The sequence below is a fragment of the Geobacillus proteiniphilus genome (assembly GCF_001908025.1).
GTDB classification, from domain to species: domain Bacteria; phylum Bacillota; class Bacilli; order Bacillales; family Anoxybacillaceae; genus Geobacillus; species Geobacillus proteiniphilus.
Genome location: NZ_MQMG01000010.1, coordinates 1 through 56031 on the forward strand (window position 1 = coordinate 1; position 56031 = coordinate 56031).

Consider the following 56031-nt stretch of genomic DNA (forward strand, 5'->3'; position numbering starts at 1 on the left):
GATGCGGCGCTCGGGAACGGATGGATAAAATGCCTCAACGCACAGCTTCGCCATATGGTCGGCGGCGGCCTCAATTTGCCGCTCATGGACATATTTCGGCCGCGCATGGCGGATCCAGCGGGAAGCGGCGTCCTTCCACCGTTCGGCAACGGCCTGCACCTCTTCGGCCATCGGTTTCACGTCGCCAAAAAAATCCGGCTCCTCGTTCCGCTCGCGGGCGCGCCGGGCGATCAAAAGCAGCTGTTCGTTGTATTGTTGCAGCCGCTTCGTCAACGCCTTAAGCTCTTTTTCCATGGCGCCTCCTCCTTATCCATGCCGGCAAATCCGGTTTGCCCATATGCCCTATGGCCCGAAGAACGGATGCGTTTTACCGCGATGCGCTTCTGTTTGATGATACCATACCGGCCGGCTTACACGAAATACAATTTCGACGAAAGCGGAAGTGCAACGCTCTGCTTCTCCTTCTCAAGCCGCTGTTCCACGCCGGCGATCTGCCCTTCAAGGCGCCCGAGCTGCGCTTGATTTTGCGCATAACGCTCTTCGATGACATCGGCGATCACTTTTTCCATTTTCGCATCGACTTGCTCGATGAGTGCGACAATTTCCTGCAGCTGCTTTTCGATCTCCTCTTTTTTGACGAGCCGTTTTTCCATGCCCTCTCCCCCATTTCTCGCATGATGATATTCCATTCGCGGCGGGAAGGACGACTCCTGCCGCGGCGACAAAAGTAGAACGAATTCGGCAAAGAAAGTGGCAAGCAGCCGTCATTCGACATTGCCCTCCTCCCCCGCTTGCCTTCGATCAAGACGAAGGTCTTCTCGGTCAGAGAGGATAAATAAAGAAAAAAGGGCGCATATGACCGGAGCGTATGGTATAATAAAAACCATTCAAAGGAGATGAACGCGATGACACTCAAATACCCGAGCGGAAAAGAGTACCGCGGAAACAAAACAAGCATAGCGCACCTTCCGGCGGCCGATTATGCCAATCGCGGCATGACGCTCGAAGACGACTTAAACGCGACGAATGAATATTACCGGGAACGCGGCATCGCTGTCATCCATAAAAAGCCGACCCCGGTGCAAATCGTGCGCGTCGACTATCCGAAACGGAGCGCCGCCGTCATTACCGAAGCTTACTTCCGGCAGGCGTCGACGACCGACTACAACGGTGTGTACCGCGGCAAGTACATCGACTTTGAGGCGAAAGAGACAAGAAACAAAACGGCGTTTCCTCTGAAAAATTTCCACGCTCATCAAATCCGCCATATGGAGCAAGTTGTCGCCCACGGCGGCATTTGTTTTGCGATTTTGCGTTTTTCTTTGCTCAATGAAACGTATTTGCTTGACGCCTCTCATTTGATCGCTTGGTGGAACGAACAGGAAGCCGGCGGACGAAAGTCGATTCCGAAACAAGAGATCGAACGGCACGGACATTCCATTCCGCTTGGCTACCAGCCGAGAATTGATTATATTAGTGTAGTAGACAACGTGTACTTCAGCGGTTGAAGTGAAAACTTGTAAGAAAGGCAGGATTTGCTTATGTCTGGTGAATATCGTTCTCGCGTGGAACGAAAGCAGGCAGCAAAACAAACGAAACAGAAGAAAGCGAAAACGAAAAAAGGGACCGCGTGGCTGAAAACAGTCGCCATTGCGATATTGTTCATCATTGCGATCGTCGCTGTCGGCGGCGTGGCGGCGTTCGCCTACTTCGTCAAGGACGCCCCCCCGCTTGATGAAGCGAAAATTAAAGACCCGCTCTCTTCCATCGTGTACGATATGAATGGGAAGAAAGTCGCCGAACTTGGCGGCTACAAGCGGACGTACATTTCGTATAAAGACGTGCCCAAAGTGCTCGAAGATGCCGTGCTGGCAACGGAAGACGCCCGCTTTTATGAACATCACGGCATTGATGTCGTCCGCTTGGCTGGCGCCGTCGTCGCCAACATCAAGGAAGGATTCGGTGCGGAGGGCGGCAGCACGATCACCCAGCAAGTCGTCAAAATGACGTTTTTGTCACGGGAGAAAACATTGAAGCGAAAAGCGCAAGAGGCGTGGCTCGCGCTGCAGCTTGAACAAAAATATTCGAAGCATGAAATTTTGGAAATGTATTTGAACAAGATTTATTACTCCGACGGCATTTACGGCGTCGCCCGCGCTGCGGAGTATTACTTTGGCAAAACGAACTTAAAAGAGTTGACACTTCCGGAGGCGGCGCTGTTAGCCGGCATGCCGCAAAGCCCAAACCGGTACAATCCGTATGACCATCCAGAGGCGGCGAAAAAACGGCGCGACACCGTGTTGTCGCTGATGGCGAAACACGGCTTTATCAGCGAGGAAGAAGCGGAAAAAGCCAAGCAAGTGCCGATCCAGTCGATGCTCGCTGAGCGGAAAAAACCGCAAAGCTCCGTGCCGTATGACGCCTTCATTGACGAAGTGATCAAAGAAGTGACCGACAAAGCGAACGTCAACGTCTTTGAAGACGGGCTGAAAATTTATACAACGCTCGACCAAGACGCTCAGGCATACGTAGAAAAGCTATTAAACTCTGACAAGTACTTCACCAATAAGAAAGATTTGCAATCCGGCATCGCCGTCGTCGACACAAAAACAGGCGCCATTCGCGCGTTAGGCGGCGGGCGCAACCACGACCACGTCGAATTTGGCTTCAACTACGCCATCAAACCGGTCGGCCAACCGGGTTCGGCGATCAAACCGATCTTGGACTATGGACCGGCGATCGAATATTTAAAATGGTCAACGGCGCACATTCTAGTTGACGAGCCGTATACGTACTCGGACGGCACGCCGATCCGCAACGCCGGCGGAGGATATATGGGTCCGATCACCTTGCGGACGGCACTGGCAAAATCACGCAACATCCCGGCGTTAAAAACGTTCCAAGCCGTCGGCAAAGAACGGGCGATGGAGTTTGCCAATCGTCTTGGCATGGGCTTTAGTGAAGTATATGAGCCATATGCGATCGGGGGAGTATCCAACTATGTGTCACCGTTGCAAATGGCCGGCGCCTACACGGCCTTTGGCAACAACGGGATTTACACAAAGCCGTATGCCGTGATGAAAATCGTCTTCCCGGACGGCACGGAAATGGATTTGAAGCCGAAACCGAAACGGGTGATGCACGACTATACCGCCTATATGATCACCGATGTGCTGAAAACGGTCATCCGCTCCGGAACCGGTGTGTTGGCTAATGTCCCAGGGCTTGAGCTCGCGGGCAAAACAGGAACGACGAACTACGGCGAAGACGGCGCCAAATTTGGCCTCCAAAGAGACGATGTGCCGGACAGCTGGATTGTCGGCTATACGCCAAACTATACAGTGGCCATCTGGGTCGGCTTCAGCAAGCGGAGCAGCACAGCGAAGCTCGATAACTATGAACAAAAAATTACAAAATTCTTGTTAAAAGACTTGATGTCCCATATTGACGACGGCAGCGGGGAATTCCAACAGCCGGACAGCGTCGTCAAACTGCCGATCAAAAAAGGCACGAACCCGCCGAAACTTGCCGGCAAATACACGCCGGAAAGCGAAATTACGTATGAATTGTTCGTGCGCGGCACTGAGCCGACGGAGACGGCGAACGACGTGCCGGAAGAACTGCCGGCGGTGAAAGATTTGACTGCCACGTACGATCAAGCGGCCAACATGATCTCTGTCTCTTGGTCATACGCTGAACAAACGGATGATACGATCTTTGAGGTGCGCATCAAAGATAGCCAAGGCCAAACGAACACGGTCACAACGAAAGAACTGTCCATCACGATTGGGAATCCGGCGCCAGGCGCTACCTACACGATCGCCGTGTACGCGAAAGACGGCGAACAAATGAGCAAGCCGGCTATTGCCAGCGTTCATGTCCCCGGCGGGCCAGATAACAACCCTGTTCCGCCGCAATCGCCAGGCGACGCCGATCAAGGCAACGGCGCGCCTAACGGCAATAACAATGGCCAAGACAACGGAAATGGCCAAGGCAACGGAGACCAAACCAATGGAAATGAAAACCAAGGTGGACAAGGGAACACCGGCGGACAAAACGGCGGAAATAGCAACGGACAAGACGACGGCAATCACGGTGAGACCGGCACCGATAACGGACAGCCGAACGGAAATAACGGCCAAACCAACGGAACGACCGGCAGCACCAGCTCCGGCAGACCTGCGACGCCCGCCTCGCCGCCGGTAAAAAACGGAAATGGCGCCGGAGCCAATGCCGGGAGCCGCCAATAACGGCGGGCCGGCGCCCGGCATTGCCAAAAAAAGATGGCTCGGCAATCGAGCCATCTTTTCTTTTAGACATTCCGCCGGCAGGCCGAGCCGATGGGCGGCCTCAACGAGCGCTTGTCTTTTCCTTCTCCTGCTTTCGCATTCGCTTTTTCCCTTCACGGCATAAATGAAGAAGAGGACATGACGGACATTGCGGCGCCTGCGCCTTGCAATGGTAGCGGCCGAAAAAAATCATTCGGTGGTGGGTGATCGACCATTCTTCTTTTGGGATGATTTTCATCAACGTCTTCTCGACTTCCAAAACCGAGTCGTCCCAGCGGCAAAAGCCGAGCCGTTTGCTGACGCGCTCGACGTGTGTATCAACAGCGATGGCCGGCACGCCGAACGCAACGGACACAACGACGTTCGCCGTCTTCCGCCCGACGCCCGGCAGCTTCATCAACTCATCGCGGTCGCGCGGCACTTCGCCGTTGTACTTGTCAATCAACATTGCGCACAGCTTTTGAATGTTTCGCGCTTTGTTCCGATATAAGCCGATCGAGCGGATATCTTGCTCGAGCTCCTCAAGCGGCACAGCAATATAATCGTGCGGCGTCCGATATTTTTCAAACAGCCGTTTCGTCACCTTGTTGACGAGCGCATCGGTGCATTGCGCCGACAAAACGACCGCAATCAGCAGCTCAAACGGATTGCGGTGCAAAAGCTCGCAATGCGCATCCGGAAACATTTTTGCCATCTCATCCAAACAGTAGCGGATTTGTTGCTTTGTCAGCACCTCGTCTCCTCCTTATTGCCATGTTGGGTCGAACAAAACGACGCCTTTTACCGGTTCGATTGGCCATTTTTGGACAAACAAAAACGAGAGACAGCGCCTCTCGTTACGAGTCGAGCCAATTGAAAAACGGGATCGTCTGTTTAAATTCTCCCGCCGTCTGTTTCGCCGAACGGGAGGACAGTTTCGGCTTGCGAAACTTTTTGCCGTAGTCGTGCGCCTGTTCAATCGTGCGAATGCCGTTCTTTTTCCATTCAAACAAGATGCGATCGATGTAGCGGAAATTCAACTTCCCCGACAGCACCGCTTCGCGCAGCGCCGCTTTAATGATGGCCGGCTCATGGCCGTCTTGATCGATCCACATCGCAAGCGTTTCACACTCGAACGGGGAGAGCGGGCGGCCAAACTCCTGCTCAAAAACGGTGTATAAGCTCTCCTCTTCCTCCTGCCGGCCGAGTTCCCCCTGTTGAGCCGCTTGGGTGTACAAATGATGCACTAGCTTCTCCCAAAGCGGTTCAAGCGTATATTTTTCGTTGCGAATGCCTTGTTCATCCGTATGCTCTTCAATAGCGATCATCCCTTTTTGCAAGAGCCGACGCACCATGTCCATGCATTCCGCTGCCGAGACCGTCATTCTTTCGGCCAGCTCGGCCGGCGTCGGAAACAAGACGCCTTCTTCGAAAAACGACTGCATATGCAAAAGCAAGACGAGCTCCCCCTCGCCCAACCCAAGCTGCTTGTAGTGGCCAAGCAGCAGCTTCGGGACGGCGATGCTTCCTTGCGCCAGCCATTCGGCCACCTTTTTCTTTTCCATGCCGATGCACCTCAACTATAGTATAACATGACGGCGGCGAAAAAACCCCCTTTTTGCAGGGGGTTTTTTACGGATAAAGCCGGTTGAGCAGCCGCGGGAACGGAATCGTCTCGCGCACATGTTCGACGCCGCAAATCCAAGCGACGGTGCGCTCCAGGCCGAGCCCAAACCCTGAATGCGGCACAGAACCGTATTTGCGCAAATCTAAATACCATTCATACGCTTCAAGCGGCAAATGGTGCTCTTCAAGGCGGCGCTTGAGCAACTCATAATCGTGAATTCGTTCCGAGCCGCCAATGATTTCCCCGTATCCTTCCGGCGCAATCAAATCGGCGCATAGCACAACGTCGGGGCGGTTCGGGTCCGGCTGCATATAAAACGGCTTCAAAGAGGTCGGATAGTGGGTGATGAACACCGGTTTGTCAAAACTTTCGGCGATGGCCGTCTCATGCGGCGCACCGAAGTCATCGCCCCACTCGATGTCGGTCAATCCTTTTTCATGCAACAGCTTGATCGCCTCATCATACGTTAGGCGCGGAAACGGCGGTTTGACCAGCTCAAGCTTAGACACGTCGCGCCCGAGCCGCCCGAGTTCAAGCCGGCAGCGCTCGAGCACCGACTGCACAAGGTAGGAGACGTACTCTTCTTGCAGCCGCAAATTGTCTTCAAACTCATAAAACGCCATTTCCGGCTCCACCATCCAAAACTCAATCAAATGGCGGCGCGTTTTCGATTTTTCGGCGCGGAACGTCGGGCCGAACGAGAACACTTTGCCGAGCGCCATCGCCGCCGCTTCCATATAGAGCTGGCCGCTTTGCGACAAATAGGCATCCTCATCAAAATATTTCGTATGGAACAGTTCGGTCGTTCCTTCCGGTGCGCTGCCAGTCAAAATCGGGGCGTCGACTTTCACAAACCCGCGGTCGTTGAAAAACTCATACGTCGCCCGGATGATTTCGTTGCGAATTTTCATGATCGCGTGCTGGCGCCGCGACCGAAGCCAAAGGTGGCGATGGTCCATCAAAAATTCGACGCCATGCTCTTTCGGCGTAATCGGATAGTCAACCGCTTCTTGAATGACTTGCAAATCGGCAACCGACAGCTCGTAGCCAAATGGGGAGCGCTCGTCGATGCGCACCGTGCCCGTCACATAGAGCGACGTTTCTTGCGTCAATGTTTTTGCGCGCTGAAACACCTCTTCCGAGACGTTCGCCTTTTCGACGACGCCTTGAATAAAGCCAGTGCCGTCGCGCAGCTGCAAAAAGACGATTTTCCCGCTTGAGCGCTTGTTCGCGAGCCAAGCGCCGATCGTCACTTGTTGTCCTACGTATTGATTCACTTCCGCAATCGTCGTCGTTTTCACGCACTGATTCCCTCCAATAATCGACACATCCATCATTCGCTATTATACCGTTCCGCCGGCGTCACGGCAACGACCAGCCAAAGCGGCGCAAAACGATGCTGCGCCCACCAAACGCCTTTCGACGCAGCCGTCCCCCGGAGCCGACCGGCAGTCCGCCGCTCCAATCGACGCGGAAAAAGCGGCTTTGCACCAAACAAAGCCGCCCTTTTCTTTCCACTGACACCTTGGCGCAAGGCGCCTTAGGCCCGCGCCTCCATAAACCGGCGGATGCGTTCGATCGCTGTCTCGAGCGCCTCAAGCGATGTCGCGTATGACAAGCGAACGTTGTCCGGCGCCCCAAACCCAGAGCCGGGCACGAGCGCGACTTTCGCTTCCTCCAGCAAAGCAGCGACGAACTCGTCGACCGTGCGGCAGCCGGCCATATCCGCCGCCTTTCGGGCGTTCGGGAACAAATAAAACGCTCCTTGCGGTTTAACGCAGGTGAAGCCTGGAATTTCTACAAGCTTGTCGTAAATGATGTTGAGCCGTTCTTCAAACGCTTGGCGCATTTGTTCGACCGGCTCCTGCGGCCCACTGTAGGCGGCAATGGCCGCATATTGAGCGATCGATGTCGGATTCGATGTGCTATGGCTTGCTAAATCGGTCATCGCTTGAATGATGTCTTTCGGTCCAGCCGCGTAGCCGATGCGCCACCCTGTCATCGAGTGCGATTTCGATACGCCGTTGATGATGACCGTCTGCGCCTTCAGCTCCGGCGACAGTTCGGCGATCGACACATGTTTCGCCCCGCCGTAAATCAATTTTTCATAAATTTCGTCCGAAACGATCAACACATCATGCGCCAAGCATACTTCACCGAGCGCTTTCAGCTCCTCGGCCGTATAAATCATGCCGGTCGGATTGCTCGGAGAATTGAGAATGACCGCTTTGGTCCGCGGCGTAATGGCCGCTTTCAACTGTTCCGGCGTCATTTTAAAGCCGTTTTCCTCCAGCCCCTCAACATAAACCGGAACGCCGCCAGCCAGCTTCACTTGTTCCGGGTAGCTCACCCAATATGGCGTCGGAATGATGACCTCATCGCCTTCATCAAGCAGCACTTGAAAGAGCGTATAAAGCGCATGCTTCGCCCCGACACAGACGATGATTTCCGCCGGTTCGTACGAAAGCCCTTGGTCGCGGGCAAACTTTTTGATGATTTCCGCTTTCAGCGCCGGCAACCCGCCTGACGGCGTATATTTCGTATGCCCTTCATTCATCGCCTTGATGGCCGCCTCGATAATGTGCTTGGGCGTGTTGAAATCCGGTTCGCCGGCCCCAAGGCCGATCACGTCGTATCCGGCCGCTTTCAGTTCCTTTGCTTTCGCCGTAATGGCCAATGTCGCCGATGGCGTCAGCGACGCCACCCGTTTTGCCAGTTTCATCGCTTCTTCCCCCTCACGTCCTCACTGTTGAAAACTGTACCTCTTCAGGAAGGCCCCATCCGCAAAGTGAAGGTAATAAAACGAATACCTTCCTTCCGCATCAATATATGTCAACTCCCAAAGAGGCACGCCTTTTTCCATGCCAAGCGTCGCGTCGATGATGCGCCGCGGGCGGCGGTCGCGCTGCAAAATGGCGCGCGCTTCTGCCTCGCTGATGCCGCTGTCCACGCGCTTGACGACGACATCCCCCTCTTTTTCAGGCACCCAAACGACGGCTGCTTTCCCTTGTTCCGTTCTTCCGATGAATACGGTGCACGCTTCGTCGCCATAATATGTATAGACTTTCTTCACATCAGCAAGCCCGGCGGCTTCCTTCGCCCGCGCCAACGCGTTTTCCACCATCAGCCGTTTGGGCGCCATCGCCTCGTCATAAATCGACCATGCCTGCCAAATGAGGAACCCAAAAAAAAGCAGAGCGAACCAACCCCACTTTTTCATCGTGATCACGTCCGATAAATCGTAAAGACGGCCTGGCGCTTGTCGTTTTCATCCAAGGCAAGGCCAAACATCAAATTGTCGCGCTTTAGCGTTCGGTTCAAGCAATCGACAATTTTGTACAAGTCGTCGGAGTGCTGAACTTTGACGGTAGCGAGCACTTCGATTTTGCTTTCCATTTTCGTCGTTTCCTCCTGTGCGGCGCAAATTTTGTTACTTATACACGCCGGCGGCTCCGGCAACAATACAAATACAGCGAAGGTGACATCAAAGGCGTGCTTCTTCGCACCTCTGCGGCCGAGCCGACAACGCCAAACGGCAAGGCCGCAAGCTGTCATCGCAGTTGTGCTTCTTCCCTATTATAGCAGGTTTGTCCGACCATTTCATAACAAATTTGCCCGCCTACACCGTCAACGCCAATTTGCTTCTTTCCCCCGCTTCATGCGGGGTTTTTTGCCGCCTGACACCTTTAGATTGCGCCGTTTCGTCCATCTTTATGAGAAATAAAGCGCGCTTTAAGAAAGCCAAGTTTCCGCCTTGTCAAGCAGCTCAGAAAGCGCGCCTTCATGCACCGAAAGCGGCGGCAAGGAAGCGAGGAAATCCGCGCCGTACAGGGAAGACATCAGCCGCCGATCCAGCACAAATACGGCTCCTTTGTCGTCTTCAGTGCGAATGAGGCGGCCAAACCCTTGCTTAAAACGAAGCACCGCCTCAGGAAGCGCCAGCTCGGAAAACGGATCGCCGCCTCCTGAGCGAATGCGCTCGCTTTTTGCCTCCATCACTGGATCGTCCGGGGGCGCAAACGGCAAGCGGGCGATGACAAGCACATCGAGCGCTGAACCTGGCAGATCGACCCCTTCCCAAAAGCTGCTCGTCCCAAACAACACCGCATGCTCAAACTGCAAAAACGTCCGCAAGAGTTTTGCCGGACTGCCGCTTTGCACTCCTTGAGCGATCAAAACAAACGGCTCGCCTTCTTCCCCGGTCTTCAACGCATCAACCGTCAGTTTCAACAATTCATACGAAGGGAACAACACAAGCACCCGCCGTCCGAGGCGTCGGGCGATCGCAAGCACCGAAGCGGCGACCGCTTCGGCGTAATCTTCAAGCGGCACGGCAGAAACGAGCGGCATGTCCGCCGGCACGAAGAGCGCGGCCTGCTCCTCGTAACGAAACGGCGGCGGAAACGAGCGGCAAAGTGGATAAAAATCCTCAAGGCCGAGACGCGCCGCCATATACGTGAACCGGCCGCGGACAGTGAGCGTCGCCGACGTCAAAACGACGCTCCGTTTTTTCATAAACAGTTGATCGGCGAAAAAGTCAGCAAGGTCAACCGGCTGCGAGTAAAGGCGGACAGCGTTCGCCGCCCCTTTTTCGTCCGCTTCGATCCACCGGACGACACCCGGCTCCTTTTCGGTCAGCAAACGCACGAGCGCAGCCATTTGCCGGTTGAGAGCCGCCAAATCGGCCGACAGCAAGGCGGATGGTGGGAAATCGCCACTCGTATCAGCGGATAGAAGCGGCTTCGCTTCAGCGAATAGCGCCGCCGCCAAATCGCGCAGGCGCCAGCATAACTCCACCGCCGCCTGCCACGCCCGGCTCTGTTCGTCCGTCGGCGAAAAGCGATAGCGGCAACGTCCAGCGCGAGCTGGCTTTTTGTCCAACGCATAGCGGCGCAACAGGCGGAACAGCTCGTCCCCTTCAAACTGCAGCTCCTCAAGGCGCTGCTGGCAACGGACAAGAGCCCCATTCGGTGCGTCCTGTTCTGCTTCTACCCATTTCGCGATCGTCTGCGCGATTTTGGCGGTCAGCAGGCGAAACGACACATAGCCAATCTGCTCGCCAAAACACCGGGCGGCGGCATCTTCAAGCCGATGCGCCTCATCGATGATCAGATGGCGAAACGGCGGCAAAAGCGGCGCCGGGCCGGTCAAATCATGAAGCAAAAGCGCATGGTTCGTAATGACGATATCCGCCTGTTCGGCGCGCTCTTTCGCCCGGGCGAAAAAATGATGCCGCCCGCCGTCTTCCTCTTCGCCGATGGCAAGCGCGGACAATAGGAGACGGGCGCCGGATGACACATTCAATTCGTCCAAGTCGCCGCTGTCGGTCTCAAGCAGCCAAACGAGCACCTGGCATTTCAAGAGCGCCGCATCGTACGTGTCAGACGGCTCCGACAAAAACGAAGCGAACTTGTCAAGGGATAAGTAATTTTGCTTTCCTTTCAAAACGGCAACGCGGAGCGGAAACGGCGCGATTTGCCGCAATACCGGCCAATCGCGGCGAATGAGCTGCTCCTGCAGCTGGAGGGTATGCGTGCTGATGACGACCCGCTCTTGCCGCTCATAGGCGAAAAAGGCAGCGGGAATGAGGTAAGCGAGCGATTTGCCAAGCCCGGTCCCTGCTTCAATGAGCGCGTGCTGGGACGTCGACAGCGCCTCGTAAACAAGCTGCATCATTTCCCACTGTTGTGCGCGATGCTTGTAGCCAGGAAGCGGAAGAGGCTGTTTTTGCCGATAAAAAGCGGAAAACGAAGCCAAAGCGGGACGCCGCTCCTTCTTCTCTAACTCCGGCGCTGGTTTTTTCAGCGCGATGCCGCGGTATGCGGCGGCCCAATCTGTCGGCCGCTCATCTTGTTTTTCGGCGATGACTGCGTCAAGAAGCAAGTAAATATCGCTTTTTAAATGGCGAGCGAGACGGCGCAGTTGCTCGAGCGTCATCAGCGGCAGGCGGCGCAACCGCTCAAGCAAGGCGATGAACAGCTTGGCGGTCACTTCCGCATCGCTGTCCGCTTGATGCGGACGATCGTGGTGGAGGCCGAGCTGCCTCGCCAAATCGCCGAGCTTATAGCTTTCGGCAGTCGGCAGCACGATGCGGGCGAGCTCGACCGTATCGATCGTCGGACCGGCAAACGGCGGCCAGCCAGCCCGTTCAAGCTCGGCCTGCAAAAACGGCAAATCAAAGTCGACGTTATGGGCGACAAAGTAAGCACCGTGCATCAAGGCGGCGATCTCGCCCGCCCTGTCAGCAAACAGCGGTGCCCCTTCGACCATCTGTTCGTTGATGTTCGTCAGCTGCTGAATGAACAGCGGAATGGGCTGTTCCGGGTTAAAAAAGCTGGCAAACCGCTCGACAATCAGGCCATCTTCGACGACCGCCATGCCGAGCTGGATGATCCGGTCGCCTTTTTTCGGCCCATTTCCGGTTGTCTCCAAGTCAATGATGACAAAGCGCGTTGCCATAAACGATCACCTCAAAACGAAAAGGGGCGGAAAGCCCCTTTTTGCCCTCATTATAAAACCGTATGTGCCGGCTCTTCGGCAATGAGCTGCACGATCCGGTTGTTTTCGTCCATAATGGCGATTTTCGGCCGATGCACGGCGATTTTTTCCTCCGGAACAAGCACATACGAGATGACGATAATAACGTCCCCTTTTTGCACGAGGCGGGCGGCGGCGCCGTTTAGGCAAAAGACGCCGCTGCCGCGCTCGCCGGGGATGACGTATGTTTCAAAACGGGCTCCATTATTATTGTTAACTACCTGTACTTTTTCATTAGCCACAATGCCGACGGCATCCAAAATATCTTCATCGATCGTAATGCTGCCGACGTAATCGAGATTGGCTTCTGTTACACGGGCGCGGTGAATTTTTGCATTCATGAGCGTGCGAAACATGGTTGCTCCCCCTTTCCATCCCCTTGTTCGCCGGTTTTGGGCAGCTCAACGATGATGTTGTCGATCAACCGGGCGCTCGCAAATCGGGCGGCGACAGCGATCAACACTGTCCCGGCGAGCGTCTCAAGCGGCGTCAAATCCGGATATGAACATACTTCGACATAATCGATCTCCGCATGCGTATGCGCTTCAATATGCTCTCTGAGGAGCCGGCGGATGGCCGCTGCGCTTCGCTCCCCTCGTTCGACGGCGGAAGCAGCCGCTTGAAGCGCCGCATACAGCGCCGGCGCCTCGCTCCGTTCCTGCGGCGACAAATAGACGTTGCGCGAGCTTTTCGCCAACCCGTCCGCCTCGCGGACCGTCGGCACCGGCACGAGCTCGATCGGAAAATTGAGATCGCGGATCAAGCCGTCGACGACCGCCACCTGTTGGGCATCTTTCATCCCGAAGTACGCGCGGTCGGGCATGACGATGTTGAACAGCTTAATGAGCACCGTCGCCACGCCGTCAAAATGACCGGGGCGCGACCGTCCGCACAGCACGTCGGCGCGCGCTTGAACGATCGCTCGTACGGTAAGCGGCTCCGGATACATCTCGTCCGCTTCCGGATGGAACAAGACGTCGACTCCGTGCTGTTCGGCGATGCGCCGGTCGCGCTCGAAATCGCGCGGATAGCGGGCAAAGTCTTCGTTCGGTCCGAACTGAAGCGGGTTGACGAAAACGCTTAGGACGACGATGTCGTTTTCCGCGCGCGCCCGATCGATGAGGGAAGTATGCCCTTCATGCAAATAGCCCATCGTCGGAACGAACCCGATCGTCTTTCCTTCGCGACGATATTGACGCATGAGCGCCTGCATCGCCGCAATCTGATCCATCACAATCATCATTGCTTTCCTCCGTAAAGCGCCACCCATTCTTCTTCCTTCATCGTAAACGTCTGCGCCGGCTCCGGGAACTGGCGCAGTTTGACATCAGCGACATAGTTGGCTAACGCCTCAACGATTGTCTCTTGGATGGACGCGTATTGTTTCACAAACTTCGGCACGCGGGTGACGCCGTAGCCAAGCAAATCGTGATACACGAGCACTTGGCCGTCGACTTCCGCCCCAGCGCCGATGCCGATGACGGGAATGGTGAGTTCCCGGGCCATGGCCGCCCCGAGCTGCTTCGGAACACACTCTAAGACAAGGGCGATCGCTCCCGACTGCTCGCATTGTTTCGCATCATCGAGCAGCTTTTTCGCGCTTTCGGCATCTTTGCCTTGCACTTTATAGCCGCCAAGAACGCCGACCGATTGCGGCGTCAACCCGAGATGGGCAACGACCGGCACGCCGGCTTTCGTCAGCGCGGCAATAATCTCAACGACTTCATCCGCCCCTTCGACTTTAACGGCGTTCGCCCCTGACTCTTGCATGATGCGGCGGGCGTTTTGCAGCGCTTCTTCTTTGGACGCATGGTACGACATAAATGGCATATCGGTGACAATAAACGTGTTCGGCGCACCGCGGCGAACCGCCTTCGTATGGTGGATCATGTCATCGACCGTCACCGGGATCGTTGAATCATACCCGAGCACAACCATGCCGAGCGAATCGCCGACCAAAATCATGTCGACGCCGGCTTGCTCGGCAAGCTTCGCGGACGGAAAATCGTAGGCGGTCACCATGACGATCGGCTCGCCCGCCTGCTTCATGCGGAAAAAGTCGGTTTTTGTTTTCATTTTCGTTCCCTCCTCTTTTGTTGCAGAGGAGATGAACCGCCCGAAACAAAACGCCCTTCTTTCCCGCCTTGAGAAAGAAGGACGCCATAAAACCGCCGTCGGTTTCGTTCATCCCTCTGTCCTAGTCCTTCGAAAAAGGATCAAGGCAGATCATTTCCTTCACCTATTCGTGTTGTCGGTCTCGGTGCAGTTCTTTTCATGAAAGATACTGCCCTTTTCCTCGCTTTGTATTTTAACAAAATTGTCACAATTTTTCTAGTGGCAAATTAGAACTGAATATCGGCCGAATGGATGTAATGGATGTTCTTTTGCTCATCTTCAAGGATGAGCAGTCCGTCATCGGTGATGCCGCGGGCGATGCCGCGAATCACGCCGCCCAATGTTCTGGCCGTCACCGGCTTGCCGATCGAGACGGCGTACCCTTCCCAAAGAAGCTTAATCGGGCGAAAGCCGTGTTCCAAATATTGCTTGTACAGCCGCTCAAGCCGGAACAAAATTTCCTGAATGAGCGGTGCGCGCTTCACGCGTCCGCCCTTTTCGATGGCCAACGACGTGGCGATGGACCGGATGTCCTCTGGAAACTGTTCGACCGTTTGATTGACGTTGATGCCGATGCCGATGATGACGGAATGAACGCGGTCAGGATCGGCTTGCAGCTCCGTTAAAATGCCGACGCATTTTTTGCCGCTAAGCAAAATGTCATTCGGCCATTTAATGTCTGGGACAAGCCCGGTTATTTCTTGAATCGCCTGGCTGATGGCCACCGCAGCCACGAGCGTCAACTGCGGGGCCTGCTGCGGCGGAATGGGCGGCCGCAAAATGAGGCTCATCCAAATGCCTGTCCCTTTCGGGGAAAACCATTTCCGATCCAACCGCCCGCGGCCGGCCTTTTGCTCTTCCGCGACGACGAGCGTTCCTTCCGGCGCCCCTTCGTACGCGAGTCTTGCGGCAATGCGCTGCGTTGAATCGACCTCGTCAAAAAAGTGAATCGCGTGGCCAAGTTTTTCTGTTTTTAGGCCGAGCTGGATTTCATTGGCCGTCACTTTGTCCGGCGTGCTGACGATCCGATAGCCCAGGCGCCGCACCGCTTCCAGTTCGAACCCCTCTTTGCGCAGCTCCTCGATATGCTTCCATACCGCCGCCCGCGAACAGCCGAGCTGTTCGCTGATTTTTTGCCCGGACAAAAACTCGCCGTTCGCCTCGGCAAACAACTCTAACAGTTTTTTTCGTGTGTCCGATTGCGCTCCATGAGCCATGCGTGAATCCGCTCCTTCTCATTTTCGACTTCGCCGCCGACGACCGCCCGCCAGATGGCATCCAGCGTCTCTTTCACCCATGGACCGGCCGGTTTTCCAGCCCAGCGAATGACGTCTTTCCCGTTGACGGCAAGTTCCGCTTTCGTTTTGATCGGCAGCGCCGCAAAGCGGCGGCGGAGCTCCTCATGATGCGGTTCGGACGGCGCGCCGCAAAGCGCGGCGCGCACCGCTTCAACCGATAGCGCCCGCTTGAGGCCGGCCAAAAACAACTGTTCGTTCGTCCACGCCTCCGGCCTAGGGACATCATCGAGCGCCGCCAAAATGGCGCCAGCTTCATCGATCACTTTGTTGGGCAGCTTCCAGGCGCGCAAAAACGGACGTATGTCTTTGACATCAAGCGCGCGGCAAAGAAGCGCCCAGCGCTCTTCGCGCTCTGTGAGCCACGGCCAGCGGCAGGCGGCAGCCGAGCGCAGCAGCTGCTCTTTTTCGGCCAGCCCAGGCAAATAAACAAACAGCCTCGTATCAGCCAACAGCTGCAACGCTTCGGCAACGAACGGACCGGCGAGCAGTTTTTCCATTTCCATGGTCATCCGTTCGACAGAAATGTGGGCCATAAGCGGTGCGTTTTGGACGATCGCCCGCTTCGTGTCCTCAGCAAGCGCAAATCCAAGTTGGCTGACGAAGCGAACAGCCCGCATCATGCGGAGCGCATCTTCGCGAAACCGTTCGTCCGCCGCCCCGACCGTGCAAATGAGCCGCCGCTCGATCGCCTCTTGTCCGCCAAACGGATCAATGATCGTTCCGCGTTCATCCATGGCGATGGCGTTCATCGTGAAATCGCGCCGCTTTAAGTCTTCCTCAAGCGAACGAACGAACGTCACCGACTCCGGACGGCGATGGTCTTCATAATCGCCGTCCGTGCGGAATGTCGTCACTTCGTACGCTGTTCCTTCATGCACGACGACGACCGTGCCGTGTTTCGAACCGACGTCGATCGTTTTCGAAAACAAGCGCATCACTTCTTCCGGCAGAGCGCTCGTCGCGATATCGACGTCGCCGATCGCACGCCCGATCAACAAGTCGCGCACCGCGCCGCCGACAAAATACGCCTCATAGCCATGCCGCTTCAATTGTCGGATAATGCCGAGCGCCTGTTCAAACGGCGGTTTCATCGTTTCACCTTCCTTGCCGCAAGCGAAGCGTACAGCTGTTCATACTGCCCGACGATGTCGGCCGAGCGGAACTTGCGCTCGACCGTTTGCACCGCCTGTCTTGCCATCTCAGCGTGCAACCGGCAGTCCGTCAACAGCGCCATCGTCTGTCTTGCCGCCTCTTTGACATCGCCAAGCGGGCATAAAAACCCAGTTTTCCCATCCTCAATCACTTCCGGAATCCCGCCGATGGCCGTGCCGATGCACGGAACACCGCACGCCATCGCCTCAAGCAATACGAGCCCAAAGCTTTCTTTTTCCGACAAAAGCATCATCACATCGCTGATCGAATACAGCTCTTCGAGTTTATCCTGTTTTCCTAAAAAGCGGACATCATCTTGCAGACCAAGCTCTTTCACAAGTCGGCAAACGACGGTCATTTCCGGGCCGTCGCCGACAAGCAAGAGTTTGGCTGGCACGTGCCGGCGCACGATGGCAAACGCTCGCACTACATCAGGCACGCGCTTCACTTTCCGGAAATTCGAGACATGGATCACAACTCGTTCATCGTCGCGAATGCCGTACTCGCGCCGTAAATGGCCCGCTTCCCGGCGACGGTAGACGCGTTCATCGACAAAATTGTAGACGGTATGGATCGTCGCTTGCACATCGAGCAGTTCATACGTCTGCCGGGCAAGGGCGTCAGACACCGCCGTAACGATATCCGACTGCTCGATGCCAAATTTGATCATATCGGAAAGCGACGGGTCATAGCCTAACACGGTGATATCCGTGCCGTGCAGCGTCGTGACGATCGGCAGCTCGCCGACCATTTGCCGCGCCAACACCGCGCAGACAGCATGAGGAACGGCGTAATGGGCATGAAGCACATCGAGCCGTTCCCGCTTTGCCACCTCAGCAATTTTGCTTGCCAATGCCAAATCGTACGGCGGGTATTGAAAGACGGAATATTGGTTGACACTGACTTCATGATAATAAATGTTGCCGTACACTTTATTCAAACGAAACGGCATGCTCGATGAGATAAAGTGAATCTCATGCCCCCGCTCCGCCAGCAGCTTGCCAAGCTCAGTGGCGACCACCCCGGAGCCCCCGACCGTCGGATAGCAAACAATCCCGATTTTCAGCTTCATCGCTCCTCCTCAAATAAATTGGAAAGATGAATCGGCGTTTTCGTCAAAAACCCTTCCGCATACGCCGCGCCGATTTGTTGACCGAACCAGCGCTCGCGGCTTTCAATCATCTCGATGTAGCCGTTGGTCAGCGGGGTGGCAACCGAGCCAGGCCGTTTTTGAAATTGGCTTTCGTATGCGCGCAGGCTGGCCAGCTTGTCATCGATCGTTTCGCTAATATCGATGAGAAAATGCGGGCGGCAAAAAGCGTTGATCATGTAATAATACACAGCCCGGACGCGGTGCGCGTCGCCAAGCTCCCCGGCGCCGTAGCGGCGGATGCCGGCGGAAAAGACCGCTTCCTCGACAAGGCGGGCGCATCGCCCGTGATCCGGATGTCGATCTTCCCAATAGGGGGCGAATACAAGGCGCGGCCGGTAGCGGCGGATGACCGCTGCGATCTGGCGGATCGCCTCTTCCTCGACGTAAAGGCCGCGGTCAGGCAGCCCGAGATTGAACCGCTCGGATACACCGAGCCGGCGGGCCGCCTCGGCCGCCTCTCTCTGCCGCTCGTCGACCGTGCCGTTGGACGACAGCTCGGCTTGCGTCAAGTCGCAAATAACGGCGCGAAAGCCGCGGTGCACATATTTGGCGATCGTCCCTCCCATGCCGATTTCGACATCATCCGGATGGGCGCCAAACGCCAATAAGTCGCATCGTTCCATCATCGCTGTCACCTTTCTGTTTCCTTTTCCTCCCCGCCTTTTGTCCGGCCGCGCACGATGCTGCGCCATGCCAAATCGCCGCGCTCCAACGCGCGGACGAGCAGCTCGGCCGTGCCGATGTTCGTCGCCAACGGCACGGCATAGACGTCGCAAAGCCGCATCAATGCGCTGATGTCCGGCTCATGCGGCTGGGCGGTGAGCGGATCGCGGAAAAAAATGACAAGATCCATTTCATTGCGGGCGATCATCGCCCCGATTTCTTGGTCGCCTCCGTACGGCCCAGATTGGAAGCGATGGACTGGAAGGCCGGTCGCTTCCTGAATGCGCAAGCCGGTCGTGCCGGTGGCGTACAACTCATGGTTGGCGAGCAGAGGCGCATAGGCGGTCGCAAAGGCGACCATCTCTTCCTTTTTTTTGTCATGGGCGATCAAAGCGATCTTCATCGTTTCCTCTCCCCTTCTAGACTGTCCGCTCTATTCCAAAATATGTTCAAGCCCGTAGACGAGCGTACGCAAATGCATCACCGTTTCGACCGCCAGCTTCACCCCGGACATAAACGAGCGGCGGTCGAACGAATCGTGGCGGATCGTCAACGTCTGGCCGTTGCCGCCGAAAATCACTTCTTGATGAGCGACAAAGCCCGGCAGACGGACGCTGTGGATCGGGATGCCGTCGTAAGCGGCGCCGCGCGCGCCGGCGAGCGTCTCCTTTTCGTCCGGGTGTCCTTGCTTTTTCGACGGGCGCACTTCGGCGATGAGCTGGGCCGTCTTCAACGCCGTTCCGGACGGAGCGTCAAGCTTTTGGTCATGGTGCAGTTCAATGATTTCCACATCGGTGAAATATTTGGCCGCCATGCGGGCGAATTTCATCATCAACACCGCGCCGACGGCAAAGTTCGGTGCAATGATGGCGCCGATGTTGTTCTCCTCGGCCAGCTCTGTGAGCCGCTCGATATCTTCCGGCGTAAATCCGGTCGTGCCGACGACTGGACGGACGCCATAACGCAGCGCCAGTTCGGTGTGCCGCTTTCCGGCTTCCGGTGTTGTCAAATCGATCAATACGTCCGGCTTCACCTCGGCAAAACAGCGGGCGGCATCGGTGTAAATCGGGGCGTTGACGCCGGAAAATCCGTCGATCTCCGCTAAGTTTTGTCCATCGTAACGGCGGTCGATGACCGCGGCCAGTTCAAAGTGGTCTGTTTGCTGCACGAGCGCGACCGCTTCGCGGCCCATGCGGCCGCGCGGCCCCGCGATGACAATGCGAATCGTCATGATCCTTCCTCCTTCCGCGTCCAGCGGTCGCCGTCGCGGGTGCGGAACTTGTCCATCACCCGGTCGTGCGCCGCCTGCAAGTCAATGCCGAGCGAATTGGCAAAGCAAATGAGCACAAACAGCAAATCGCCCAGCTCCTCTTCCACCGTTTTTTCTTTTTCGGTTGCCTTTTTCGGCTTTTCGCCGTAGTAATGGTTCACTTCGCGCGCCAGCTCGCCGAGCTCCTCGGTCAGCCGCGCCAGCATGGCGAGCGGGCTGAAATAGCCTTCTTTGAATTGGCTGATATAGTCATCTACTTCCTGTTGCATTTGTTTCATCGTTTTCTCCTGCATGGCTTGTCACCTCGCCTGTTTTCATGTTAGCGAAAAGCGGCGCATTTGACAAATGTTTTCGCCCGCTGCCAATCCGCCCCGTTTTCGGCCATCATTGCCTATACGGGCGAGTTCCTCTATAATTAAGGGCGCCGACTATTTTTGCGGACGGAGGGACGGTATGATTTTCGGACTAAAGATAAAAAACTGCCTGTTTATTTTGCTTGGCGCCGCCATTTTCGCCTTCGGTCTCGTTCATTTCAACATGCAAAACAATTTGGCGGAAGGCGGGTTTACCGGCATTACGCTTCTTCTTTATTTTTTGTTCGGACTGGATCCAGCCATCACCAACTTGGCGCTCAACATTCCACTCTTTTTCATCGGCTGGAAGCTGCTCGGCCGCCAGACGTTTTTGTATACCGTCATCGGCACGGTCGCCGTTTCCGTGTTTTTATCCATCTTTCAACGCTACATGATTCATATGCCGCTTCGACATGACATGACGCTTGCCGCCTTGTTTGCCGGCGTCTTTATCGGCGTCGGCCTCGGCATTATTTTCCGCTACGGCGGCACAACCGGAGGCGTCGATATTATCGCCCGCCTCGTCCATAAATATAAAGGCATCAGCATGGGCAAAACGATGTTTGCCTTTGACGCCACCGTCATCACGTTGTCGCTTCTTCTTTACTTGTCATACCGCGAGGCGATGTATACGTTGGTCGCCGTCTTTATCGCCGCCCGGGTCATTGATTTTATGCAGGAAGGCGGCTATGCGGCGAAAGGGGCGACCATCATCTCAGAAAAAAGCGAAGAGATCGCCAACCGCATCTTGACAGAGATGGAGCGCGGCGTCACCGTGCTGAAAGGGCGCGGCTCGTATACGAAGCGCGACCGCGATGTTTTGTATTGCGTCGTCGCCAAAAACGAACTGCCGCGCTTAAAAAGCGTCATTATGTCCGTTGACCCTCATGCGTTCGTCGCCGTCACCGATGTGCATGATGTGCTCGGCGAAGGGTTTACGCTCGATGAACAAAAGCGGCCGCTGGAACCATGAAAAGCCGCTGGCGCGAAAGCCCAACCGGGACAAGCCCGGCAAGCGCCGCTTGAAAGTGCCGGGGCGGCGCTTGCGCAAAGCTACGGGAAAACAAAAAAGAGGGGGAAACGTTTCCCCCTCACCAAGAGCGCCGGCGCTTATTCTTCCGGCTGCCGCGCCCGCTTCTCTTCTTTTTCCCCTTTGTACTTCCGCCAGCCAACGTACGTCAGCGTCAGCACGATTACCCCGCCAGTGAAAATCATCACCCAAATCAGCGACGGATCAGCTTCGTCCTTTTTCACCCCGGCAAACAGCGCTTCTAGATCATGACGCGCATCGGCGAGTTGCTCGCGCTGCTCGCCTTCGCCGCGTTGCCAAAACGCGGCGGCCTGCAATGCCTCAAGATCGTCATCGACCTTTGTCGCGATTTCCGGCGGCACGTCGATTTTCACACTCGGCTCGATCAATGTATAGCGGTCAAGCAACTGGCGGAGGGCAGCGGCATACGCTTTCTGCTCGCCTTGTTGTGCCGCCTTTTCGACCGCGGCAAACGCCCCCATGACAGCCGGCTCCATCTCCGTCCAAAGCGGCTGGTATGTCGAATGGATGGCGTCAACAACAAGGCGAAACTGGGTGATCGCCGCCACCTTGTCTTCCGCGGGGATCGGCGCCGTCATCGCCTTGACTGCCTGCTCGTGCGTCACGGTCACCGCCCGCAATTCATCGGCCGATTTCAACCGTTCTTTTGCCCCAAGGGCGAAAAACCGCTCGGAAAAATAGCGGAGCACTTCTTTTGCTTCGACAAAACGCCCGTTTTTCGCCAATTGCAGCGCCTCGTCGGAAATATCGTCCAACTGCTCCCAACCGTTTGTTTGTCCGGCCACGCCAATGGGCGCTGGCCATAAAAAGGCAAGCGACAACAGCATGGCTAGCCCGATTCGCTTCATCATCGTCCCTCCCTCATCCACTAGTACAATGTATGAAGGAGTGGACAAGAGTAGACCAGGCAACTGCCAGAAAGCTACCGCCCAACGTTCCCCCTTGTGTTCAACGCTCTACTCTGATGCCTGCCGGGAAGACAGGCCGCTGCCCGGCAGAAGCGGCTGGCGCCGGAGGCGGACACCAAGCTGATACGCAACGGCAATCGATGCGATGCTCAACCAAAACGTAAAATAGCCGATTTCGCCGGCGTAGTCAGCCAGCACACTATAGCGCGGCATCATGCCAAAGACGTAGTCGATGACATCGTTATGCAGCGTCCACACGGCCGCCAGCATAAGGTGAAGGAAGCGAAATCGATAAAACCGGGCATACAGCATTCCTTCGACCGCCATCGCCCCGTGCGAAACGATGAGCATCCAGCCGGTCCAATCGAGCGTGCCGGTGACGCGCCAAACGAGCACATTCATGACGACCGCCCAAATTCCATACTTAACAAGCGTCACCAAAGCCAACGCTTCAAAAAGCGGCGCCGACCTGCCGAAAAGCCATGCCACAAGGACGACAAGAAAAAAAAGGCTCGCCGTCGGGCTGTCGGGAACAAACGGCAAAAAGACGGGCGGCGTATCGGCAAGTTGATAACGATACCAATAATATCCATAGATGGTGCCGGCCGCGTTGACGAACAAGAGCAGCCAAACAACCGGCCGGGAAGCCAGCAGCGCATAAATCCATGCCATCATCTGCACCTCGCCTCGGTTTCATGTTGGCACGAAAAAAGCTGACTAACGCGAGTCAGCTTTTTCGTGTCGAAACGATTATTCCGCTTTTAGTCCGGCGATGAATTCGGACAGTTTTTTCAACTCTTCATCCGTGCCTTTAAAAATGCCAGCCGGCATGCTGCCTTTCCCTTCTCTCGCAATTTTGGCGATTTCCTCCGGCTTCAGGCCGGTGCCGATGAGCGACGGGCCAGCGCCGCCGGACAAGTTTTGTCCGTGGCACGATGTACATGTGTTCGCTTGGGCGATTTTATAGCCTTCCGCGTTCGTGTCAATTTTCACTTCCGCCCGAATTTTCCCTTGTTCAGCCGCTTTTTTCCAGTCGTGCGTGACGACCGCTTCCCATGTCAAATAAATCATCGCCGCAAGCGCCAACAGCATCATCCCGGTCGCTACCGGACGCTTCCAAGGACGGCGCTCCGGGCCGCGGTCCAAAAACGGCGCCAAAAGCAACGCCGCAAACGCCAACCCCGGGATGATGATCGCGCCGACAACCGTATACGGACCAGACGCATACGAATATTTGAGCAATTGGTATAAGAACAAGAAATACCAGTCAGGCAGCGGCACGTACGTCGTGTCCGTCGGGTCGGCGATCCGCTCAAGCGGCGACGGATGGGCGACCGTCAAGCATAAGAAACCGACGAGAAAGACCGATCCGACCAGCCATTCCTTGAGCAGGAAGTTCGGCCAAAACACTTCCGTTTTCCCGGGATATTCCGAATAGTCCTTTGGAATATTCGGTTTTCTCACCGCGGGAACACGGGAATCGCCGACGAATTTCATTCCTTTTCCGCGATGCATTGCGTGGTTCCCTCCTTTTTTCTATCGCCTGCAAACGTCGGGCCGACCGATCATAGCGGACCGGAAATGCCTTGTCTGCGAATCATTAAAAAGTGCGCTGCCATTAAGCCGAGCAAAGCGGCCGGCAAGAAGAAGACGTGAATGGCAAAGAAGCGCGTCAGCGTTTGCGCGCCGACAATTTCTGGGTCCCCAGCTAACAGCGTCTTAATGGCCGGGCCAATGAGCGGCGTCGCTTCCGCGATTTGCAAACCAACTTTCGTCGCAAACAGCGCTTTCATATCCCACGGCAACAAGTAGCCGGTGAAGCCAAGACCCATCATCACCATAAAGATCAATACGCCGACGATCCAGTTCATTTCGCGCGGCTTTTTATAAGCCCCTTGGAAAAAGACGCGCAGCGTATGTAAAAACATCATGACGATGACAAGGCTTGCCCCCCAGTGGTGCATGCCGCGCACAATTTGGCCGAACGCCACTTCGTTTTGCAAGTAATACACCGATTCCCACGCGTTTTTAATATCCGGGACGTAGTACATCGTCAAAAACATGCCTGACAAAATTTGAATGACCGTGACAAAAAACGTCAGCCCGCCGAAACAATAGACAAAGGCGGAAAAATGATGGGCGGGGTTGACGTGCTCTGGAACTTCGTGATCGGCGATATCCCGCCATAAAGGCGTAATATCTAAGCGTTCATCGACCCAGTCATACAGCTTGTTTAACACGCATTACGCCTCCTTTCTTGGTTTCGCCTTGCCTAAATACAGCTTGCCGTCTTTCACTTTGTACTCGTAACGGTCAAGCGGAGCTTGCGGCGGCGTCCCCGGAACGTTCGTGCCGTCTTTCGTATAGCGCCCGTAGTGGCATGGGCAGAAAAACTGGTTCGGATGCTCTTTGTCCGTGTTCCAGTCGACCGTACAGCCGAGGTGTTTGCAGATCGGCGACAGGGCGATGATCTCCCCTTTGTCCGTTTTATACACCCATGCTGATTTCGGCTCTTCCGACTCGTACCAAGCGTCTTTCACTTTCACTTTAAAGTCGAAACGCTTCGGTTCGGTCGTAATCTCTTTGACGTCCGCTACCGCGACCATGTCCGTTCCTGCCTCATCTTTCAAAAGCGGGTCAAAGGCAAAACGGAGCATCGGCATAAGCATCCCTGCCGCCATAAAGCCACCGACGCCGGTCAGCGTGTAGTTTAAAAACTGACGTCTCGTTACACGATGTTTGTTGTCGCTCATCGTCTTCCCCCCTCTATGCAAAATCAAGTCCGCACCGGACGATTGTATGTATAACACATATGGAAAACTAGGACATTCTAATGATAGCTCAATTGCTGGACAAGGTCAATATCGCAGACGGCAAAACGTCGGACTTTGCCGCGTCTACTCTTGCGCCCAGCGACCGACGAGAAAGCGGAGCAGCTCGGCGGCCTGCTCTCTGACAAGCTTGTGCTTGTATGATTCATCCATGCTCTCGAGAGGAACAACTGGAACGAACCAAACGCGGTCGGCTTCTTCGCCCTCTTGCCACGCACGGTCGCACGTCACATAAAACAAATGCTTCATTCCTTCCCGCCTAAGCCGGTTGGTCCAATCCGCCAGTCTTTCGGTAAGCAGCGCCCGCGGCTCATCGGCAAAATACACAAACGACGGCAACAAAAACAACCGGCCCTTCAACTGCCGCTCGACCTCGGCCGCGATGAGCCCGACGAGCTCCCCTCCGGAAGCGAACCGCTTCGCTCCTTGGCCGAAAGCCACCGGCAAAAGCGGAAGGAGCGCCGTGTCGATGTAGTCGCGCTCTCGTTCATAGAGGGCGACGTCCTCGCCTGTCCACTTCATTCGTACTCTCCTTTGCCTTAAAGTTTCTTCCCTTCATCACCATACCATATTTTTCGGCAAAAGAAAAACCTTGCCGGCGGCAAGGTTTTTACAATTTGTTTAATTCATCGGTCAGGCGGCGGAACGCCTCTTCATCATGGCGGTCAAGCGCCTCATCGATCAGCTTCATGAGCCGCCCGCGCCGGAATTCATAAATGGAGCGTTCCAAAAACTGCTCGGCAAGGCGCTGGTCGTTTTCGCTCACTTGCGCCTGCTTCGGCGCATACGGGTTTTCCTCAAGCACGGCGACATATTGCGGCGAGTGAAAAGAAGCGCGGAAATTCAGTTGAATGTAAATATCTTCGTCGCGGTTTAAACGGATGTCGTGGAACGATTTCTCTGCATCGGTCGTCATCACATTGCCTTTGTAAAAGCGGAACGGCACATCGTCGACGCAATGGGTCGACATAATGATGCCGCGCGGGCAATATTGGGCATTCTCGACAAAATGCACCTTTTGCATGAGCTGGTCATGGCTCATCAAATAGTTTAAAATCCAGACACACTCGCGCCGCTTCAACTGATAGTGGCTTAAAAACCAACGGATAAACTCTTTTTTCTCATTGACGGATACGTGCGTCATTCTGCGCTTCCCCCTCGATCGGTTTCCAAGAAAGAGGTTGGGCCACCGCTTCTCCCCTACTCTTCGAGCTCAAGCAGCATCTCCGCCGCCTCCGTATGGGTTGGGTCGAGACGGACGATCTGTTGAAATATTTCTTTCGCCGCCGCCCGATTTCCTTCCTCGATGAGAAAATATCCGTACTCTTCGAGGAACTCGACATTGTGCTTAAAGAAATTATATGCCTCGCCGTAATGGTTTAATGCATCGTCGTACATTTCAAGCCGATGTTTGGCGCGCCCAAGGTCCCATTCAAACTGCGGATCGTACTCGCCATCGGCCATCGCCTGCTCAAGAAGCGCTACGACATCCTCATAGCGCTGTTCGTTTAGCCAAAGCGCCGATAAAACCGTGAGCGCCTCGATGTACCCGCCATCGATCTCAAGCGCCTTTTTCAAGTGCTCTTCTGCTTCCACCGGCTTGTTCAGCTTGAGCGCCAGCTTGCCGGCGTAAAGGCGGAGCTCTTTGTTCCATTCGTCGACGCCGATTCCCTCAAGCGCCGTCTCATAGCTTTGCACGAGCCGTCCTTCTTGTTCATACGCTTTCGCCAAATAAAGGTAAAGCGGAGTGTAGTCCGGATCGAGCTCTTTTAAAGCGCTGAGCTTATCGATGGCCGTTTGTGTATAGCCGGCCTGCAACGCGGTGAATCCGTAGGCGAACAGCGTCCGGCTGTCCATTTTTTCATTGAGCGCCTCCTCATAATACGGAAGCGCCGCCTCGAATTCCCCGGAACGGCTGAGCGCCTCAGCGATCCGCTCGGCGATGAGGACGCCGGCCATCTCCTTATTCGTCTTCCGCACCTGTTCATAAAGCGGCACGCTTTTTGTGTATTCGCCGTGCGAAAAATACAGCTCAGCCAACGCAAACTGCACGATCGGCTCATCTGGAGCTTTCTCGTACGCTTGACGCAGCTTCCGCTCGCTCACTTCCGCCAACCCTTGCATTTCGTACAAATCGGCGGCAAGAAGGCACGCGCGGACAAACTGCGGATCATCTTCTCCGATCTCCGACAAAATGGCGAGCGCTTCCTCTTCGGCTTCAAGCTCCGTATACACTTCCGCCAAAAACAAGCGAATGTCGCCGTCATCCGGATAGCGGGCAGCCAGCTCCTCAAGCAGCTCCTTCGCCTCTTCCGGCATTCCCCATCCGTACAAGCAGTCGGCGAGTACATATTTTTCTTCATCATTTCCATATTTTTTCACTTTCGGCACGAGCGCCAACGCTTGGTCGACGTTTCCGTTTTCCACTAAGCGAATGATTTGTTCGACGCGTGTCATGGTTCGTCAGCCCTCTCTTGCGGCAGGCGGCCATCCGCCTTTGCCATTCAAATCGTTATGTACCGTTACAACGGGAACATGAATGATGATAATCGATCATGGCCGTTTCCGCAACCAAACCGCTCTCTGTCTGGAAGGTGCGCCGTTTTTCGGCCGGAAACCGGGAATGTATCCGCTTTCAAAAATGCGGAGCCATTCCTCTCACTGACAACATATGAACGAACAAAGCAAAATATGACCGCCCGCCCGCTTGGGGCGGGAGGCCTTACAGAAGCGAACGGAGATCGGCAAAAAACGCCGGATAGGAAACGGCGACCGCTTCCGAGCGCTCGAGGCGGGCCGTCCCTTTGGCGATGCAGGCGGCAACGGCGAGCATCATGCCGATGCGGTGGTCGCCATGGCTGTCGACAACAATCCCGTCGGCATAAAGCGGTGTTTTGCCGCGGATGATCATGCCGTCGTCGGTTGCTTCGATGTCAGCGCCGAATTTTTTCAACTCGGTGACGACCGTATGGATCCGATTCGTCTCTTTCACCTTCAGTTCGCTCGCGTCTTTGATGACGGTCGTTCCTTCCGCCTGCGTCGCGAGCAAGGCAATGATCGGAATTTCGTCGATCAATCTTGGAATCAGATCCCCGCCGATTTCGACCGCCCGAAGCGTCGACGTGCGGACCGTAATGTCGCCGACTGGCTCGGTTTCCTCATTGCGGACGTTGTCAATCACGACGTCTGCCCCCATTTCGTTGAGCACATCGACGATACCGGTCCGCGTTGGATTTAAGCCGACGTTTTTCAGCGTAATTTCGCTGTTTGGCACAATGGCGCCGGCGACAAGGAAAAAGGCGGCTGACGAAATATCGCCGGGAACGTAAATGTGCGTCCCACGCAAGCGTTGCGGACCGGCCACCGAGACGGTCAAGCCATCCACATTCACTTCACCACCAAACAACCGAACCATCCGCTCGGTATGGTCGCGCGAGCGGTGCGGCTCGGTGACCGACGTTACGCCGTCGGTGAACAAGCCCGCAAGCAAAACGGCTGATTTCACTTGCGCGCTCGCCACCGGCGAAGTGTAGCGAAGCGGGCGAAGCGCGCCGCCGCGGATGGAAAGCGGCGTATAATTGCCGCTGTCACGCCCGTCAATACGCGCCCCCATTTCGCGAAGCGGCTTCGTCACCCGCCCCATCGGCCGCTTGGCGATCGATTCATCGCCGACAAGGCAGGCGTGAAACGGCTGGCCGGCCAAAATGCCGAGCAACAGGCGCGCCGTCGTTCCCGAGTTGCCGACATCAAGCACCGCGGCCGGCTCGCGCAGCCCGCCGGGGCCGGCTCCTTCGACAACGACTGTCGTCCCGTCCTGGCGAATGTCGACACCGAGTTTCCGGAAACAGTCGATCGTGCTTAAACAGTCCGCCCCAGGCAAAAAATGGTCAATCACCGTCCGTCCAGAAGCAAGCGCCCCGAGCATGACGGCGCGATGGGAAATCGATTTGTCGCCGGGGACTTCGATCATTCCTCGGAGCGATGACACGTTGGTTGGCAGCTGCATGCAAAATCCCTCCACTGTTTTTCATTGCTACCCTTCATAGGTGGCATAGTTCGTATGTTTGGCGAGGCACGCTTTCGCCCGCGCCCGATCGTCTTCGCTTTGGAAGCTGAGGCGGAGCACGCCGTAAATTTCTTCGCGCGTCTCAATGATGCGGATGTTCGTGATGCTGATGTTTTCCTCGGCCAAATAGCCGGTCACTTCGGAGATGACGCCCGGATAATCCGGCACGTCGACATACAAATCGTAAAACGACGGAATCGCTCCTTTCGTCCTCGACGGCAGCCCGTCGCGGAACTGTTTCGCCTCCAAAAAGTAATGGTAAATGGCGATGCTGTTTTCTTCTTCGACAAACGAGCGCAGCCGCTCCATTTCGGCGATCCAGCGGTCAAAGAGCGCAAGCAGTTCATGCTTGTTATGGATAAAAATATCGCGCCACATTTCCGGATTGCTCGACGCGATGCGGGTGATGTCGCGGAAGCCGCCGGCCGCCAGCCGGCTGACGAGGGCGTTTTCGCACTCATATTCGCGCGCCTGATGGACGAGGCTCGCCGCAATCAAATGCGGAAAATGGCTGATTACGCCAGTGATGCGGTCATGCTCTTCCGGCGTTAAGATGACAAACTGCGCTTTCGTTCCCACAAGCCACTGTTTCAACGCCTCGACTTGCTGCGGCGGCACATCGTCCGTCGGCGTCAAAATGTAAAAAGCATTTTCAAACAGATGAGCCCTTGCCGCCGCCACACCGCTTTTATGCGACCCGGCCATCGGATGGCCGCCGATGAACGCTACGCCACGATCCAACAGGCGGCGGGCGCCTTGGACGATGCGCTGCTTCGTGCTGCCGACATCGGTGACGATGACGCCGCGCTTCAGCCGCTCGAGCGGCATCGACAAAAGCAGCGCCTCCGTCTGCATGACCGGAACGGCCAGAACGATCAAATCCGCCTGCCCGTATCCGTCTTCGGGCGAACGGGCTGCTGCGTCGATCACCTTGAGCGAGCGCGCCAAGCCGAGCTGCCGCTCATTGACGTCGTAGCCGATGATCACCGCCTCCGGATGTGCTTTTTTAATCGCCAATGCAATCGATCCGCCGATCAAGCCGAGGCCGACAATGAACACCTTTCCTTCCAATCGTCCCACCTACTTTATGTAAACGTGCGCCCGCTGCTTTCGAAAAGCAACGGGCCGGTCTTTTCTATCCATCCTGCCGCCGAACGGTCAGGCGAGCTGTTTTTCCCGAAGCAGCTGCGAAACGAGTTCCAACACCCGGTCGTTTTGCTCTTTCGTGCCAACAGTCACGCGCACGCCGGTCGGCAGCCCAAGCGCTTTGCCCGAGCGGACAATGACGCCTCGCTCCAGCAAATAGCGGAACACTTCGTCGCCATCCATCCCGAAATCAATGAACAAAAAGTTCGTTTGCGACGGGTAATACTTCAGGCCGTTCTCCTCGCAAAAGCGATAATACCGCTCAAGCTCGGCGCGATTTCGTTCGACGCAGGCGCGGATGAACGCTTGATCGTCAAGCGCGGCCGCCGCGGCCGCTTGGGCGATGGTCGACGTGTTAAACGGCTCGCGCGCCGGCTCGACGGCGCGGATGAGCGCCTCACTCGCCACGCCGTAGCCGACGCGGAGCGCGGCGAGCCCGTATGCTTTCGAGAACGTGCGCATGACGACAAGCCGCTCATACTCGTTTAAAAGCGGCACCGTTTGCGGGTAGTCAGGCGCCGTCGCATATTCGTAGTACGCTTCGTCCACGACGACGAGCACGTGCGGCGGCACGCGGTCCAAAAAGGCGCGCAGCTCAGTGTCATTCACATACGTGCCCGTCGGGTTGTTCGGGTTGCAAACCCAGACGATGCGCGTGTTTTCATCGATGGCCGCAAGCATCGCCTCCAAATCATGCCGCCCATCAACAAGCGGCACTTCGCGCACCTCGGCCTGCTCGATGATGGCGTTATGGCGGTATTGCGGGAACGTCGGCGCCGCCATCACCGTATTCACGCCCGGCTCTAAAAAGGCGCGGCAAAGAATTTGCACCACCTCATCCGAACCGTTGCCAAACAAAAGCTGTGTTTCCTTGACGCCAAGATGCTTCGCCACCTTTTCGCGCAACGTGCGGGCGTAGCCGTCCGGATAGACGGCGAGGCGGTCAAGCTCAGCGGCGATGGCCGCTTTTGCCGCTGGAGACGAACCGTACGGATTCTCGTTAGAAGCAAGTTTGATAATCTCAGACAAGCCGTATTCCCGCTTGACTTCTTCGATCGATTTTCCCGGCTGGTACGGAGAAAGTCCCCGGAGCGATTCCTTTACTTGCATGATTGTCGCCAACTCCTTCGATTCGGAACTTTTAGCGCGAAGAACACGGCTCCCGAAGCGGCGCGGCAAGCGAACGGGCGTAGGCAGCAAACTCGGCGACGGCCGCTTCCCTTTCGTCCGGCGCCTGCAACCTCGGAGCCAGCTGCTCGACTTTTTGCACGAGCGCGCTGCCGACGACAACGCCGTCGCACACCTCTTTTAACATCGCGACTTGCTCCGGCGCCGAAATGCCGAAGCCGACGGCGACCGGGACGCGGCTATGCCGCTTCACTTCACGGAGGAAATCGCCGAGCGTCTCCGGCAGCGTCTCGCGCACACCTGTAACGCCAAGCGAGGAGACGCAATACAAAAACCCTTGCGCCGCCGAAGCGATCCGCTCGATCCGCTGCTTCGACGTCGGCGCAACAAGCGAAATGAGCGGGAGACCAAACCGTTCGCCAAGTTCGCGGAGCGAACCGCTTTCCTCAAACGGCAAATCGGGAATGAGCACGCCGTCGGCGCCATTTTCCTGCGCTAAAGCAAAAAAGGATTCTTCTCCTAATTGTAACACAGGATTGTAATACGTAAAGAGAATAATCGGAATGTTTACCCCTTTTTTTCGCATCTCGCCAATAAGCTGAATGGCTTTCGGAAGCGTCATGCCCCCGTCAAGCGCCCTTGCGGCGGCGCGTTGAATCGTCGGTCCGTCAGCGAGCGGGTCGGAGTACGGCACGCCAAGCTCCAATATGTCAGCGCCGGCCTCCTCAAGCGCCAAGGCGAGATCGATCGTCACATCGGGATCCGGATCACCGGCAACGATAAACGGGATAAATAGCGGCGGATTAACGGACAGTGGCAATGTCTTCACCTTCCCTCGCGCCAAGATGGCGCATCATCGTTTGCACATCTTTATCTCCGCGGCCGGACAGGCAAATGAGCACCGTTTCATCCGGCGGCATCTCGCGGGCGAGCTCGACGGCTTTCGCCACCGCATGGGCCGACTCGATGGCCGGAATGATGCCTTCCGTTTGCGCCAACAATTGAAACGCAGCGACGGCCTCGTCATCGGTCGCGCTTTCATAGCAGACGCGGCCAATGCTCGCCAAATACGCATGTTCCGGGCCGACGCCGGGGTAATCAAGGCCGGCTGAGATCGAATACGGTTCGAGAATTTGTCCGTACTCGTCTTGCAACAGGTAGGTCATCGCCCCGTGGATGACCCCTTTCGTCCCTTTTGTGATTGTCGCCGCATGGTGTGGAGTGTCGATCCCTTTGCCGGCCGCCTCGACGCCGACGAGGCGGACGTCATCTTGCAAAAACGGGTAAAACATGCCGATGGCGTTGCTGCCGCCGCCGACGCAGGCGACGATGACATCCGGCAGCTTCCCTTCACGGGCGAGAAACTGTTCTTTCGCTTCATCGCCAATCACGCGCTGAAACTCACGCACCATTTTCGGGTACGGATGCGGACCGACGACCGAGCCAATCATGTAAAAATGGTCGTCGCAGTGGGCGACCCAATAGCGAATCGCTTCGTTCGTCGCATCCTTCAACGTTCGGTTGCCGCTTGACACCGGCACGACTTCGGCGCCCAACAGCTTCATGCGAAACACGTTCAGCTCCTGCCGCTTGATGTCTTCTTCGCCCATAAAGACGATGCAATCCATGCCGAAATGGGCGGCCACCGTCGCCGCGGCGACGCCGTGCTGGCCGGCGCCGGTTTCAGCGATCAGCTTTTTCTTGCCCATCCGTTTCGCCAAAAGCGCCTGGCCGATCGCGTTGTTAATTTTATGGGCGCCCGTATGGTTTAAATCTTCGCGCTTTAAATAAATTTTCGCGCCGCCAAGCCGTTGTGTCAAATTCGGCGCGAACGTGAGCGGGGTCGGGCGACCGGAGTAATGCTGCAAAATGCGGATGTATTCTTGTTTGAACGATTCATCGGCAAGCGCTTTGTCAAGCTCCGCTTCAATTTCCTCAAGCGGAAGCATGAGCGTCTCAGGGACAAACTTGCCGCCGAAATCGCCAAACCGGCCGTATTCATTCGGAACGCGTTCCATCATCTAACCCCACCTTCTCCTTCATAAAAGTTGAAAGACGAAGAGCCGCATTTCTTCAAAGCGCCTGCGTTTGTTAACCGTCCGAGCGTCAGCGCCGTCTTTTGGCCCTTCGCTTTGTTATTTAGAATAATGTTTCATTTTTTCTTCGATTTGCTTCATCTTCGTTGGATCTTTGCGTCCGTCCGTTTCAATGCCGCTGCTGATATCGATGCCATCCGGGCGGTAGACAAGCAGCCGCTCGATATTGTCCGGAGTGATGCCGCCGGCGATGAAGCACGGCACGCCTTGGCGGGCCGCCTCTTCCAAATAACGCGGCACCGCCTCCCAATCAAAGGCGACGCCCGTCCCGCCCCAAGCGCCGGCGACGCGGCTGTCAACGACGTAGCCATCAGCGATGCCAGCGTACTGCCTCATCGCCGCAAGCGCCCCGTCGCCATGGTGGATCGCCTTCCAGACGGAAAGCGGCACCGCCTCTTTCACCGCCGCCAGCTCCGCCGGCGTTTCACGGCCGTGGCATTGGATGACATGAAGCGGCAGCTCGGCGGCGACAGCGGCGATCCGCCTAACGGGGGCGTTGACAAAGACGCCGACAAGCTGTTTTGCGCCAAGCTCATGGGGCGCGAGCCATTGCTGCACTTCACTCGGTGAGACGTTCCGCTTGCTTTCGGCGAAAATAAAGCCGAGGTAGTCAGCCCCGCTCGCGATAGCGGCCTGCACGTCTTCAGCCGAACGGTTGCCGCAATATTTAAGCCGAATCATCCCCATCTTCCTCCCCAAACAGCCGGTAGACTGCCCGCTCCACATCGTCTTGGCGCATGAGCGACTCGCCGACGAGCATTGCCTGCGCTCCGTACGATTCGACCGTCTTCACATCATTGTAGGAACCGATCCCGCTTTCGCTGACGATGACGCACGATGGCGGGATGAGCGGAGCGAGCGTTTTGGTCGCCTCAAGCGTTGTCACAAAGGTATGCAAGTCGCGGTTGTTGATGCCGACGATCTCCGGCGTAAACCGATCTAAAATCCGCTCGAGCGTCTCTTTCGCGTGCACCTCGACCAGACATTCGAGCCCCAAGCTGTACGCTTCATGATAGAGCTCCTCGAGCGTTTCCGGCGGGAGCGCCTCGCCGATCAATAAAATCGCATCCGCCCCGAGTCGGACGCTTTCCTCGACTTGCCGCCGATCGATGATGAAATCTTTGCGCAGCACGGGAACGTTAACCGCTTCTTTTATCGCTCGCAAATAGCGGCGATGCCCTTGGAAATACCGTTCATCCGTCAGCACGCTGATCGCGTCGGCGCCGGCGCGTTCATACGCTTTAGAGATGGCCACTGGGTCAAAATCCGGGCGAATGATGCCTTTTGACGGCGACGCTTTTTTCACCTCAGCGATCAAGCCAAGCATCCGCCGCGGCCGGCGGAGCGCCGCCGCAAATGGACGGCGCTTTCGCTCTGGCAATGGCTCCGGCAGCATCAACGTTTCCACTTCTTCCCGTTTGGCCGCTAAAATTTGCTCAAGCATCATGAACCACTTCCTTCGTCCGCAGGCGTTGCAGTTGTTCGTATGCGGTTTTGGACAAAATGGCCTCTTTCGCCATCGCCACTCCTGCGGCAATCGTTTCGGCTTTGCCGGCGGCATACAGGGCGGCGCCGGCGTTCAGCGCAACGATATTGATGGCGCTCTCCGGCGCTGTTCCCGCCATCACCGCCTCAAGAAGCGCGGCGCTCTCTTCCGGATCGCGCACTTGCACATCGGCAAGCTCGCCGCGCGGCAAGCCGGCGTCTTCTGGAGCGATGACAAAGCGGCGGATCGCGCCGTCTTTCAACTCCACGATATCCGTTTCTGCAGCGATGCTGCATTCATCAAGTCCGTCGCGCCCGGTGACAAACAACACATGTTCCGAACCGAGGCGGCGCATCGCCTCCGCCAATTTCTCAGCGTAGCGGGTCGAATAGACACCGACGACTTGCCGCTTGCAGCGCGCCGGATTGGCGAGCGGGCCGATCAAGTTGAAAACGGTGCGGAAACCGATTTCCTTCCGCGGCCCGGCGGCGTGTTTCATCGCCGCGTGATAGAGCGGGGCGAACAAAAACGCCAGCCCTTTCGTTTCCAACGCCTGTTTGGCGGCCGACGGCGACGTTTGAATGTCGATGCCGAGCCGCTCGAGCACATCGGCGCTGCCGCTTTTTGACGAAACGGCGCGGTTGCCGTGCTTGGCGACTTTGACGCCGAGCGATGAAATGACGATCGCCGCGGCGGTGGAAACGTTGAATGTCGCCGCCCCATCGCCGCCCGTGCCGCACGTATCGATGACATCATCACTGGCCTCAATGGCGGTCATCCGGTCGCGCATCGCCCGCACAAATCCGACGAGCTCATCGACCGTCTCTCCGCGCAGGCGGAGCATGGACAACAGACTTGCGATTTGACTGTCCGTCGCCTCGCCGGACATGATGACATTCATCGCCGCATACGCTTCGTCTTCCGTCAACGCTTTCCCTTCCGCACATTTCGAAAGCAGCTGCTTCAACATACGACCCTCTCCCCTTTAGCAAATAGTCGTTCCGCTTGTTCAATCGCATTCATCAAGGCGCTCGCCTTATTGCGCGTCTCTTTCCACTCCAGTTCCGGAACGGAGTCGGCGACAATGCCGGCGCCGGCTTGCACATAGGCATAGCCGTCTTTCACGACCGCTGTCCGGATGGCGATGCACGAATCGATGTTGCCGTCAAACCCGATATAGGCAATCGCTCCGGCATACAGCCCCCTCGCTGTCGGCTCGAGTTCCTGCAAAATTTGCATCGCCCGCACTTTCGGCGCCCCGCTCACCGTTCCAGCCGGAAAGGCGGCAAGGAGTGCATCGATCGGGTGGACGTTGTCGTCCAGCTCACCGACGACTTTGGAAATTAAGTGCATCACGTGTGAAAACTTGCCGATCTGAAGCAACACCGGCACCTCGACCGTTCCGTACTTGGCGACCCGGCCGATGTCGTTGCGCGCCAAATCGACAAGCATATAATGCTCAGCCCGTTCTTTCGGGTCGTGGTACAGCTCATCAGCCAGCCTTTCGTCTTCCTCCGGCGATCGGCCGCGCCGCCGTGTGCCGGCAATCGGATCGATTTCAACGCGCCGACGGTGCACTTGAATCAGTTTTTCCGGCGAACTGCCGACAATTTCCACACCGTCAAGCTGGAAATAAAACATGTACGGCGACGGGTTGATGTATCGGAGCAGCCGATAAATGGCAAAGCCTCCGGCTTGAACCGGCACGCAGAAGCGCTGTGACAGAACGGCTTGAAACACATCGCCGGCCGCGATGTACCGTTTCACGGCCTCAACATCGCGCAAAAACTGTTTTTTGTCATAGTTGGACACCGCTTTGGCAAACGAGGCGGCCCGCCCCGATTCGCCTTCCGCCGGCAAGAGCGGCTGCTCGGCTTGAGGGCGGGCAGCTTTCGCCGCGAGATCGGCCATGCGCCGTTCGGCCGCACGGTACGCTTCGATTTTCTCTTCCTCCGTTTCGTTGCCGCTCAACCGAATATAGTGAATGACGAGCAACTCACGCTTTTTTTGGTCAAACGCAAACAGCGATTCACAAAACACGAAATAGGCCGTCTTCATAGGCACATCGCGGTTTTTGTGGCGCGGCACTTTTTCGATGGCGGAAATGAAATCGTAGCCTAAAAACCCAACTGCACCGCCTGTAAACGGCACCGTCTCGGCGAGCGGCTTGACGGCAAGCGTCCGCTCGACCCATTGAAACGCTTCTTTCAGCGTCGGTGCGGTGATTTGTTCGTTCCCGTTTTCGTCTTTCACCGAAAACGTTTCGCCCGTTTCGCTCTCCAGCGTCAAAAACGGCGCCACACCGATGAACGAATAGCGCGCCCACGGCGATTCGTCATCCTTGCTTTCAAGCAAAAACACGGCTTCCTCGCGCAAATTGGCAAACACGCCGAGCGGCTCAATGACATCGGCTAAAAATTTGCGCACAATCGGGATGGTGCGAAATTCGTTCGCTTCCGCCAAAAAAGCGGCCAGCCCATCAGCAGACATCACTTCTCCTCCCTTCATGATCGACGGGCGGAGAATGAGGGTTTATGAGGCGAAATAAAAAGAGGGAAATAAAACGCCCAAAGACGACCGTCTTTGGGCAGATGCCGGCGAATGAAAAAAATGCTCACCTCAGCTAAACTCGCTCATTCTCATCTACCCTACACTCGCTCTCTGCTCTCGCTCAGCTTCTAACGCCCCCGTTGTCTCAGGGGGGCAAAGAAGTTATTTTAACTATATTACATTTCTGTTTTTTTTGTCAACGACAAATCCGGGCGCAGCACGACCGCCCCTTTTAAATACACGTGGCAGATCTCTTCTTGCTGTTTCTCAGTCGCCACCGTCATCATGACGCGAATGCAGCGCGGCAATGAACCGGGCACCGGAATTTCCCTCGTGCACATGACCGGCACATACGTCCAGCCGTCCAAACGGCGCAGCGCCTGCGCCGGAAACGCGGCGGTGATGTCGTCGGTGACGGAAATGAGCACAAACGACACATCGGCGGCGGCGACATCGTTTGCGCGGATCATTTCACGAAGCAACGTTTCAGTTGCCGCCACGATTTCCTCGGCGTCATTTCGATCCACCGTAATCGCTCCGCGAATGCCGCGAATCATCCTTTTCCCCCCTGTCTGGCAAACTCGTCCAGCCACGCGAGCAGGTTGTCGTCTTCGAGTTCCACCACTTCCACGTCGCCGATCTCACAGAGAAGCACCATCCGCACTGTTCCGGCGTACGCTTTTTTGTCGCCTTTCATCTTCTCAAGCAGGCGGCGCGTCTGAACCGTTGTCGGCAGCGACACCGGGAAGCCGTATCCGGCGAACCAGTCGGCCAATCGATGCTCGGCGAACGATCGGCCGTAAAACCGTTCGCTGACAAAGACGGCAAACAGCATGCCAACCGCAACCGCCTCCCCGTGAGTGAGCGCGCCGTAGCCTAATTCGCTTTCCAGCGCATGACCGAGCGTATGGCCAAAATTCAAATGGGCGCGCACCCCGGTTTCTTTTTCATCCTCACGCACAACGGACGCCTTAATGTCAATGCCCTTTTCAATGCAATAGGCGAGTTTCTCGCCGCGCAAGTCGGCGAGCGTCTTGATTTCCGCGCGCAGCCAGTCGTAAAAGCGGCGATCGCGGATCAGCGCATGTTTGATCACCTCGGCAAACCCGGACCGAAGCTCGCGCTCGGGCAGCGTGCGCAAAAAGGCGGTGTCATACACGACTGCTTCCGGCTGGTGGAAGGCGCCGATCATATTTTTGCCGAGCGGATGGTTGATGGCGACTTTGCCGCCGACGGCGCTGTCATGGGCCAAGAGTGTCGTCGGCATTTGAATGTAACGGATGCCGCGCATATAGGTGGCGGCGACAAACCCAGCCAAATCGCCGACAACGCCGCCGCCAAGCGCAATGATGACCGAGCGGCGGTCGAGGCCGCACTGCAATGCCGCTGTCTGGCAGGCGTAATAATTATCAAATGACTTGGCCGCCTCCCCGCTTGGAATGACGTAGGCGTACACGTCATACTCAGCGGCGGCAAGCAACGCCCGCACCTCATCCAAATAAAGAGGCGCCACAGTATCGTCGGTAACGATGAAAAGTTTTGTCCCTGGCGGACAGGAGAGCGACCGAAGCAAGCTTGGCAACATGCGGGCCGCCCCATCGCCCAAAAGAAGCGGATAGCGCTTCGTCGCCGTTTCAATCGTCCGTTCGATCATCGTCAAAACTCCTTTGCATAGCGGCGGGCGCGTTCCACATTTTCCTTAATCAAGTCCATCCGATCCTGCCCAAACTGCTCAACGATCGCCGCCGCCACTTCCCAGGCGACAACGGCCTCAGCGACGACGCTCGCCGCCGGCACGGCGCAGCTGTCCGATCGCTCAATGCTTGCCGCAAACGGCTCTTTCGTCTCGATATCCACGCTTTGAAGCGGCTTGTACAGCGTCGGGATCGGCTTCATCACTCCGCGCACGACGATCGGCATCCCGGTCGTCACCCCGCCTTCAAAGCCGCCCGCCCGGTTCGTCCGGCGCGAAAAGCCTTGTTCTGGGCTCCAAATGATTTCATCGTGCACTTCGCTTCCCGGGCGGCGCGCCGCCTCAAAGCCGATCCCGAATTCAACGCCTTTAAACGCGTTGATGCTGACGATCGCGGCCGCGATTTTCGCATCAAGCTTTCGGTCGTAATGGACGTAGCTGCCGACTCCGGCCGGAACGCCTTCAACGATCACTTCAACGATGCCGCCGATCGAATCACCGTTTTTCTTCGCCCAATCGATCGCTTCCATCATTTTTTGCCCCGCCTCCGGGTCAAAGCAGCGCACCGGCGATTCTTCCGTCACTGCCTGCAATTCTTCAAGCGAACGATAATCGAGCTTCTTTGTGCGCACTCCGCCGATTTCGATGACATGCCCAGCGACGCGGATGCCGACCTCCTCCAAAATGCGTTTCGCCACCGCTCCAGCCGCCACGCGCACCGTCGTTTCACGCGCCGACGAGCGCTCCAGCACGTTGCGCATATCGCGATGTCCGTATTTCAGGGCGCCGTTTAAATCGGCATGCCCTGGGCGCGGACGCGTCACTTTCCGCTTCACTTCCGCTTCGTCATCAATCGGCTCAACCGCCATAATCGTTTGCCAATGTTTAAAATCGCGATTCTCGACAACGAGCGCAATCGGCGAGCCGAGCGTTTTCCCGTGCCGAACGCCGCCTGTGATTTTCACTTCATCTTTTTCAATCTGCATGCGGCGGCCGCGTCCGTATCCTTTTTGCCGGCGCGCCAGCTCTTTATTGATGTGCTCGGCGCATAGCGCGAGCCCGGCCGGCACTCCTTCCAAAATGGCCGTCAATTGCGGCCCATGCGATTCCCCTGCCGTCAAATACCGCATGTTTGTCTCTCCCTTCAGGTCTTTAACGCGTTTAAGTAAAAATATATCATAAATTCGAAAAATGAAAATAGTTTCAGGAAAAAAAGAAGCCGGCGCGAGCTATTTTTTTCGGTAAAAAAACGTCTCTTCGACTTCAAAACCGTACAGGCCGGGATTGAAAATCTGCTCGGTGCTGCCGACAAACAGCACGCCTCCCGTCCGGAGCGCGTCGTGAAATTTGCGATACAGCATCCGCTTCGCCTCTTCCGTAAAATAAATGAGCACGTTGCGGCAAACGATCAAATCCATGTTGCGCGGAAACGGATCCGCGAGCAAGTTGTGCTTTTGAAACTTGACCGTTTGTTTAATCTTTTCGTCTATTTTATAATACTCGCCTTCTTTCGTAAAAAACTTTTTTCTCATTTCCTCGGGCAGCTCTACAAGCGACCGTTCGCTGTACAAACCGAGGCGCGCGCGGGCGAGCGCATTATCGTCAATGTCGGTCGCCAACACCGACACGCGGTGAAGCGGCAATCGTTTTGCGAGCACCATCGCGAGCGTATACGGCTCCTCGCCGGTTGAGCAGGCAGCGCTCCACACGTTCGGGCGCGGGTTTTCCGCCAATAGCCGCGGTAAAATGGTGTGCTCAAGCACCTCCCAACGCTTGGCGTTCCGGTAAAACTCCGAGACGTTGATCGTCATCCGATCCAAGCATTCATGCCATAGCGCCGGCTCTTTCTCCATCGCTGCAAACAGCTCGGCAAAGCTTTTTAGCCCTTTTTTCATGTACAACGACGCCAAACGCCGCCTCATCTGGGCTTCCTTATATAGCGATAAGTCAATGCCTGTTTTTCGCTTCACTTTGGCAATGAACTGCGCATAATCGTCCATCGTCGCCTTTTCCTCTCCCCTGTCAATGTACAAAAACGGCAAAAACCGGCCGAATGGCGGCCGGTCTTCGCATCAGTACAGCCATGCATTGATCTGTTTCGAATAGCTGACGAGCTCTTCTTCTTTAAAGAACAAGCTGATTTCGCGTTCGGCGCTTTGCGGCGAGTCGGAGCCGTGGATGACGTTTTTGCCGACCGTCAAGCCGAAATCGCCGCGGATCGTGCCAGGGGCAGCCTCCTGCGGATTCGTTTTCCCCATCATTTGCCGGGCGGCGGCGATCACGTTCTCGCCCTCCCACACCATTGCAAACACTGGCCCCGAGGTGATAAAGTCGACAAGCTCGCCGAAAAACGGGCGCTCCTTATGTTCAGCGTAATGTTGCTCGGCGAGTTCGCGCGACACTTGCATCAGCTTCGCGCCGACAAGCTGGAAGCCTTTTTTTTCAAAACGGGCGACAATCTCGCCGATCAAATTGCGCTGAACCCCGTCCGGTTTTACCATGATGAATGTCCGTTCTGCCATTCGCTCTCCACCTCTACTGTCGTATGTACTGGGAAACGGATTCCCACCCATCATAGTATCATTGTTTTCCGCCGTTGGCAACAGCGTCCTTGAAAGCGCTAATAATCCCTTTTCCCAATGTAGAGGGCGAGATCATGAAGCAGCGTGCGCGCTTCGTTGGCCGGCAGCTCGTTGAGCAGGCGGAGCGCCTTTTCCAAATAGCGATCGCTTAGCGCATACGATCGTTCGATGGCGTCCGTCTGTTTAATGGCCGCTAGCACCGCCGCCATCTCCTCGACATCCGTGTCCGCGTTGACGGCCGTAATTTTTGCCCGCACCTGTTCATCACAAAGGGCATACAGCACCGGGAGGGTGACGTTTCCTTGCTGCAAGTCGCTTCCGGCCGGCTTGCCGAGCTGCTCTTCCGTGCCGGTGAAATCGAGAATGTCATCGGTAATTTGAAACGACATGCCGACGTAATGGCCGAACCAATACAGCCGGTTGGCCACCGCCTCCGGCGCGCCGGCGGCAAGGGCGCCAAGCTGGCAGCTGGCGGCGATCAATAGCGCCGTTTTTCGGCGGATGCGCCGCAAGTACGTGCGAAGCGGCTGATCAAATCGATATTTATCCTTGATTTGCTCGATTTCCCCGCGGCACACTTCAACGATCGTTTTCGCCAACACTTGATGAGCGCGGGGACTGTCAAGCTCCGCCATCCGCTCAAGCGAACGGGCGAAGAGATAATCGCCTGTATACATGGCAAAGCGGTTGCTCCATCTCGCCTTGATCGTCGGCCGGCCGCGCCGCACGTCGGCGTCATCGATGACATCGTCGTGAACGAGCGATGCCATATGGATGAGTTCGAGCGCTACGGCTACATGTTTAATCCGTTCGAAATCATAATGGCCAAAGCGGGCGGACAGCAAGACAAAAACGGGACGGATGCGCTTTCCGCCCGCTTGCAATAAATGGAGCGCCGCTTCCCCGAGCGGCCCGTATTCGGATCGGACCGTCCGTTCCAGCTCCTCTTCGACCGCCGCCAAATCATCGCTTAAAAACGAATACATCGCCTTTAACTTCATGGTGTTCACCTTGACTCATCGTTTATAGCCTAAATGCATGGCCGCTACGCCGAACGTGTACGGTTTGACCTCGACATCGACGAAACCGGCTTCGCGGAACATCTCGGCCAGCTCGTCCCGCCCTGGAAATTCGCGCGCCGATTCCTGCAGCCACGAGTATTCCTCATAGCTTTTCGCCAACAGCTTGCCAAACAGCGGCATAATAAACCGAAAATAAAAATAGTAAAGCTGGCGGAAACCAAACAACGTCGGCTGCGACGTTTCCAGACAGACGGTCATGCCGCCCGGCTTGGTGACGCGGTGCATTTCCTTAAGCACCGTCATATAATCAGGAACGTTGCGCAAGCCGAAGCCGATCGTCACATAATCGAACGAATTGTCGGGAAACGGCAGCTGCATGGCGTTGCCGTGAATGAGCTTGACATTGCCGAGGCCGCGCGCCTTCACCTTTTGTTCGCCGACTTTCAGCATGTTTTCGCTGAAGTCAAGGCCGTACACTTCCCCCTCCGGCCCGACCGCCTCAGCCAGCGCGATCGCCCAGTCGGCCGTTCCGCAACAAACATCGAGCGCCCTTTTCCCTTTTTGCACATTCATCCTCCGCATGACGTCTTCGCGCCATTTCAAATGGCGGCGGAAGCTGATGACAGAATTCATCCGGTCATAATGCGCGGAAATTTTTTCAAATACGCGATGGACTCGCTCTTCTTTCGATTGATGCATCGTTCTACCCTTCTTCCACCGACTTTTTGACGATGGCTTGAAATCCGCCGGCAAGTTCCGCCATACGAAACCGCAGCAGGTCATTCATCGGCAAATTCGCCGCCAGCAACGCTTCCTTGCAATGGTCGATATAACGCTCGCAAAGGCGAAGCAAATGCCGCTTTTGTTCTTTCGTCAGCCCTTTGGCCCACGGAAAGGCGATATGCGCCATTTGCTCAAACAGCATCGATGACCCGGTGCGGACGAACGCTCCCTGCTCGAGCAGCAAGCGCCGCAAAAGCAAGTAATGGCCGGCAAATCCCCCCCATTGCGGCGCCCCGATGCGCTCGGCAAGCTTCGCAAGCAACGCCGACTCGATCGTGCCAACCGCGGCAAACAGCGTCTCGATCCGCTCCACCTTTTTTTCATACAGCCGCACTTTTTGCTCATTAATCTCGCGGACCGCTTCGGCGAACAAACGGATGAGCGCGACATCGCCCGAGCGCGCCAGCAAGTCGTAATAAAGCCCGCTGTACAAGTCGCCGGCCAAAACGACAAGCTGCCGCGTCCGCAAATCGCCGCCGCGGTCTGTCACCTTATCATGGGTGTCAAGGGCGATTTGCATGAGCATCATGGCGATGATGCACCGGTCCGGCTCATTCGGCGCCGCCGGAGCGTCAGTCATCATCGACAGCGAAAGCAGCAGCCGGTCTTCATCAACAGCCGGCGCCGGCACATGCGCGCGCAAATATGGATGGTCAAGCAGCCGTTCGATTTGTTCCTTCAATGACGCCAATTTCACCATGATGTCATTCACTCTTCTCACCCTTGTCCCCCAAAAATATCCGCACCGCCATGACGGACTCATTATAACATAATTTTGTCGAAAACGCTCTAGTTTGCTAGAAATTTACCGGTTTACTTTTTCCCTTCCGATTCAACCACACCGTGGCGCGTTTGAATATACGCTTTTCCTCTCACTTTGATCGCCGACGTATGTTCCGTGAACTGAGCGATCAACACTTCGCCTTTGTCAAGCTTTTCCGAATGGTGAAATCTTGTGTCCGCGCCGCGCGTCAGCCCGATGACGTTCACCCCGTCTTCGAGCGCTTTAATGACGACAAAATCGCTGTTTGTGTACATCCTCTTCCCTCCTTACGCTTTGATTAACGAAAGCACTTCAGCGCGGGCGTTGGCATCTGTTTCAAACACGCCGCGCACCGCCATTGTCACTGTTTTGGCTCCCGGTTTTTTCACCCCGCGCATCGTCATGCACATATGCTCCGCCTCAACGACGACCATCACCCCGTGCGGCTCAAGCGCCTCGACGATCGAATCAGCGATCGTTGCCGTGATGCGCTCTTGCAGCTGCGGGCGGCGCGCCACCGCCTCAACGGCTCGAGCGAGCTTACTCAGCCCGGTCACTTTCCCTTCCCGCGGAATATAGGCGACGTGGGCAGCGCCGAAAAACGGCACTAAATGGTGTTCGCACATCGAATAAAACGGAATATCTTTGACGAGCACAAGCTCCTCATGTTCCTCGCTGAATACGGTTTGAAAGTGCTGCTTCGGGTCTTCCTGCAACCCAGCGAACACCTCGGCGTACATTTTCGCCACCCTCTTCGGCGTATCGACGAGCCCTTCGCGGTTTGGATCTTCCCCGATCGCCTCAAGAATGAGGCGGACCGCATATTCAATTTGCGCAAAATTGATCTCTGGCATACAAACAACATCCTCCTGCGTCATAAAAGCTGCATGTAATCCGATTCTAGCATAGGGAGCCAAAAAAAACAAAAAAGAAGGGCGGTGAATCACCTGCCCTTCCCTCCTGCGCTCCTGCTATGTAGGCTTACTTGACGGCATCTTTCAACGCTTTGCCCGGTTTGAATGCAGGAACTTTGCTTGCCGGAATTTCCATTTCTTCGCCCGTTTGCGGGTTGCGTCCTTTCCGGGCGGCGCGCTCGCGCACTTCAAAGTTCCCAAAACCGATTAATTGCACTTTATCGCCTTTTCGCAGCGCTTCTGTAATCGAATCAAACACCGCATCAACGGCTTTTGTTGCATCTTTTTTGGAAAGACCGCTTGTTTCAGCGACCGCGTTGATCAATTCCGTTTTGTTCATGCCATTCACCTCCTCCCAAAGGGCTGATCTTGTTTACTACCATTTGTGCACACTTTTCTGCTTTTCTATACATAGACATCCAATTCCAGCGGCAAGAAGGCCTGCGCGCCGCGCCGGCGCAGCCAATCATTCTATGTTTGCCTCGCGACAGCCCGCAGGAGATGCGCCTATGCCGCCGGCTGAAGCCCCTTCCCAACGGTTTGGGCTCCTCCTGTTTTCGCCGGGCGCAAACGAAGCAAAGGACGAGGAAACCGCCTTCTTCCCACCAACAGGCGGTGACATGCCTAATCTTAACCAATTGACCGCGGAAATTCAACATCTTTTTTCGCAAAAACGGCCAATTTTAGGCATATTTCACCAAAACAACGATTTCAGATAAAAGATTACCATAACGCCATGCCCATAATCAAGTGCCAATCCTGATTTCTCAAGGGTTTTGGCGATTTTTTCCCTTTGCCACTTAGCAACTGAAAAGAACGGCATCAAAAAAAGCCCCCTTGTCGGGAGCTGTGCACGCGGCCTCCGCTTTTCTTTCTGTCTAGCTGCGGCGCCTAGCTCTCTTCTGCCAAATAACCTTCCCCCTCGGGGTGCAAGCACCCCCTGCGGGTGAAGAACATTTGGCTTCGAGAGCTAATCTCGGCGCCTCCGCTTTTCTTATTGTCTAGCTGCGGCCGCTAGCTCCCTTCCGCAAAATAACCTCCGCCCTCGAAGTGCAAGCACTTCTGCGGTCGGAGAACATTTTGCCTCGGGAGCTTGGCACGCGGCCTCCGCTTTTCTTATTGTCTAGCTCCGGCTCGCCGCCGCTCGGGGTCAAATAACCTTCGCCTTCGGGATTGTAAATCCCTCCAGGCGAAGAACATTTGCCCGTCGCGGCGAACCGCTCGCCTCCGCTTTTCTATAAAATAATCGCGATAAGGCCGCCGGAACCTTCGTTGATGATGCGCTCAAGCGTTTCTTTCAGCTTGTAGCGGGCGTTTTCCGGCATGAGCGCAAGTTTCGCTTGGATGCCTTCACGGACGATCGAGCTGAGCGAGCGGCCGAAAATATCAGAGTTCCAAATCGACAGCGGATCGTCTTCGAAGTCTTGCATTAAATAGCGGACGAGCTCTTCGCTTTGCTTTTCCGTGCCGATGATCGGGGCAAACTCCGATTCGACGTCGACTTTGATCATATGAATCGACGGCGCGACGGCTTTCAAACGGACGCCAAAGCGCGACCCTTGGCGGATGATTTCCGGTTCGTCAAGGCTCATGTCGGACAAAGCGGGCGCAGCGATTCCGTAGCCGGTTTGTTTGACCATTTTCAAGGCGTCGGCGATTTGGTCATATTCCGCTTTCGCATAGGCGAAGTCTTGCATGAGCTGAAGCAGATGGTCTTTGCCGCGAATCTCGACGCCGACGATTTCTTTTAAAATTTGATCGTACAGCTCATCCGGTGCATACAAGTCAATTTCGGCGATCCCTTGCCCCATTTCGATGCCGGCAAGCGCCGCTTTTTCGATGAAATCGTACTCGGCAAACTGCTGCACAACCCGGTCGACGTCGCGCAGCCGTTTGATGTCTTTGACTGTGTCGCGCACCGCTTCTTGGTAGCTTTCGCGCAGCCAATGATCTTCGCGAAGCACCATCACCCAGCTCGGCAAGTTGACGTTCACTTCAAGCACCGGGAATTCATATAATGCTTCGCGAAGCACGTTATACACGTCGGCTTCGCGCATGCTTTCCACGCTCATGGCGAGCACCGGAATGTCGTACTTTTCGGCGAGCTCGCGGCGAAGCGCCTCGGTTTCCGGATGGTGCGGCCGAACGGTGTTGACGATCATAATGAACGGCTTGCCGACTTCTTTGAGCTCGCTAATGACCCGTTCTTCCGCTTCGACATAGTCTTGGCGCGGAATTTCCCCGATCGTGCCGTCCGTCGTAATGACGACTCCAATCGTCGAATGTTCTTGGATGACTTTTCTTGTCCCGATTTCCGCTGCCTCTTGGAACGGGATCGGCTCTTCATACCAAGGCGTGTGGATCATCCGCGGCCCGTTTTCGTCTTCATATCCTTTTGCGCCGGGCACGGCGTAGCCGACGCAGTCGACAAGACGGATGTTGACTTCAAGCCCCTCATCAACTTTCACCGTCACCGCCTGGTTTGGCACGAACTTCGGTTCTGTCGTCATGATCGTCTTGCCGGCGGCGCTTTGCGGCAGTTCATCTTGGGCGCGCGCTTTATCGGCTTCGTTTTTAATGTTCGGAATAACGACCAACTCCATAAACCGTTTAATAAACGTCGATTTTCCGGTGCGGACGGCGCCGACGACCCCTAAATAAATGTCGCCGCCGGTCCGCTCGGCGATATCTTTAAAAATATCGACCTTTTCCAAATGACTCCCCTCCAGTCCTTCGGTCGTTATAAGAAACAGTGGAATGAGTTAGCATAGTCGGACACTATATGCATATGATGTTGTCCGATTCGGTTATGACTAAAATAGAAAAAATCCCTTCTCTAGAATGTATTTTCCTAGAGAAGGGAAGATGACTCATTTTGTGAAAAAAATCGGTTCGTTCGTCTTGGCGTCGATCGTATAGGGCAACGAATACGCCGGCACAAACAGCGAATGGTCGGTCAAAATCGGGCGAATGTCGTCACCCGGCTTGTAGTGGTGCGGATATTTTTTCAACGCCGCATACAAATCAGAACGGTAGTCAATGTAAATTTCTCCATTCCCGTCGATGACAAACGGCAAGTTGTTGCCGGAAAACGGGCTGACGACATACGGAGGCTCTTTGTAGCCGAGCTTTTTGTAATCGAGCGTAAATACGCCCGGCGCAACGACGTCTTGAAACGGCGGATACTTATGCTTGTCCGTGTACATGCCCAGCCGCAGCTTCAGCTCGCGGATGCGTTCGGCTAAGCGCAAATCAAGCAGCTTGACCGTCGGGTTCGTTTCCGCATCAATGATCATATACTGGAAGACGCCCCCGCTTTCATAGGCATTTCCCGGCGGCTCCTGCATATAGCGGGGAACGAGTTTTTGAAAATCGACTGGATACTTCAAATACATCGGCGTGTTCATGTCGCGCGTTTTAATCGGCAGAAGCCCGCCGGTCGCCCTTCGGTATTCATCAACCGCCGATTGGACGGCCGCCACTTGGTCTTTGTAAGGAATTTGGTTTTGTTTCAGCCGCTCTTGTGGATACAAGCAGCCGGAAAGCAGCGCCAAACATATACATGACAACAACAAGCGAGCGATTCGTTCCATCTTTCCCCACCTTTTTGCCTATTGCGGTGTCGGTCCGCTGAATACAACGAAAATGATGATGATGCCAGCAAAAATCAAAAGAACGTAGGCGACGAGCGCCAACAGGAAACGAAGCCATTTCATCTTGACTTTGTAGCGGCTTAAATAAATGAAGCCGACGGAAATAAACATAAACACCATCGAGGCGATGGCGATCCACATTTTCGCTAACGCCGGTGACATGGACGCTCCTCCTTTTTTTCGACAACTATTATTATAGCATTGGCAAAAAAAAAGCTGAAGTAAAGCGGGGCTTTCTTTACTTCAGCATGCCTCATACCCTTCCGGAAGCTCAAGCCGATGATGGTTCGCCATATTGTATGCAAAACGAAGACGACTTGTACCGCCATTGGCCTACTTTCGTCATTCTTGTTCGGTAAAAATGTTGTTTAAGTCATTCATTTCCTCTTTTTTTCCGCGCGCCATGAGCGAATCGACCGCCTCTTTCGGATCTTTCCCCGCAAACAGCACTTCATAGAGGGCTTCGGTGATCGGCATTTTCACCCCGAGTTCGTTCGCCAGCTCATAGGCGGCTTTTGTCGTCCGCACCCCTTCGACGACCATCCCCATGCTCTCAAGCACCTCGTCCAGCTTTTTTCCTTGGCCGAGCATGTAGCCGGCCCTCCAGTTGCGGGAATGGACGCTCGTGCACGTGACAATCAAATCGCCGACTCCCGTCAAACCGGCGAATGTCAACGGATTAGCGCCGAGGGCACAGCCGAGGCGGGCAATCTCGGCGAGCCCCCGTGTGATGAGGGCCGCTTTGGCGTTATCCCCATAGCCAAGCCCGTCGCTGATGCCTGCGGCCAAGGCGATGATATTTTTCAGCGCCCCGCCGACTTCGACGCCGATTAAATCCGGGTTTGTATACACGCGAAAATAGTGATGGTTCATAAAGAAGTCTTGAATGCGGCGCGCCGCTTCCATATTTGGCGATGATACCGCCACGGTCGTCGGGTGCCGGAGCACGACCTCCTCGGCATGGCTCGGCCCGGAGAGAACGACAACATCTGCAAGCCATTCCCCCATTTCCTCGATGACCATTTCCGACACCCGCTTATGCGTCCCCGGTTCGATTCCTTTGCTGACGGCAACGACGGTGATCGGCGCCGCCAAGCAGGCGCGCACGTCCGCAAGCACCGAACGGATCGCTTTAGTCGGCACGGCGAGCACAACGATCGCAACGTCGTCAAGCGCAGCGCAAAGGTCGTCATAGCCGATAATGGCGTCCGGCAGGCGAACGCCTGGCAAATATTTTTCATTTGTCCGCTTTTCGTTGATTTCGTTGATCTGCTCGGTCCGATGACCCCAGAGCCGGACGCGGTGCCCGTTGTCAGCCAGCACGAGCGCCAACGCCGTCCCCCAGCTTCCAGCCCCCAATACGGCGATGTTCTCCATCGTTTTCCACTTCCTTTATCTCATTGTCTCATTTTCTTATTTCCGCGGGCGGGCGATGATTTTAATCGGCGTTCCTTCAAAGCCGAATGCATCGCGGATGCGGTTTTCCAAAAACCGTTCATATGAAAAATGCATCAGTTCCGGGTCGTTGACAAACGCGACAAACGTCGGCGGTTTGACGGCAACTTGCGTCATGTAATAAACTTTCAGACGCCGCCCGTTATGCGTCGGCGTCGGATTCATCGCCACCGCATCCATGATGACTTCATTGAGCACATTTGTCTGGACGCGCATCGCATGGTTGTCACTCACAAGCCGGACGAGCGGCAAGAGCTTATGCAGCCGCTGCTTCGTTTTCGCCGATACGAACAAAATCGGCGCATAGTCCAAAAACGGAAAATGGTCGCGAATCTTCCGCTCAAATTCGACCATCGTTTTATCGTCTTTTTCAATCGCATCCCATTTATTGACGACAAGAATGACCCCGCGCCCGGCCTCATGGGCATATCCGGCAATTTTTTTGTCCTGCTCGATGATGCCTTCCTCGGCGTTTAACACGACAAGCACGACGTCCGAGCGCTCAATGGCTCTTAACGCGCGCAAGACGCTATATTTCTCCGTGCTTTCGTAAATTTTTCCTCGCTTGCGCATCCCTGCCGTATCAATGATAACATATTCCTGCCCTTCGCGCACAAACGAGGTGTCGACGGCGTCCCTCGTCGTACCGGCGATGTCGCTGACGATGACCCGCTCCTCGCCTAAAATGGCGTTGACAAGCGACGATTTGCCGACATTCGGCCGGCCAATGAGGCAAAACTTAATGACGTCTTCTTCGTACTCTTGTCCGCCGCCCTTCGGAAAATGACGGACGACAGCATCAAGCAAATCGCCAAGCCCCGTCCCATGAGCCCCGGAAATCGGATACGGCTCCCCAAAGCCGAGAGCGTAAAAGTCGTAAATCAAATCGCGCATTTCCGGATTGTCGATTTTGTTCACCGCGAGCACAACCGGCTTGTTCGACCGGCGGAGCAGCTTGGCCACCTCTTCATCAGCCGCAGTCACACCGTCCCGGCCGTTCGTCATAAAGATGATGACATCCGCCTCATCGATGGCGATTTCCGCCTGCTGGCGAATTTGCATAAGCAGCGGCTCGTCGCCAATGTCAATGCCGCCGGTATCGATCAAATAAAACGAATGGTTCAGCCATTCGGCTCGGCTGTAAATGCGGTCGCGCGTCACTCCAGGCACGTCTTCGACGATCGAAATGCGTTCCCCGACAATGCGGTTGAAAATCGTCGATTTTCCTACATTTGGACGGCCGACAATGGCCACGACTGGATTTGCCATGCTACCACCCTTTATCTTCGTTTTCTCCTTACCTTTGTCGCTGAAAAAAAACGCCCTTTTCGGAAGGGCATCGGTCCATCAACGCCAAGGGCACTTGACTGCGAGGCTAGGAAGGAAATGACTTTTGACCAATCAAGTGCATCTTTTAGCGATGAACCAGGGCAGGCTACAACTGCTTTATTTTATCAAAAAGCGAAACGCTCAACAACTAATGTTTGACGATAATAAGAAGCCCCTCCGCCACTTCATGGGCGATGCCGTCCAAAATCGCCTCTAAATTCGCGGCGATCTGTTCCATTTCCTCTTTAGTTTGGCAAATAAAGATCGGCGCACCGCCGGCGACACGCCCGCCGTTCATCGTAATGACGGCCAAAATTATTTTTTCATGCGTCATCGCCGCTCCCCCCTTTCCGCTTCCATCGCCGTTTGCCCGGCATGCGGATGGCGCTCTCAAGCACCGGCACGTTTTCGATGACAGCCTTCGCCTTCTCGACATCCTCGACTTGCGGCAAAATGAAAATACCGACGCGCCCGTCGTTCAAATCGCGCTTGGCGAGCGGCACGAGCGCCGGCGTTCCGGAGTCGCGGTAAATGCCAAGGGCGGTCGATACATCATGCAAAATCGCCTGCCGCTGCCCAAGATTGGCGATCGTCGTGCGAGCGTTGAAATTTTTCGGCGTTAAAATAAATCCCATCCCATAGCGCAAAATTTCTTCGCGCCGCGCCGGCAAGCCGATGTTCATGATATAGATGTTGTCAACATACAACCCCGCCCCTTCAAAATGCGGCTTGACATATTGGACGTCGGCAATGTCTTTCAGCCGGCTTCCACTCATAAACCGCCGCGCCACGATCAGGCCGACCATGCTCGCCAAAAGCGCAGCCCACACGTTCCATACTAAATACGCAAGCGTTGATAGGAAGGAAACAAAAATGACTAAATAATTCCGCCCTTCAAACACGATGGCGATCCCTTCAATGTACGTTTTTCCACGCGGCACGAGTTCATACTGGTCCAATTCGTTTAACGTGTTGCGCTCCATATTGCGCACATCGCGGAACTGCGAGGCGGCCAGCGCCAAAAACGTAATTGCGGCAAACTCTTTTTCCATAATCGCCGGCACGGCGACCGTTCCTAAGCCCGCAGCAATGGCCCCTAAGGCGATATGGATCGTCCGACCGTGCAAATACGTCGGGTATTGCCGGTAATCGGTGCGCAACAAATAAAGCCGCGTCAACACCCCGGCAGCGACGCCGTATAAAATCGGAAACGTGTATTCGTTCACGGCTGCCTCGTCCCCCTTACAGGCCGTTTTTCCTCAAGCTGCAGCGAGAAGAAGCGGATCGATTCCCAAACGAGCAAAGATGATGCGCTAATGGCGAGCGCATCCAAAAAGGAAAACGATCCAAGCACATACCCCGGCGCCATGCGGAAGATGGACATGGCGTACACCACTTCCCCTTGACAGCCGCCGAGCGCCAGACAAAGAAGGCGGGCGGACATGCGGCGGTGGAACAGACTGCTGATCAAGGCCATCCACCAGCCAAGCATCCATTGGCCATCAAGCCAAATCCAGACCGGATCAAACAAGGCAAGCAGACGAAAAGCGGCATAGGCAAACGCCAAACCGGACGCTGACAGCGCCATCCGCAGCCATCCGCATGGCCGCTGTTTGACCGCCACGTAACAAGAGGAGAAAAAAAGCACAAAAAAGGACGCCGCCATATGAATGGGACTGATCTTCACCGTCATCGAGGCCGAACTGATCATGAAAAGCGAAAATGCGGCCAACTTCGTCCGCTCGGCGGTCTTTTTCATCAAAAATGTCGCTGCAATCCATAACGCCCAAAAAAAGAAATAAAAATAAGACCCTTCCATCTTTTCCACTCCTTATTATGTTCATTATGTCATCTTTTATGACCGTTCATTCATGCATAGAAAAAAGAGCGCCCGGCCATAGTAAAAATGACATTCGCATAGAAAGGAGCGGGGTGTGGTGGGAAAAGACCGTCAGGAGAAAAAACTGAAACAGTCGCGGCGCGTCGAGTCAGACCGCGACCAATCGCTCTCATACAAAGGAGCAGCCCGGCTCGACACACCGGACGAAGCGCGGGAACGGAACGAGCACTAAAAATGACGAAAGGCCTTTCTCTACAACCACTCTGTTCGTTTGATTCCAAAAAAACGGCGTTTCCATTGCCAATGATGAAAAGCTAGCCGCGCCAATAAGGACGGCTAGCTTTCGTTTACGGCGAAAAAACGATTTCGAACGAAAAATGGTCTATTCTCCTCTATGTGTCAAGGATCTTCCTTAAAGATTGAACATTCGTTTTTCGGTGTAGTCTACCGCAACCTCCTCCCGATACAAAACAAACAACTTCTGTTGATGGCAGGTTCAACTAGATAGAACGAGGCATCAACTTTTGGCTAAACAAAAAACCCCACCTTGATGGCGGCTGCCACCAAAATGGGGTTGCTTCACAGTTCGTCATTTCAATTTTTTCAGCTGCTCGCCAATCACTTCGCCGAGCTGAAAGCCGCGCGTTTCCGACGTTCTTGTGTATTGGCTGTAATCCTCGGCCGGCGCGGCCGCCTCTTCCTCAAGCAGCGCGCGGATGCTGAGGGAAAGGCGGTGATCCGCTTCGTTGACGTCGAGCACTTTCGCCTTCACCACGTCGCCTTCTTTCAGCACTTCATGCGGCGAGCCGATGCGGCGGTTGGCGATTTGCGACACATGCACCAATCCTTCGACGCCTGGGAAGACTTCCACAAACGCGCCGAACGAAGCGAGCCGTTTCACCGTCCCGGTGACGACATCACCCGGTTTCACTTTTTCGCTGAGGCCTTCCCATGGGCCCGGCAGCGCTTCTTTGATCGACAGCGACAGGCGCCCGTTCTCCGGATCGACGGCCAACACTTTCACTTTCACCACATCGCCTTCTTTCACCACTTCCGACGGATGAGCGACGCGCGTATGGGAAAGCTGGGAAATATGTACGAGCCCGTCAAACCCGCCGACATCGACAAAGACGCCGAAATCGGCAATGCGGCGGACGACGCCATCCAACACTTGCCCCGGCTCAAGGCGGGAGAGCAGTTCTTTTTGCTGCCGCGCTTGTTCTTCCTCAACGACCGCCCGATGCGACAAAATGACGCGGTTTTTCTCGCGGTCAAGCTCGACGACTTTCACAGAGAGCGTTTTTCCTTTATAATCGGAAAAATCTTCGACGTAATGCGGCTCAACAAGCGACGCCGGGATGAAGCCGCGCACGCCGACATCGGCGACAAGACCGCCTTTGACGATGTCTTTAATGACTGTTTCAAACGTTTCGCCGCTTGCAAATTTGCGCTCAAGATCTTCCCACGCCCGCTCGGCGTCCACCGCTCTTTTCGATAAAATGAGCAACCCTTCTTCCCCGTCTTTTCCTTCTTCCACTTTTTTGACTTTGGCCGTCACTTCATCGCCGACAGCGACGGCGTCGCTCGGTTTTTCAATATGCAAGTTCGACAGCTCGCTGATCGGAATGATGCCGCTTTGCTTGCTGTTTTCCACCTCGACAAGCACTTGCTTGTCCTCAAGCTTCACCACTTTGCCGCGGACGATGTCGCCCACTTCATACACATTGACTTGCACATTCATCTCTTCTGTCATCGCAAAAACCCTCCTTCATCGACTGACAACTGTCAAAAGCGCGCCTCGCGCCGAGGCCGCGGCCGGCTGTCGGCAAAATAAGGACGCTTTTCTAGTTAGTATACCATATTTTCTCAATCAACATGTACTATAATGCTCATTGAGGCGACGGAAGGGATGCCTCGAACAGCATGTTCCTTTCATGCTCGCTGATGCTCTTCCAGCAGCCGGCGGATATGATCCATAATGTAATCGGCCGCTTCTTCCGGGCTCGCTTTCCGCGCGCGCAGCGGCGCCATATCGATCGGCGCTCCGTACACAACCTTAAGCGGCACAAACGGACGGTACGGGCCGACAATGGCGCACGGGACAACGGCGGCCTCGGTGCGCAAAGCGAAAAAGCCGACGCCGGGCAGCGCCTTTTTCAACCGCCCGTCTTTGCTGCGCGTCCCTTCCGGAAAAATGCCGAGCACTTCGCCTTGCTTCAGCACCTCAAGCCCCGTGCGCAGCGCCTGGCGGTCGTTCATGCCGCGCTTGACCGGAAAGGCGTGCAAGCTTTTGACGAGC

Annotated in this window: 63 protein-coding genes (1 of these 63 only partly in view); 5 read left to right on the forward strand and 58 right to left on the reverse strand. The window is 55.6% G+C overall.

What is annotated here, in order from left to right; translation table 11 throughout:
* On the reverse strand, nt 1–294 hold a 294-nt coding region (locus BRO54_RS05080; protein ID WP_074043309.1), incomplete at its 3' end, for a YppE family protein.
* A gap of 116 nt (nt 295–410) precedes the next feature.
* Nucleotides 411–653 carry a hypothetical protein gene (locus BRO54_RS05085; RefSeq protein ID WP_074043310.1) on the reverse strand — a complete coding sequence of 81 codons (243 nt, stop codon included), beginning with the start codon at nt 651–653 and terminating at the stop codon, nt 411–413.
* A 252-nt stretch (nt 654–905) separates the two neighbouring features.
* Between BRO54_RS05085 and recU the strand changes: the two genes are divergently transcribed.
* A complete protein-coding gene (gene recU, locus BRO54_RS05090) occupies nt 906–1508 on the forward strand; it encodes a Holliday junction resolvase RecU (RefSeq protein ID WP_074043311.1) in 603 nt (200 codons plus the stop codon).
* Between the two features lie 33 nt (nt 1509–1541).
* Nucleotides 1542–4250, forward strand: coding sequence for a PBP1A family penicillin-binding protein (locus BRO54_RS05095; protein WP_074043312.1), 2709 nt, complete (start codon nt 1542–1544; stop codon nt 4248–4250).
* A 100-nt stretch (nt 4251–4350) separates the two neighbouring features.
* On the opposite strand, the gene nth is transcribed toward BRO54_RS05095, so the two are convergent.
* From nth to BRO54_RS05180, 18 genes are all read right to left on the reverse strand, one after another.
* Entirely contained in the window at nt 4351–5022 is a 672-nt protein-coding gene (nth, locus tag BRO54_RS05100; protein WP_074043313.1) for an endonuclease III, read from the reverse strand.
* A 103-nt stretch (nt 5023–5125) separates the two neighbouring features.
* Complete coding sequence (locus BRO54_RS05105) at nt 5126–5833, reverse strand: DnaD domain-containing protein (RefSeq protein ID WP_074043314.1); 708 nt, start codon at nt 5831–5833, stop codon at nt 5126–5128.
* Between the two features lie 67 nt (nt 5834–5900).
* Entirely contained in the window at nt 5901–7196 is a 1296-nt protein-coding gene (asnS, locus tag BRO54_RS05110; protein WP_011231656.1) for an asparagine--tRNA ligase, read from the reverse strand.
* Nucleotides 7197–7257: 61 nt separating this feature from the next.
* Nucleotides 7258–7419: a hypothetical protein gene (locus BRO54_RS19795; protein ID WP_161496644.1), complete on the reverse strand. Its 162-nt coding sequence runs from the start codon at nt 7417–7419 to the stop codon at nt 7258–7260.
* 16 nt (nt 7420–7435) lie between these two features.
* Nucleotides 7436–8617, reverse strand: coding sequence for a pyridoxal phosphate-dependent aminotransferase (locus BRO54_RS05115; RefSeq protein WP_074043315.1), 1182 nt, complete (start codon nt 8615–8617; stop codon nt 7436–7438).
* Nucleotides 8618–8638: 21 nt separating this feature from the next.
* Nucleotides 8639–9115: a cell wall elongation regulator TseB-like domain-containing protein gene (locus BRO54_RS05120; RefSeq protein ID WP_074043316.1), complete on the reverse strand. Its 477-nt coding sequence runs from the start codon at nt 9113–9115 to the stop codon at nt 8639–8641.
* Between the two features lie 5 nt (nt 9116–9120).
* On the reverse strand, nt 9121–9291 hold the full coding sequence (locus BRO54_RS05125) for a YpmA family protein (RefSeq protein WP_074043363.1): 171 nt from the start codon (nt 9289–9291) through the stop codon (nt 9121–9123).
* Between the two features lie 336 nt (nt 9292–9627).
* Nucleotides 9628–12354: an ATP-dependent DNA helicase DinG gene (dinG, locus tag BRO54_RS05130; protein ID WP_074043317.1), complete on the reverse strand. Its 2727-nt coding sequence runs from the start codon at nt 12352–12354 to the stop codon at nt 9628–9630.
* Between the two features lie 50 nt (nt 12355–12404).
* The gene (panD, locus tag BRO54_RS05135) at nt 12405–12788 is read right to left on the reverse strand and encodes an aspartate 1-decarboxylase (RefSeq protein ID WP_033025737.1); all 384 of its coding nucleotides are present in this window, start codon (nt 12786–12788) and stop codon (nt 12405–12407) included.
* Entirely contained in the window at nt 12770–13672 is a 903-nt protein-coding gene (gene panC, locus BRO54_RS05140) for a pantoate--beta-alanine ligase (protein ID WP_074043364.1), read from the reverse strand. The genes panD and panC overlap by 19 nt, the downstream gene beginning before the upstream one ends.
* Nucleotides 13672–14508, reverse strand: coding sequence for a 3-methyl-2-oxobutanoate hydroxymethyltransferase (gene panB, locus BRO54_RS05145; protein ID WP_074043318.1), 837 nt, complete (start codon nt 14506–14508; stop codon nt 13672–13674). Before panB ends, panC begins: the two co-directional genes overlap by 1 nt.
* Before the next feature lie 266 nt (nt 14509–14774).
* Nucleotides 14775–15764: a biotin--[acetyl-CoA-carboxylase] ligase gene (locus tag BRO54_RS05150; protein ID WP_074043319.1), complete on the reverse strand. Its 990-nt coding sequence runs from the start codon at nt 15762–15764 to the stop codon at nt 14775–14777.
* Nucleotides 15722–16936 carry a CCA tRNA nucleotidyltransferase gene (locus tag BRO54_RS05155; protein WP_074043320.1) on the reverse strand — a complete coding sequence of 405 codons (1215 nt, stop codon included), beginning with the start codon at nt 16934–16936 and terminating at the stop codon, nt 15722–15724. The genes BRO54_RS05150 and BRO54_RS05155 overlap by 43 nt, the downstream gene beginning before the upstream one ends.
* A complete protein-coding gene (gene bshA, locus BRO54_RS05160; protein ID WP_074043321.1) occupies nt 16933–18069 on the reverse strand; it encodes an N-acetyl-alpha-D-glucosaminyl L-malate synthase BshA in 1137 nt (378 codons plus the stop codon). The genes BRO54_RS05155 and bshA overlap by 4 nt, the downstream gene beginning before the upstream one ends.
* A complete protein-coding gene (gene bshB1, locus BRO54_RS05165; protein WP_074043365.1) occupies nt 18066–18776 on the reverse strand; it encodes a bacillithiol biosynthesis deacetylase BshB1 in 711 nt (236 codons plus the stop codon). Before bshB1 ends, bshA begins: the two co-directional genes overlap by 4 nt.
* Before the next feature lie 5 nt (nt 18777–18781).
* On the reverse strand, nt 18782–19216 hold the full coding sequence (mgsA, locus tag BRO54_RS05170) for a methylglyoxal synthase (protein ID WP_066229182.1): 435 nt from the start codon (nt 19214–19216) through the stop codon (nt 18782–18784).
* A gap of 30 nt (nt 19217–19246) precedes the next feature.
* Nucleotides 19247–20044, reverse strand: a complete 798-nt coding sequence (gene dapB / locus BRO54_RS05175) for a 4-hydroxy-tetrahydrodipicolinate reductase (RefSeq protein ID WP_074043322.1) — start codon at nt 20042–20044, stop codon at nt 19247–19249.
* Nucleotides 20041–20376 carry a nucleotide pyrophosphohydrolase gene (locus tag BRO54_RS05180; RefSeq protein WP_074043323.1) on the reverse strand — a complete coding sequence of 112 codons (336 nt, stop codon included), beginning with the start codon at nt 20374–20376 and terminating at the stop codon, nt 20041–20043. Before BRO54_RS05180 ends, dapB begins: the two co-directional genes overlap by 4 nt.
* A 160-nt stretch (nt 20377–20536) precedes the next feature.
* On the opposite strand from BRO54_RS05180, the gene BRO54_RS05185 reads away from it, so the two are divergent.
* A complete protein-coding gene (locus BRO54_RS05185; RefSeq protein ID WP_074043324.1) occupies nt 20537–21409 on the forward strand; it encodes a YitT family protein in 873 nt (290 codons plus the stop codon).
* Between the two features lie 137 nt (nt 21410–21546).
* On the opposite strand, the gene ypjB is transcribed toward BRO54_RS05185, so the two are convergent.
* From ypjB to BRO54_RS05325, 28 genes are all read right to left on the reverse strand, one after another.
* A complete protein-coding gene (ypjB, locus tag BRO54_RS05190) occupies nt 21547–22335 on the reverse strand; it encodes a sporulation protein YpjB (protein WP_074043325.1) in 789 nt (262 codons plus the stop codon).
* Nucleotides 22336–22443: 108 nt separating this feature from the next.
* Nucleotides 22444–23067: a lipoprotein heptaprenylglyceryl N-acetyltransferase LhaT gene (lhaT, locus tag BRO54_RS05195; RefSeq protein ID WP_074043366.1), complete on the reverse strand. Its 624-nt coding sequence runs from the start codon at nt 23065–23067 to the stop codon at nt 22444–22446.
* A 78-nt stretch (nt 23068–23145) separates the two neighbouring features.
* On the reverse strand, nt 23146–23910 hold the full coding sequence (locus BRO54_RS05200; RefSeq protein ID WP_074043326.1) for a menaquinol-cytochrome c reductase cytochrome b/c subunit: 765 nt from the start codon (nt 23908–23910) through the stop codon (nt 23146–23148).
* A 50-nt stretch (nt 23911–23960) separates the two neighbouring features.
* A complete protein-coding gene (qcrB, locus tag BRO54_RS05205) occupies nt 23961–24635 on the reverse strand; it encodes a menaquinol-cytochrome c reductase cytochrome b subunit (RefSeq protein WP_011231676.1) in 675 nt (224 codons plus the stop codon).
* 3 nt (nt 24636–24638) lie between these two features.
* Nucleotides 24639–25148 carry a Rieske (2Fe-2S) protein gene (locus tag BRO54_RS05210; RefSeq protein ID WP_074043327.1) on the reverse strand — a complete coding sequence of 170 codons (510 nt, stop codon included), beginning with the start codon at nt 25146–25148 and terminating at the stop codon, nt 24639–24641.
* 144 nt (nt 25149–25292) lie between these two features.
* Entirely contained in the window at nt 25293–25748 is a 456-nt protein-coding gene (locus BRO54_RS05215) for a YpiF family protein (protein ID WP_074043328.1), read from the reverse strand.
* An 88-nt stretch (nt 25749–25836) separates the two neighbouring features.
* Nucleotides 25837–26370 (reverse strand): ReoY family proteolytic degradation factor, encoded by a 534-nt coding sequence (locus BRO54_RS05220; RefSeq protein WP_013144907.1) that lies wholly within the window; start codon nt 26368–26370, stop codon nt 25837–25839.
* 56 nt (nt 26371–26426) lie between these two features.
* The gene (locus BRO54_RS05225; RefSeq protein ID WP_074043329.1) at nt 26427–27683 is read right to left on the reverse strand and encodes a tetratricopeptide repeat protein; all 1257 of its coding nucleotides are present in this window, start codon (nt 27681–27683) and stop codon (nt 26427–26429) included.
* 265 nt (nt 27684–27948) lie between these two features.
* Entirely contained in the window at nt 27949–29232 is a 1284-nt protein-coding gene (aroA, locus tag BRO54_RS05230) for a 3-phosphoshikimate 1-carboxyvinyltransferase (protein ID WP_074043330.1), read from the reverse strand.
* A gap of 27 nt (nt 29233–29259) precedes the next feature.
* Nucleotides 29260–30363: a prephenate dehydrogenase gene (locus BRO54_RS05235; RefSeq protein ID WP_074043331.1), complete on the reverse strand. Its 1104-nt coding sequence runs from the start codon at nt 30361–30363 to the stop codon at nt 29260–29262.
* 87 nt (nt 30364–30450) lie between these two features.
* Entirely contained in the window at nt 30451–31548 is a 1098-nt protein-coding gene (gene hisC, locus BRO54_RS05240; RefSeq protein WP_074043332.1) for a histidinol-phosphate transaminase, read from the reverse strand.
* A 31-nt stretch (nt 31549–31579) separates the two neighbouring features.
* Nucleotides 31580–32386, reverse strand: a complete 807-nt coding sequence (gene trpA, locus BRO54_RS05245) for a tryptophan synthase subunit alpha (protein WP_074043333.1) — start codon at nt 32384–32386, stop codon at nt 31580–31582.
* Complete coding sequence (trpB, locus tag BRO54_RS05250) at nt 32370–33584, reverse strand: tryptophan synthase subunit beta (protein ID WP_074043367.1); 1215 nt, start codon at nt 33582–33584, stop codon at nt 32370–32372. Before trpB ends, trpA begins: the two co-directional genes overlap by 17 nt.
* A gap of 117 nt (nt 33585–33701) precedes the next feature.
* Complete coding sequence (locus BRO54_RS05255) at nt 33702–34343, reverse strand: phosphoribosylanthranilate isomerase (protein WP_074043334.1); 642 nt, start codon at nt 34341–34343, stop codon at nt 33702–33704.
* Complete coding sequence (gene trpC, locus BRO54_RS05260; RefSeq protein WP_074043368.1) at nt 34330–35106, reverse strand: indole-3-glycerol phosphate synthase TrpC; 777 nt, start codon at nt 35104–35106, stop codon at nt 34330–34332. Before trpC ends, BRO54_RS05255 begins: the two co-directional genes overlap by 14 nt.
* Nucleotides 35099–36118: an anthranilate phosphoribosyltransferase gene (gene trpD, locus BRO54_RS05265; RefSeq protein WP_074043335.1), complete on the reverse strand. Its 1020-nt coding sequence runs from the start codon at nt 36116–36118 to the stop codon at nt 35099–35101. The genes trpC and trpD overlap by 8 nt, the downstream gene beginning before the upstream one ends.
* The gene (gene trpE / locus BRO54_RS05270; RefSeq protein WP_074043336.1) at nt 36112–37638 is read right to left on the reverse strand and encodes an anthranilate synthase component I; all 1527 of its coding nucleotides are present in this window, start codon (nt 37636–37638) and stop codon (nt 36112–36114) included. Before trpE ends, trpD begins: the two co-directional genes overlap by 7 nt.
* 236 nt (nt 37639–37874) lie before the next feature.
* Entirely contained in the window at nt 37875–38255 is a 381-nt protein-coding gene (gene aroH, locus BRO54_RS05275) for a chorismate mutase (RefSeq protein WP_015375269.1), read from the reverse strand.
* Nucleotides 38252–39352, reverse strand: coding sequence for a 3-dehydroquinate synthase (aroB, locus tag BRO54_RS05280; RefSeq protein ID WP_074043337.1), 1101 nt, complete (start codon nt 39350–39352; stop codon nt 38252–38254). Before aroB ends, aroH begins: the two co-directional genes overlap by 4 nt.
* A 2-nt stretch (nt 39353–39354) precedes the next feature.
* Complete coding sequence (aroC, locus tag BRO54_RS05285) at nt 39355–40521, reverse strand: chorismate synthase (RefSeq protein WP_074043338.1); 1167 nt, start codon at nt 40519–40521, stop codon at nt 39355–39357.
* 99 nt (nt 40522–40620) lie between these two features.
* Nucleotides 40621–41391 carry a CheR family methyltransferase gene (locus BRO54_RS05290; protein ID WP_011231693.1) on the reverse strand — a complete coding sequence of 257 codons (771 nt, stop codon included), beginning with the start codon at nt 41389–41391 and terminating at the stop codon, nt 40621–40623.
* Nucleotides 41392–41463: 72 nt separating this feature from the next.
* A complete protein-coding gene (gene ndk / locus BRO54_RS05295; RefSeq protein WP_013524132.1) occupies nt 41464–41913 on the reverse strand; it encodes a nucleoside-diphosphate kinase in 450 nt (149 codons plus the stop codon).
* A 98-nt stretch (nt 41914–42011) separates the two neighbouring features.
* Complete coding sequence (gene hepT, locus BRO54_RS05300) at nt 42012–42974, reverse strand: heptaprenyl diphosphate synthase component II (RefSeq protein ID WP_074043339.1); 963 nt, start codon at nt 42972–42974, stop codon at nt 42012–42014.
* A gap of 15 nt (nt 42975–42989) precedes the next feature.
* Entirely contained in the window at nt 42990–43694 is a 705-nt protein-coding gene (gene menG, locus BRO54_RS05305; protein WP_011231696.1) for a demethylmenaquinone methyltransferase, read from the reverse strand.
* 4 nt (nt 43695–43698) lie between these two features.
* Entirely contained in the window at nt 43699–44478 is a 780-nt protein-coding gene (locus BRO54_RS05310; protein ID WP_074043369.1) for a heptaprenyl diphosphate synthase component 1, read from the reverse strand.
* A 113-nt stretch (nt 44479–44591) separates the two neighbouring features.
* Entirely contained in the window at nt 44592–44816 is a 225-nt protein-coding gene (mtrB, locus tag BRO54_RS05315; RefSeq protein WP_011231698.1) for a trp RNA-binding attenuation protein MtrB, read from the reverse strand.
* A gap of 12 nt (nt 44817–44828) precedes the next feature.
* On the reverse strand, nt 44829–45395 hold the full coding sequence (folE, locus tag BRO54_RS05320) for a GTP cyclohydrolase I FolE (RefSeq protein ID WP_074043340.1): 567 nt from the start codon (nt 45393–45395) through the stop codon (nt 44829–44831).
* A gap of 127 nt (nt 45396–45522) precedes the next feature.
* Nucleotides 45523–45795: an HU family DNA-binding protein gene (locus BRO54_RS05325; RefSeq protein ID WP_008879623.1), complete on the reverse strand. Its 273-nt coding sequence runs from the start codon at nt 45793–45795 to the stop codon at nt 45523–45525.
* Nucleotides 45796–45964: 169 nt separating this feature from the next.
* Here BRO54_RS05325 and BRO54_RS20445 point away from each other — a divergent pair, with 169 nt between their 5' ends.
* Nucleotides 45965–46174, forward strand: a complete 210-nt coding sequence (locus tag BRO54_RS20445) for a hypothetical protein (protein ID WP_239691211.1) — start codon at nt 45965–45967, stop codon at nt 46172–46174.
* A gap of 516 nt (nt 46175–46690) precedes the next feature.
* Here the strand turns inward: BRO54_RS20445 and spoIVA are convergent.
* The 8 genes from spoIVA to BRO54_RS05370 form a co-directional block, all read right to left on the reverse strand.
* Nucleotides 46691–48169 (reverse strand): stage IV sporulation protein A, encoded by a 1479-nt coding sequence (gene spoIVA / locus BRO54_RS05335; RefSeq protein WP_074043341.1) that lies wholly within the window; start codon nt 48167–48169, stop codon nt 46691–46693.
* Between the two features lie 156 nt (nt 48170–48325).
* Nucleotides 48326–49048 carry a hypothetical protein gene (locus BRO54_RS05340; protein WP_074043342.1) on the reverse strand — a complete coding sequence of 241 codons (723 nt, stop codon included), beginning with the start codon at nt 49046–49048 and terminating at the stop codon, nt 48326–48328.
* Between the two features lie 18 nt (nt 49049–49066).
* Nucleotides 49067–49270, reverse strand: coding sequence for a DUF2768 domain-containing protein (locus BRO54_RS05345; RefSeq protein ID WP_074043343.1), 204 nt, complete (start codon nt 49268–49270; stop codon nt 49067–49069).
* A 180-nt stretch (nt 49271–49450) separates the two neighbouring features.
* Nucleotides 49451–50485 (reverse strand): NAD(P)H-dependent glycerol-3-phosphate dehydrogenase, encoded by a 1035-nt coding sequence (locus BRO54_RS05350; protein WP_074043344.1) that lies wholly within the window; start codon nt 50483–50485, stop codon nt 49451–49453.
* 36 nt (nt 50486–50521) lie between these two features.
* On the reverse strand, nt 50522–51832 hold the full coding sequence (der, locus tag BRO54_RS05355) for a ribosome biogenesis GTPase Der (protein ID WP_074043345.1): 1311 nt from the start codon (nt 51830–51832) through the stop codon (nt 50522–50524).
* Nucleotides 51833–52040: 208 nt separating this feature from the next.
* Complete coding sequence (locus tag BRO54_RS05360; protein ID WP_074043346.1) at nt 52041–52226, reverse strand: capping complex subunit for YIEGIA; 186 nt, start codon at nt 52224–52226, stop codon at nt 52041–52043.
* Nucleotides 52216–53118, reverse strand: a complete 903-nt coding sequence (locus tag BRO54_RS05365) for a YIEGIA family protein (RefSeq protein ID WP_074043347.1) — start codon at nt 53116–53118, stop codon at nt 52216–52218. Before BRO54_RS05365 ends, BRO54_RS05360 begins: the two co-directional genes overlap by 11 nt.
* Nucleotides 53115–53711 carry a YphA family membrane protein gene (locus tag BRO54_RS05370; RefSeq protein ID WP_074043348.1) on the reverse strand — a complete coding sequence of 199 codons (597 nt, stop codon included), beginning with the start codon at nt 53709–53711 and terminating at the stop codon, nt 53115–53117. The genes BRO54_RS05365 and BRO54_RS05370 overlap by 4 nt, the downstream gene beginning before the upstream one ends.
* A 118-nt stretch (nt 53712–53829) precedes the next feature.
* Here BRO54_RS05370 and BRO54_RS05375 point away from each other — a divergent pair, with 118 nt between their 5' ends.
* Nucleotides 53830–53964 (forward strand): YpzI family protein, encoded by a 135-nt coding sequence (locus BRO54_RS05375; RefSeq protein ID WP_074043349.1) that lies wholly within the window; start codon nt 53830–53832, stop codon nt 53962–53964.
* Nucleotides 53965–54321: 357 nt separating this feature from the next.
* On the opposite strand, the gene rpsA is transcribed toward BRO54_RS05375, so the two are convergent.
* Together rpsA and BRO54_RS05385 are read right to left on the reverse strand one after the other, a co-directional pair.
* On the reverse strand, nt 54322–55485 hold the full coding sequence (gene rpsA / locus BRO54_RS05380; RefSeq protein WP_020754082.1) for a 30S ribosomal protein S1: 1164 nt from the start codon (nt 55483–55485) through the stop codon (nt 54322–54324).
* 179 nt (nt 55486–55664) lie between these two features.
* Nucleotides 55665–56031 carry the 3' portion of a lysophospholipid acyltransferase family protein gene (locus tag BRO54_RS05385; protein WP_074043350.1) on the reverse strand. The gene runs 227 nt beyond the window's last position, so 367 of the gene's 594 nt are visible here — the last part of the coding sequence; its start codon lies off the right edge, out of view; it ends in the stop codon at nt 55665–55667.

Excerpts from the sequence above, each read along its gene's own strand:
- BRO54_RS05085 (WP_074043310.1), bottom strand. The coding sequence starts at position 653 with ATGGAAAAACGGCTCGTCAAAAAAGAGGAGATCGAAAAGCAGCTGCAG.
- recU (WP_074043311.1), top strand. The coding sequence starts at position 906 with ATGACACTCAAATACCCGAGCGGAAAAGAGTACCGCGGAAACAAAACA.
- BRO54_RS05095 (WP_074043312.1), top strand. The coding sequence starts at position 1,542 with ATGTCTGGTGAATATCGTTCTCGCGTGGAACGAAAGCAGGCAGCAAAA.
- BRO54_RS05105 (WP_074043314.1), bottom strand. The coding sequence starts at position 5,833 with ATGGAAAAGAAAAAGGTGGCCGAATGGCTGGCGCAAGGAAGCATCGCC.
- BRO54_RS05115 (WP_074043315.1), bottom strand. The coding sequence starts at position 8,617 with ATGAAACTGGCAAAACGGGTGGCGTCGCTGACGCCATCGGCGACATTG.
- BRO54_RS05120 (WP_074043316.1), bottom strand. The coding sequence starts at position 9,115 with ATGAAAAAGTGGGGTTGGTTCGCTCTGCTTTTTTTTGGGTTCCTCATT.
- BRO54_RS05125 (WP_074043363.1), bottom strand. The coding sequence starts at position 9,291 with ATGGAAAGCAAAATCGAAGTGCTCGCTACCGTCAAAGTTCAGCACTCC.
- dinG (WP_074043317.1), bottom strand. The coding sequence starts at position 12,354 with ATGGCAACGCGCTTTGTCATCATTGACTTGGAGACAACCGGAAATGGG.
- panD (WP_033025737.1), bottom strand. The coding sequence starts at position 12,788 with ATGTTTCGCACGCTCATGAATGCAAAAATTCACCGCGCCCGTGTAACA.
- panC (WP_074043364.1), bottom strand. The coding sequence starts at position 13,672 with ATGATTGTGATGGATCAGATTGCGGCGATGCAGGCGCTCATGCGTCAA.
- panB (WP_074043318.1), bottom strand. The coding sequence starts at position 14,508 with ATGAAAACAAAAACCGACTTTTTCCGCATGAAGCAGGCGGGCGAGCCG.
- BRO54_RS05150 (WP_074043319.1), bottom strand. The coding sequence starts at position 15,764 with ATGGCTCATGGAGCGCAATCGGACACACGAAAAAAACTGTTAGAGTTG.
- BRO54_RS05155 (WP_074043320.1), bottom strand. The coding sequence starts at position 16,936 with ATGAAACCGCCGTTTGAACAGGCGCTCGGCATTATCCGACAATTGAAG.
- bshA (WP_074043321.1), bottom strand. The coding sequence starts at position 18,069 with ATGAAGCTGAAAATCGGGATTGTTTGCTATCCGACGGTCGGGGGCTCC.
- bshB1 (WP_074043365.1), bottom strand. The coding sequence starts at position 18,776 with ATGATGGAACGATGCGACTTATTGGCGTTTGGCGCCCATCCGGATGAT.
- mgsA (WP_066229182.1), bottom strand. The coding sequence starts at position 19,216 with ATGAAGATCGCTTTGATCGCCCATGACAAAAAAAAGGAAGAGATGGTC.
- dapB (WP_074043322.1), bottom strand. The coding sequence starts at position 20,044 with ATGACGATTCGCATTGTCATCGCGGGGCCGCGCGGCCGCATGGGCCGC.
- BRO54_RS05180 (WP_074043323.1), bottom strand. The coding sequence starts at position 20,376 with ATGCAGGAGAAAACGATGAAACAAATGCAACAGGAAGTAGATGACTAT.
- BRO54_RS05185 (WP_074043324.1), top strand. The coding sequence starts at position 20,537 with ATGATTTTCGGACTAAAGATAAAAAACTGCCTGTTTATTTTGCTTGGC.
- ypjB (WP_074043325.1), bottom strand. The coding sequence starts at position 22,335 with ATGAAGCGAATCGGGCTAGCCATGCTGTTGTCGCTTGCCTTTTTATGG.
- lhaT (WP_074043366.1), bottom strand. The coding sequence starts at position 23,067 with ATGGCATGGATTTATGCGCTGCTGGCTTCCCGGCCGGTTGTTTGGCTG.
- BRO54_RS05200 (WP_074043326.1), bottom strand. The coding sequence starts at position 23,910 with ATGCATCGCGGAAAAGGAATGAAATTCGTCGGCGATTCCCGTGTTCCC.
- BRO54_RS05210 (WP_074043327.1), bottom strand. The coding sequence starts at position 25,148 with ATGAGCGACAACAAACATCGTGTAACGAGACGTCAGTTTTTAAACTAC.
- BRO54_RS05215 (WP_074043328.1), bottom strand. The coding sequence starts at position 25,748 with ATGAAGTGGACAGGCGAGGACGTCGCCCTCTATGAACGAGAGCGCGAC.
- BRO54_RS05220 (WP_013144907.1), bottom strand. The coding sequence starts at position 26,370 with ATGACGCACGTATCCGTCAATGAGAAAAAAGAGTTTATCCGTTGGTTT.
- BRO54_RS05225 (WP_074043329.1), bottom strand. The coding sequence starts at position 27,683 with ATGACACGCGTCGAACAAATCATTCGCTTAGTGGAAAACGGAAACGTC.
- aroA (WP_074043330.1), bottom strand. The coding sequence starts at position 29,232 with ATGCAGCTGCCAACCAACGTGTCATCGCTCCGAGGAATGATCGAAGTC.
- hisC (WP_074043332.1), bottom strand. The coding sequence starts at position 31,548 with ATGCAAGTAAAGGAATCGCTCCGGGGACTTTCTCCGTACCAGCCGGGA.
- trpB (WP_074043367.1), bottom strand. The coding sequence starts at position 33,584 with ATGGAACGCGTTCCGAATGAATACGGCCGGTTTGGCGATTTCGGCGGC.
- BRO54_RS05255 (WP_074043334.1), bottom strand. The coding sequence starts at position 34,343 with ATGATTCGGCTTAAATATTGCGGCAACCGTTCGGCTGAAGACGTGCAG.
- trpC (WP_074043368.1), bottom strand. The coding sequence starts at position 35,106 with ATGCTTGAGCAAATTTTAGCGGCCAAACGGGAAGAAGTGGAAACGTTG.
- trpD (WP_074043335.1), bottom strand. The coding sequence starts at position 36,118 with ATGTTGAAGCAGCTGCTTTCGAAATGTGCGGAAGGGAAAGCGTTGACG.
- trpE (WP_074043336.1), bottom strand. The coding sequence starts at position 37,638 with ATGTCTGCTGATGGGCTGGCCGCTTTTTTGGCGGAAGCGAACGAATTT.
- aroH (WP_015375269.1), bottom strand. The coding sequence starts at position 38,255 with ATGATTCGCGGCATTCGCGGAGCGATTACGGTGGATCGAAATGACGCC.
- aroB (WP_074043337.1), bottom strand. The coding sequence starts at position 39,352 with ATGATCGAACGGACGATTGAAACGGCGACGAAGCGCTATCCGCTTCTT.
- aroC (WP_074043338.1), bottom strand. The coding sequence starts at position 40,521 with ATGCGGTATTTGACGGCAGGGGAATCGCATGGGCCGCAATTGACGGCC.
- BRO54_RS05290 (WP_011231693.1), bottom strand. The coding sequence starts at position 41,391 with ATGGACGATTATGCGCAGTTCATTGCCAAAGTGAAGCGAAAAACAGGC.
- ndk (WP_013524132.1), bottom strand. The coding sequence starts at position 41,913 with ATGGCAGAACGGACATTCATCATGGTAAAACCGGACGGGGTTCAGCGC.
- hepT (WP_074043339.1), bottom strand. The coding sequence starts at position 42,974 with ATGAAGTTAAAGGCGATGTATTCGTTTTTAAGCGATGATTTGGCGGCG.
- menG (WP_011231696.1), bottom strand. The coding sequence starts at position 43,694 with ATGCATCAATCGAAAGAAGAGCGAGTCCATCGCGTATTTGAAAAAATT.
- BRO54_RS05310 (WP_074043369.1), bottom strand. The coding sequence starts at position 44,478 with ATGGTGAAATTGGCGTCATTGAAGGAACAAATCGAACGGCTGCTTGAC.
- mtrB (WP_011231698.1), bottom strand. The coding sequence starts at position 44,816 with ATGTACACAAACAGCGATTTTGTCGTCATTAAAGCGCTCGAAGACGGG.
- folE (WP_074043340.1), bottom strand. The coding sequence starts at position 45,395 with ATGCCAGAGATCAATTTTGCGCAAATTGAATATGCGGTCCGCCTCATT.
- BRO54_RS05325 (WP_008879623.1), bottom strand. The coding sequence starts at position 45,795 with ATGAACAAAACGGAATTGATCAACGCGGTCGCTGAAACAAGCGGTCTT.
- BRO54_RS20445 (WP_239691211.1), top strand. The coding sequence starts at position 45,965 with ATGCCGCCGGCTGAAGCCCCTTCCCAACGGTTTGGGCTCCTCCTGTTT.
- BRO54_RS05340 (WP_074043342.1), bottom strand. The coding sequence starts at position 49,048 with ATGGAACGAATCGCTCGCTTGTTGTTGTCATGTATATGTTTGGCGCTG.
- BRO54_RS05345 (WP_074043343.1), bottom strand. The coding sequence starts at position 49,270 with ATGTCACCGGCGTTAGCGAAAATGTGGATCGCCATCGCCTCGATGGTG.
- BRO54_RS05350 (WP_074043344.1), bottom strand. The coding sequence starts at position 50,485 with ATGGAGAACATCGCCGTATTGGGGGCTGGAAGCTGGGGGACGGCGTTG.
- der (WP_074043345.1), bottom strand. The coding sequence starts at position 51,832 with ATGGCAAATCCAGTCGTGGCCATTGTCGGCCGTCCAAATGTAGGAAAA.
- BRO54_RS05360 (WP_074043346.1), bottom strand. The coding sequence starts at position 52,226 with ATGACGCATGAAAAAATAATTTTGGCCGTCATTACGATGAACGGCGGG.
- BRO54_RS05370 (WP_074043348.1), bottom strand. The coding sequence starts at position 53,711 with ATGGAAGGGTCTTATTTTTATTTCTTTTTTTGGGCGTTATGGATTGCA.
- rpsA (WP_020754082.1), bottom strand. The coding sequence starts at position 55,485 with ATGACAGAAGAGATGAATGTGCAAGTCAATGTGTATGAAGTGGGCGAC.